Origin of the sequence: Spirosoma luteum DSM 19990 (assembly GCF_000374065.1) — a bacterium.
Lineage (GTDB): Bacteria > Bacteroidota > Bacteroidia > Cytophagales > Spirosomataceae > Spirosoma > Spirosoma luteum.
The window spans coordinates 1-57,671 of record NZ_KB893263.1 but is presented as its reverse complement, the minus strand read 5'-3'; the positions used below and the strand labels follow the sequence as shown (position 1 = coordinate 57,671).

54 protein-coding genes and 2 tRNA genes (1 of these 56 running past the window's edge) are annotated in these 57,671 nt (G+C 49.9%); 23 read left to right on the top strand and 33 right to left on the bottom strand.

Annotated elements, in window-relative coordinates; genetic code table 11:
• The 4 genes from B156_RS0116590 to katG all read left to right on the top strand — a co-directional run.
• A protein-coding gene (locus B156_RS0116590; RefSeq protein WP_018620883.1) for a glycosyltransferase crosses the window boundary here: on the top strand, positions 1–453 show its end. Its footprint begins 582 nt before the window's first position; the window shows 453 of its 1,035 coding nt (coding positions 583–1,035); the start codon falls outside the window, past its left edge; it ends in the stop codon at positions 451–453.
• A 66-nt stretch (positions 454–519) separates the two neighbouring features.
• Positions 520–1,140, top strand: a complete 621-nt coding sequence (locus B156_RS0116585; RefSeq protein WP_018620882.1) for an L-threonylcarbamoyladenylate synthase — start codon at positions 520–522, stop codon at positions 1,138–1,140.
• Between the two features lie 101 nt (positions 1,141–1,241).
• Positions 1,242–2,261 (top strand): hypothetical protein, encoded by a 1,020-nt coding sequence (locus B156_RS0116580; protein ID WP_026260871.1) that lies wholly within the window; start codon positions 1,242–1,244, stop codon positions 2,259–2,261.
• 229 nt (positions 2,262–2,490) lie between these two features.
• Positions 2,491–4,761 (top strand): catalase/peroxidase HPI, encoded by a 2,271-nt coding sequence (katG, locus tag B156_RS0116575; RefSeq protein WP_018620879.1) that lies wholly within the window; start codon positions 2,491–2,493, stop codon positions 4,759–4,761.
• A gap of 301 nt (positions 4,762–5,062) precedes the next feature.
• Here katG and tig read toward each other — a convergent pair whose 3' ends face one another.
• Positions 5,063–6,424, bottom strand: a complete 1,362-nt coding sequence (gene tig, locus B156_RS0116570) for a trigger factor (protein ID WP_018620878.1) — start codon at positions 6,422–6,424, stop codon at positions 5,063–5,065.
• 114 nt (positions 6,425–6,538) lie between these two features.
• Positions 6,539–6,620 (bottom strand) — tRNA-Leu (locus B156_RS0116565).
• Between the two features lie 190 nt (positions 6,621–6,810).
• On the opposite strand from B156_RS0116565, the gene B156_RS0116560 reads away from it, so the two are divergent.
• The 6 genes from B156_RS0116560 to B156_RS0116535 all read left to right on the top strand — a co-directional run bounded on the left by B156_RS0116560 (position 6,811) and on the right by B156_RS0116535 (position 14,760).
• Entirely contained in the window at positions 6,811–9,078 is a 2,268-nt protein-coding gene (locus tag B156_RS0116560; RefSeq protein WP_018620877.1) for a RelA/SpoT family protein, read from the top strand.
• 150 nt (positions 9,079–9,228) lie between these two features.
• A complete protein-coding gene (locus tag B156_RS0116555) occupies positions 9,229–9,699 on the top strand; it encodes a Fur family transcriptional regulator (RefSeq protein ID WP_018620876.1) in 471 nt (156 codons plus the stop codon).
• Positions 9,700–9,907: 208 nt separating this feature from the next.
• A complete protein-coding gene (locus B156_RS0116550; protein WP_018620875.1) occupies positions 9,908–11,209 on the top strand; it encodes an adenylosuccinate synthase in 1,302 nt (433 codons plus the stop codon).
• Positions 11,210–11,292: 83 nt separating this feature from the next.
• Entirely contained in the window at positions 11,293–12,015 is a 723-nt protein-coding gene (locus B156_RS0116545) for a hypothetical protein (protein WP_018620874.1), read from the top strand.
• Between the two features lie 181 nt (positions 12,016–12,196).
• Positions 12,197–13,345 carry a hypothetical protein gene (locus B156_RS0116540; protein ID WP_245563760.1) on the top strand — a complete coding sequence of 383 codons (1,149 nt, stop codon included), beginning with the start codon at positions 12,197–12,199 and terminating at the stop codon, positions 13,343–13,345.
• Positions 13,346–13,386: 41 nt separating this feature from the next.
• Positions 13,387–14,760, top strand: coding sequence for a hypothetical protein (locus B156_RS0116535; protein ID WP_018620872.1), 1,374 nt, complete (start codon positions 13,387–13,389; stop codon positions 14,758–14,760).
• A gap of 84 nt (positions 14,761–14,844) precedes the next feature.
• Here B156_RS0116535 and B156_RS0116530 read toward each other — a convergent pair whose 3' ends face one another.
• The 5 genes from B156_RS0116530 to B156_RS0116510 form a co-directional block, all read right to left on the bottom strand.
• Positions 14,845–15,708: a sigma-70 family RNA polymerase sigma factor gene (locus B156_RS0116530; RefSeq protein ID WP_009282104.1), complete on the bottom strand. Its 864-nt coding sequence runs from the start codon at positions 15,706–15,708 to the stop codon at positions 14,845–14,847.
• Positions 15,709–15,783: 75 nt separating this feature from the next.
• Positions 15,784–17,910, bottom strand: coding sequence for a polyribonucleotide nucleotidyltransferase (locus B156_RS0116525; RefSeq protein WP_018620871.1), 2,127 nt, complete (start codon positions 17,908–17,910; stop codon positions 15,784–15,786).
• Positions 17,911–18,155: 245 nt separating this feature from the next.
• Complete coding sequence (gene rpsO, locus B156_RS0116520; protein WP_026260869.1) at positions 18,156–18,431, bottom strand: 30S ribosomal protein S15; 276 nt, start codon at positions 18,429–18,431, stop codon at positions 18,156–18,158.
• Between the two features lie 92 nt (positions 18,432–18,523).
• The gene (locus B156_RS29325; RefSeq protein ID WP_018620869.1) at positions 18,524–20,035 is read right to left on the bottom strand and encodes an LptF/LptG family permease; all 1,512 of its coding nucleotides are present in this window, start codon (positions 20,033–20,035) and stop codon (positions 18,524–18,526) included.
• Positions 20,036–20,163: 128 nt separating this feature from the next.
• On the bottom strand, positions 20,164–20,556 hold the full coding sequence (locus B156_RS0116510) for an START-like domain-containing protein (protein WP_018620868.1): 393 nt from the start codon (positions 20,554–20,556) through the stop codon (positions 20,164–20,166).
• A 116-nt stretch (positions 20,557–20,672) separates the two neighbouring features.
• Here B156_RS0116510 and B156_RS0116505 point away from each other — a divergent pair.
• From B156_RS0116505 to B156_RS0116495, 3 genes are all read left to right on the top strand, one after another.
• Positions 20,673–20,746 (top strand) — tRNA-Met (locus B156_RS0116505).
• A gap of 112 nt (positions 20,747–20,858) precedes the next feature.
• On the top strand, positions 20,859–21,650 hold the full coding sequence (locus B156_RS29320) for a hypothetical protein (protein WP_018620867.1): 792 nt from the start codon (positions 20,859–20,861) through the stop codon (positions 21,648–21,650).
• 211 nt (positions 21,651–21,861) lie between these two features.
• Positions 21,862–22,386, top strand: coding sequence for a hypothetical protein (locus B156_RS0116495; protein ID WP_018620866.1), 525 nt, complete (start codon positions 21,862–21,864; stop codon positions 22,384–22,386).
• A 456-nt stretch (positions 22,387–22,842) separates the two neighbouring features.
• Here B156_RS0116495 and B156_RS0116485 read toward each other — a convergent pair whose 3' ends face one another.
• Positions 22,843–23,208, bottom strand: coding sequence for a hypothetical protein (locus B156_RS0116485; protein WP_018620864.1), 366 nt, complete (start codon positions 23,206–23,208; stop codon positions 22,843–22,845).
• 7 nt (positions 23,209–23,215) lie between these two features.
• Positions 23,216–23,548, bottom strand: a complete 333-nt coding sequence (locus B156_RS0116480) for a hypothetical protein (RefSeq protein ID WP_018620863.1) — start codon at positions 23,546–23,548, stop codon at positions 23,216–23,218.
• Positions 23,549–24,241: 693 nt separating this feature from the next.
• On the opposite strand from B156_RS0116480, the gene B156_RS32615 reads away from it, so the two are divergent.
• Positions 24,242–24,430, top strand: a complete 189-nt coding sequence (locus B156_RS32615) for a KilA-N domain-containing protein (protein WP_084757774.1) — start codon at positions 24,242–24,244, stop codon at positions 24,428–24,430.
• Positions 24,431–24,798: 368 nt separating this feature from the next.
• Positions 24,799–25,002: a hypothetical protein gene (locus tag B156_RS31435; protein WP_157627076.1), complete on the top strand. Its 204-nt coding sequence runs from the start codon at positions 24,799–24,801 to the stop codon at positions 25,000–25,002.
• Here the strand turns inward: B156_RS31435 and B156_RS0116470 are convergent.
• The 9 genes from B156_RS0116470 to B156_RS0116430 form a co-directional block, all read right to left on the bottom strand.
• Positions 24,999–26,240 carry a PriCT-2 domain-containing protein gene (locus B156_RS0116470; protein WP_018620861.1) on the bottom strand — a complete coding sequence of 414 codons (1,242 nt, stop codon included), beginning with the start codon at positions 26,238–26,240 and terminating at the stop codon, positions 24,999–25,001. The two genes, B156_RS31435 and B156_RS0116470, sit on opposite strands and share 4 nt — an antisense overlap.
• A 144-nt stretch (positions 26,241–26,384) precedes the next feature.
• Positions 26,385–27,737, bottom strand: a complete 1,353-nt coding sequence (locus B156_RS0116465) for an AAA family ATPase (RefSeq protein WP_018620860.1) — start codon at positions 27,735–27,737, stop codon at positions 26,385–26,387.
• Between the two features lie 63 nt (positions 27,738–27,800).
• Entirely contained in the window at positions 27,801–28,271 is a 471-nt protein-coding gene (locus tag B156_RS0116460; RefSeq protein ID WP_157627075.1) for a VRR-NUC domain-containing protein, read from the bottom strand.
• The gene (locus B156_RS0116455; RefSeq protein WP_018620858.1) at positions 28,264–28,557 is read right to left on the bottom strand and encodes a helix-turn-helix domain-containing protein; all 294 of its coding nucleotides are present in this window, start codon (positions 28,555–28,557) and stop codon (positions 28,264–28,266) included. Before B156_RS0116455 ends, B156_RS0116460 begins: the two co-directional genes overlap by 8 nt.
• Before the next feature lie 70 nt (positions 28,558–28,627).
• Positions 28,628–29,323, bottom strand: a complete 696-nt coding sequence (locus B156_RS0116450; protein WP_018620857.1) for a hypothetical protein — start codon at positions 29,321–29,323, stop codon at positions 28,628–28,630.
• Positions 29,324–29,382: 59 nt separating this feature from the next.
• Complete coding sequence (locus B156_RS0116445; RefSeq protein WP_018620856.1) at positions 29,383–30,696, bottom strand: site-specific integrase; 1,314 nt, start codon at positions 30,694–30,696, stop codon at positions 29,383–29,385.
• A gap of 330 nt (positions 30,697–31,026) precedes the next feature.
• Complete coding sequence (gene dinB / locus B156_RS0116440) at positions 31,027–32,106, bottom strand: DNA polymerase IV (RefSeq protein WP_018620855.1); 1,080 nt, start codon at positions 32,104–32,106, stop codon at positions 31,027–31,029.
• 231 nt (positions 32,107–32,337) lie between these two features.
• Complete coding sequence (locus B156_RS0116435; protein WP_018620854.1) at positions 32,338–34,491, bottom strand: glycoside hydrolase family 31 protein; 2,154 nt, start codon at positions 34,489–34,491, stop codon at positions 32,338–32,340.
• Positions 34,492–34,808: 317 nt separating this feature from the next.
• Positions 34,809–36,155 (bottom strand): Gfo/Idh/MocA family protein, encoded by a 1,347-nt coding sequence (locus B156_RS0116430; RefSeq protein WP_018620853.1) that lies wholly within the window; start codon positions 36,153–36,155, stop codon positions 34,809–34,811.
• A 96-nt stretch (positions 36,156–36,251) separates the two neighbouring features.
• On the opposite strand from B156_RS0116430, the gene B156_RS0116425 reads away from it, so the two are divergent.
• On the top strand, positions 36,252–37,295 hold the full coding sequence (locus tag B156_RS0116425; RefSeq protein ID WP_018620852.1) for a dienelactone hydrolase family protein: 1,044 nt from the start codon (positions 36,252–36,254) through the stop codon (positions 37,293–37,295).
• Between the two features lie 86 nt (positions 37,296–37,381).
• Here B156_RS0116425 and B156_RS0116420 read toward each other — a convergent pair whose 3' ends face one another.
• From B156_RS0116420 to holA, 3 genes are all read right to left on the bottom strand, one after another.
• Positions 37,382–37,939, bottom strand: a complete 558-nt coding sequence (locus B156_RS0116420) for a hypothetical protein (RefSeq protein WP_018620851.1) — start codon at positions 37,937–37,939, stop codon at positions 37,382–37,384.
• 45 nt (positions 37,940–37,984) lie between these two features.
• Positions 37,985–40,297 carry a TonB-dependent receptor gene (locus B156_RS0116415; RefSeq protein ID WP_245563759.1) on the bottom strand — a complete coding sequence of 771 codons (2,313 nt, stop codon included), beginning with the start codon at positions 40,295–40,297 and terminating at the stop codon, positions 37,985–37,987.
• 313 nt (positions 40,298–40,610) lie between these two features.
• Positions 40,611–41,645, bottom strand: a complete 1,035-nt coding sequence (gene holA, locus B156_RS0116405) for a DNA polymerase III subunit delta (RefSeq protein WP_018620848.1) — start codon at positions 41,643–41,645, stop codon at positions 40,611–40,613.
• A gap of 167 nt (positions 41,646–41,812) precedes the next feature.
• Here holA and B156_RS0116400 point away from each other — a divergent pair, with 167 nt between their 5' ends.
• Positions 41,813–42,913 carry an aldo/keto reductase gene (locus B156_RS0116400; RefSeq protein ID WP_018620847.1) on the top strand — a complete coding sequence of 367 codons (1,101 nt, stop codon included), beginning with the start codon at positions 41,813–41,815 and terminating at the stop codon, positions 42,911–42,913.
• Positions 42,914–42,977: 64 nt separating this feature from the next.
• Positions 42,978–43,916 carry a helix-turn-helix domain-containing protein gene (locus tag B156_RS0116395; protein ID WP_018620846.1) on the top strand — a complete coding sequence of 313 codons (939 nt, stop codon included), beginning with the start codon at positions 42,978–42,980 and terminating at the stop codon, positions 43,914–43,916.
• Between the two features lie 10 nt (positions 43,917–43,926).
• Here B156_RS0116395 and B156_RS0116390 read toward each other — a convergent pair whose 3' ends face one another.
• From B156_RS0116390 to B156_RS0116360, 7 genes are all read right to left on the bottom strand, one after another.
• The gene (locus B156_RS0116390) at positions 43,927–44,532 is read right to left on the bottom strand and encodes an acyl carrier protein phosphodiesterase (RefSeq protein WP_018620845.1); all 606 of its coding nucleotides are present in this window, start codon (positions 44,530–44,532) and stop codon (positions 43,927–43,929) included.
• A complete protein-coding gene (locus tag B156_RS0116385) occupies positions 44,529–45,017 on the bottom strand; it encodes a deaminase (RefSeq protein ID WP_018620844.1) in 489 nt (162 codons plus the stop codon). Before B156_RS0116385 ends, B156_RS0116390 begins: the two co-directional genes overlap by 4 nt.
• A gap of 89 nt (positions 45,018–45,106) precedes the next feature.
• Positions 45,107–45,928 carry a TatD family hydrolase gene (locus B156_RS0116380; RefSeq protein WP_018620843.1) on the bottom strand — a complete coding sequence of 274 codons (822 nt, stop codon included), beginning with the start codon at positions 45,926–45,928 and terminating at the stop codon, positions 45,107–45,109.
• Positions 45,925–46,941, bottom strand: a complete 1,017-nt coding sequence (locus B156_RS0116375; RefSeq protein ID WP_018620842.1) for a glycosyltransferase family 2 protein — start codon at positions 46,939–46,941, stop codon at positions 45,925–45,927. Before B156_RS0116375 ends, B156_RS0116380 begins: the two co-directional genes overlap by 4 nt.
• The gene (locus tag B156_RS0116370) at positions 46,928–47,572 is read right to left on the bottom strand and encodes a polysaccharide deacetylase family protein (protein ID WP_018620841.1); all 645 of its coding nucleotides are present in this window, start codon (positions 47,570–47,572) and stop codon (positions 46,928–46,930) included. The genes B156_RS0116375 and B156_RS0116370 overlap by 14 nt, the downstream gene beginning before the upstream one ends.
• Positions 47,573–48,155: 583 nt before the next feature.
• Entirely contained in the window at positions 48,156–49,277 is a 1,122-nt protein-coding gene (locus tag B156_RS0116365; RefSeq protein ID WP_018620840.1) for a glycosyltransferase family 2 protein, read from the bottom strand.
• Positions 49,274–50,239: a lysylphosphatidylglycerol synthase domain-containing protein gene (locus B156_RS0116360; RefSeq protein ID WP_040585754.1), complete on the bottom strand. Its 966-nt coding sequence runs from the start codon at positions 50,237–50,239 to the stop codon at positions 49,274–49,276. Before B156_RS0116360 ends, B156_RS0116365 begins: the two co-directional genes overlap by 4 nt.
• Before the next feature lie 46 nt (positions 50,240–50,285).
• On the opposite strand from B156_RS0116360, the gene ruvC reads away from it, so the two are divergent.
• Positions 50,286–50,876 (top strand): crossover junction endodeoxyribonuclease RuvC, encoded by a 591-nt coding sequence (gene ruvC / locus B156_RS0116355; RefSeq protein WP_018620838.1) that lies wholly within the window; start codon positions 50,286–50,288, stop codon positions 50,874–50,876.
• 94 nt (positions 50,877–50,970) lie between these two features.
• Here ruvC and B156_RS0116350 read toward each other — a convergent pair whose 3' ends face one another.
• The 4 genes from B156_RS0116350 to B156_RS0116335 all read right to left on the bottom strand — a co-directional run bounded on the left by B156_RS0116350 (position 50,971) and on the right by B156_RS0116335 (position 54,187).
• Positions 50,971–51,318: a hypothetical protein gene (locus B156_RS0116350; protein WP_018620837.1), complete on the bottom strand. Its 348-nt coding sequence runs from the start codon at positions 51,316–51,318 to the stop codon at positions 50,971–50,973.
• A gap of 94 nt (positions 51,319–51,412) precedes the next feature.
• Complete coding sequence (locus B156_RS0116345) at positions 51,413–53,008, bottom strand: peptide chain release factor 3 (protein ID WP_018620836.1); 1,596 nt, start codon at positions 53,006–53,008, stop codon at positions 51,413–51,415.
• Between the two features lie 135 nt (positions 53,009–53,143).
• Positions 53,144–53,521, bottom strand: coding sequence for a DUF423 domain-containing protein (locus tag B156_RS0116340; RefSeq protein ID WP_018620835.1), 378 nt, complete (start codon positions 53,519–53,521; stop codon positions 53,144–53,146).
• A 6-nt stretch (positions 53,522–53,527) separates the two neighbouring features.
• Entirely contained in the window at positions 53,528–54,187 is a 660-nt protein-coding gene (locus B156_RS0116335; RefSeq protein ID WP_018620834.1) for a YggS family pyridoxal phosphate-dependent enzyme, read from the bottom strand.
• 181 nt (positions 54,188–54,368) lie between these two features.
• Here B156_RS0116335 and B156_RS0116330 point away from each other — a divergent pair, with 181 nt between their 5' ends.
• From B156_RS0116330 to rplI, 4 genes are all read left to right on the top strand, one after another.
• Positions 54,369–55,310 carry a hypothetical protein gene (locus tag B156_RS0116330; protein ID WP_026260861.1) on the top strand — a complete coding sequence of 314 codons (942 nt, stop codon included), beginning with the start codon at positions 54,369–54,371 and terminating at the stop codon, positions 55,308–55,310.
• Positions 55,311–55,426: 116 nt separating this feature from the next.
• Positions 55,427–55,801, top strand: coding sequence for a 30S ribosomal protein S6 (gene rpsF / locus B156_RS0116325; RefSeq protein WP_018620832.1), 375 nt, complete (start codon positions 55,427–55,429; stop codon positions 55,799–55,801).
• Positions 55,802–55,803: 2 nt separating this feature from the next.
• Positions 55,804–56,055 carry a 30S ribosomal protein S18 gene (gene rpsR / locus B156_RS0116320; protein WP_018620831.1) on the top strand — a complete coding sequence of 84 codons (252 nt, stop codon included), beginning with the start codon at positions 55,804–55,806 and terminating at the stop codon, positions 56,053–56,055.
• Positions 56,056–56,156: 101 nt separating this feature from the next.
• Positions 56,157–56,600, top strand: coding sequence for a 50S ribosomal protein L9 (gene rplI / locus B156_RS0116315; protein ID WP_018620830.1), 444 nt, complete (start codon positions 56,157–56,159; stop codon positions 56,598–56,600).
• An 80-nt stretch (positions 56,601–56,680) separates the two neighbouring features.
• Here the strand turns inward: rplI and B156_RS0116310 are convergent, their stop codons facing one another.
• Positions 56,681–57,571 carry an IS982 family transposase gene (locus B156_RS0116310; RefSeq protein WP_018620829.1) on the bottom strand — a complete coding sequence of 297 codons (891 nt, stop codon included), beginning with the start codon at positions 57,569–57,571 and terminating at the stop codon, positions 56,681–56,683.
• Positions 57,572–57,671: the final 100 nt, after the last annotated feature.

Below are 57,671 nucleotides of genomic sequence, written 5' to 3'. Positions count from 1 at the left end.
CTGCACCAGTTGAAGGGGTATGATGAAGCCCTCAGCTATGAGGATTTTGATTTCTGGGTACGGTCGTCCCGGATTTATCGGTATGCCTATCAGGACATGGTATTGACTCAGAAACGACGCCATCCCAACGCACTGTCGGCACAAATAACGCAGCCCCGCAATGATCTTTTGCCTTCTACCCTCCTTGTGTGCCGGAAAGCCCTGGCGTTGTGCGAAACGCCTGAAGAACGGCGGGCGTTGGCCCTTCGGCTACAGAAATTTATCCGTAAAGCATTCTATGCCGAGCAATTTGAACTGGCTCTCCAATTTGGCAACCTTATGCGGCAATTTACTCATCCTGACCTGCTTACCAGTATAGTACTGGCCATGAGTCACCTGCGTATTCCGGTTAACCGGCTTTACCGATATTATTGCCGGGGGCGATTCGCTGGCAAACGGGCGAAACTGGTTTAAATCGTTTTTGGTTTATGCTTTACTACACTTCATTCACCCTTTACTTGTTAGCTGTATACCATTATCATGTCTGCTGAGTTCATTAAGCTATACCCAGATAATCCCGATCCCCGCCGACTCGACCATATTGTAAAGAGTTTGCGGGAAGGTGCTGTTATCATCTACCCGACCGATACTGTTTATGGCATGGGCTGCGATATCCATAACGCCCGGGCGGTGGAACGGATAGCGCGTATCAAAGGCATTAAACCGACCAAGAATGACTTCTCGTTCATCTGTTACGACCTGAGTCATATCGCCGACTATGCGCGGGTGAGCAACCAGGCTTTCAAGCTGATGAAAAGTGCCTTGCCGGGGCCGTTCACGTTTATTTTACAGGCCACGAACAATGTACCCAAACTACTGAACACCAACAAGAAAACAGTAGGTATCCGGGTTCCGGACAACGACATTCCCCGGCAAATTGTACGGCAGTTGGGGAATCCCATTATTACGACGTCCATTCGTGATGAGGACGAGATAATTGAGTATTCCACGGATCCCGAGCTAATTTTCGAGAAGTTTCAGAATCAGGTTGATATTGTTATTGACGGCGGCTACGGCGGCAACGTTGCCTCTACCATCGTTGATGCAACAGATGATGATTTTTCCATTATCCGTCAGGGGCTGGGTGAATTAGTACTTTGAAAAGTTCTAATTAGAGGTTATACTTGCATCGTAGGGTTGACATTCCTTCATGGGAGTTCAACCTTTTTTTATGAATCATCTTTTAAACTCGTTTTTGTAGTATGCGTTTTTCACTGGCCGCGCTCTGCTTTCTGGCAGTTTGTCAATTCACCGGCTGTTCTTCTCAATCAAAACCAGACGATTCGACGAAAACCGGCACATCGGGTACCGACTCTCTGGCATCGATGTCATCGTCCGAATCATCAGAAACTCCCGCTACCGGGGCCATGACTTCCACTCGTTCGGTGAGTACGGGAGACTCCACCCTCGATTCGCTAACCTATGCGCCTACGGGTGCTATACTGCCTAAATACCGCATTTTTGCTTATTATGGTAACCCCCACTCCAAAAAAATGGGAGCCCTCGGACAATATCCGAAAGAAGAAATGCTCCAGCGTCTGGATAACGAAATCAAAAACTGGAAGAAAGCGGACTCTACCAATACGCCCATCCAGCCCGCGCTCCATCTGGTAGCCACCACGGCTCAGGGCTTACCCGGTAAAGACGGCGGCTACCGGCTGCGGATGTCCGACAAAACCATCAAGAAAGTGCTGAAATGGGGAAATGAGCACAAGGCTATCGTATTTCTCGACATTCAGCGGGGCCACGCTCCACTGGGTCCGGAGATGCAGTACATGGAAAAATACCTCAAGCTTCCTTTCGTTCACCTGGGCATAGACCCGGAGTTTTCGATGGTTACGGGTGCCCGGCCCGGGTCGAAAATAGGCTCCTACGATGCGGCTGACATCAATCAGGCAGTGCAGTTCCTGAGCCGTGTCGTGAGAGAAAACAAACTGCCGCCCAAGGTGCTGGTGGTTCACCGGTTCACGCAGGGTATGGTCAAGAACTACAAGAACATCAAACTCGATCCTAACGTGCAGATTGTGATGGACATGGATGGCTGGGGACCACCCGTACTCAAAAAAGATTCGTATCATGACTACATTCAGAAAGAGCCGGTGCAGTTCACGGGTTTCAAACTGTTTTATGATAACGATTTACGGAAACCGGGTTCTCGTATTATGACGCCCAAAGAGGTGCTGTCCCTAACGCCCGTTCCGATGTATATTCAGTACCAATAGACGGTAGGCCAATATCGCAGAAACGGCGAGGGAAATCCTGTAACAGGATTTCCCTCGCCGTTTCGGTTAGTCGCTCATCTGGTAGTTGAACAAGTTACCAGTAACTCTCCCAATATCAGGCCCGTAGTGTGTTTATAGATTTTAGCTATAGGCTCATAAAAACTATAGATAAAAACTATAGAGAAGATTTTTCTAAATTTGATTGTCAAAAAATAAACCGCTAACAGCTATGGAGAATAACGAAAGTCAGCCATTTGCACCCGTATGGGATGTCAACGACGACAGCAAAGTCAATACGGTAGGCAAGTGCCCGTTTATAAGTGGGGCTGTAAACAAAAGCGCGGGCGGTGGTACCAGAAACCATGACTGGTGGCCAAGTCAGTTAAAGCTTAATATCCTTCGCCAGCATTCGTCGCTATCCGACCCAATGGGTGAGAACTTCAACTACGCCGAAGAATTCAAAACCCTTGATCTGGCTGCCGTAAAACAGGATATAGTCGATCTGATGACTGAATCGCAGGACTGGTGGCCCGCCGACTTCGGTCACTATGGTCCATTCTTCATTCGGATGGCCTGGCACAGTGCCGGTACTTACCGCATTGGCGATGGCCGGGGTGGTGCCAGCTCTGGTGATCAGCGGTTTGCGCCCCTTAATAGCTGGCCCGACAACACGAATCTCGACAAAGCGCGCCTGTTGCTGTGGCCGGTAAAACAAAAATATGGCCGGAAACTCTCGTGGGCCGACCTGCTGGTTCTCACCGGCAACTGCGCCCTTGAGTCGATGGGCTTCAAGACGTTCGGCTTCGGTGGCGGACGGGAAGATGTCTGGGAACCCGAAGAAGCTGTTTATTGGGGCTCCGAAACCGAATGGATGGGCGACAAGCCCCGCTATGCCGGTAGCAATGGTACCCGTAACCTTGAGCAACCCCTGGGAGCCTCCCACATGGGCCTTATTTACGTGAACCCGGAAGGACCGGAAGGCAAGCCGGATCCGGTTGGTGCCGCGTACGACATTCGGGAAACCTTCGGGCGGATGGCCATGAACGATGAAGAAACTGTTGCCCTTATTGCTGGTGGACACACGTTCGGTAAAACCCACGGGGCTGCCGATCCGGGCAAGTTCGTTAGTTCTGAACCCGCCGGGGCACCCATTGCCGAGCAGAGCCTGGGCTGGAAAAACTCGTTTGGCACCGGTCACGGAGCTGATACCATTACCAGTGGCATCGAGATAACCTGGACCACCAAGCCTACACAGTGGAGCAACGAATACTTCGATCATCTGTTCGGCTACGAATGGGAATTGACGAAGAGTCCGGCCGGTGCGCATCAGTGGCAACCCAAGGATGGTGCCGGTGCCGGTACCGTGCCTGATGCCCATGACCCATCAAAGCGCCATGCCCCTATGATGCTGACGACGGACATCGCTTTACGGGCCGATCCGGCTTACGAGAAGATTTCAAGACGCTTCCACGAAAACCCGGATGAGTTTGCCGACGCCTTTGCCCGTGCCTGGTTCAAACTGACGCACCGCGACATGGGGCCAATCGAGCGTTATCTCGGTCCGGAAGTGCCAACCGAAGAGTTGATCTGGCAGGACCCCGTTCCCGCTGTTACGCACGAACTGGTCAACGAGCAGGATATTGCCGATTTGAAAGGGAAACTGCTGGCTTCGGGCCTGTCGGTATCCCAGCTGGTCTCTACGGCCTGGGCTTCGGCGTCAACGTATCGTGGCTCCGACAAACGCGGTGGTGCCAACGGTGCCCGCCTTCGTCTGGCCCCTCAGAAAGATTGGGCAGTCAACAATCCAACCCAACTGGCCAATGTTATCAAGACGCTCGAAAGCGTTCAAACGGAGTTTAACGGTGCTCAGTCTGGCGGCAAAGCAATTTCGCTCGCCGACCTGATCGTGCTGGGTGGCTGCGCCGGTGTTGAGCAGGCGGCCAGAAATGCCGGTCACGAGGTGACGGTACCCTTCACACCGGGACGTACCGACGCGTCGCAGGAGCAAACCGATGTAGCCTCGTTCAACGCGATGGAGCACCGTGCCGACGGGTTCCGCAATTACCTGAACCCGATTCATATGTCACCATCGGAGGATATGCTGATCGATAAAGCCCAGTTGCTGACGCTGACAGCACCCCAGATGACCGTCCTCGTAGGCGGTATGCGGGTACTGAACGCAAACTTCGACCACTCGAAACATGGTGTCTTCACAAAGCGTCCGGAATCCCTCACCAACGATTATTTCGTCAACCTGCTGGATATGGGTACCACCTGGAAAGCCAATTCGGAAGCCCAGGACGTATTTACGGGCCTTGACCGGAAAACGGGCGAACGCAAATGGACCGGCACCCGTGTCGATCTCATCTTCGGTTCCAACTCCGAACTCCGTGCTATTGCGGAAGTATACGGCTGTGGGGACTCGCAGGAAAAATTCGTGAAGGATTTCGTAGCTGCCTGGAGCAAAGTGATGAATCTTGGCCGCTTCGATCTGGCCTGATTGCTGCGTTGCGCAAACTAAAAAAGGGTGGCTCGTTTCCGGGCTACCCTTTTTTAGTTTGCTGTCATTTTTTCTTTACGCTGGTTTGCTGCCGCTGGTAGTCTGACGTTTAATATCGGATCATAGCTACCTGCCAGGTTTAGGGCGAAGGCGAAAAAAGTGTTGATGGTACTCAGTTGATTATGCTACTAAGTCAACTTGCCGTTTGATGTAATCCCCTACACTACTGACAGGTATAATCCACAAAAAAGCGACCCGATCAATGACCGGGCCGCCTGTATCAGCTTACAGAATCCGTTGGTTACCGGTTTTCTACCAGGGCCTTAAATTCATCCACCGTCACTTCCTGCGACACGACGGTCAGCTGGGTTTTGGCGTATCCAATCACTTTATCATCAAACACCCGGTTAAAGGTATTCGTGTAATTCTGACCGTTGTTCTTTTCATCCATCAGGTAGTTCTGAGCGATACGGTCGATGGTTTTGTTCATCTCCTCGTCTTCACCACCCATGAAACCAAACTGCTCCCGAACCATCTGACGGGTAACGTTCAGCAATTCGTCCTGCTCAACCTTGATATCAGCTTTATCCGCAATTTTGTTTTTGATGAGTTGTAGCTTAACCGACTTCGTAAAGTCATCATACTGCTCCTCAACCTGCTCAGGGGTAAACTTACCTTCGTTTACCTCGAGTAGCCAGTTTTTCAGAAACTCGTCGGGCAGCAGGATCGGCGTGTTGTCGATGAGGGTTTTCTCAACGTCCAACCGCAACAACTGATCTGATTCACGGCTGTAGTTGCCCCGGATAATCTCAACGACTTTGGACCGGAACTGCTCTTCCTCCGTTACGGCGCCAATGCCCAGTACCTTATCAAAAAACTCCTGATTCAGTTCAGCAGGTTCGTGGCGGGTGATGTCGTCAATCTCAAAGGTGAATTCTCCTGTCAAATCGGCCGCTTCTTCTTTCTTTACACCGGTAGCGTTGGCACGGGCTTTCTCGTCCGGGAAAACATCTTCCAGTATAAACGTAATGAGTTCACCTTTTTTCTTACCGACAAACTGACCCTTGGCATCCTCCGCCATCTGATTCATCGGGAAAGCCGTTTTAGCCGAGAAACCCGCCGTATCTTCTTCCGTACCAGCCTGCTTCAGTTCGCCGTATATGGTGTCGCCGTCGCCCACTTCTTCGCCATGACCATGCGTGTGGAACCGCTGCTGCAAATCGGCAATCGTACTTTCTACTTCAGCCTCACCGGCCTGAATCTCGTAGCGCGTTACACTGGGAAGGTCGCTGAAATCAATATCAAATTCCGAGGCCAGACCAAGGGTGTAGCTAAATGCAAAATCAGATTGGTTATCCCAGTCGATTTGGTCGGCCTGCGTCCGGTCCGGAACAGGGTCGCCAACGACCTGTAATTTATTTTCACGGATATACTGGCTGACCGTTTTGCTCAGCATCGCATTTATCTCATCGACCAAAATGCTCTTGCCGTACATTTTCTGCACCAGAGAAGCTGGTACGTGGCCGGGCCGGAACCCTTTCAGCTGAACCTTACGGCTATAGTCCTTTAGTTTTTTATCTACTTCCGGCTTATAGTCTGCAGGGGTCAGGGTAATTTTCAGCGAAGCATTGGTTTCGTCAGCTTTTTCTAAAGTGATATCCACGTGTGTAACTAGTTAAAAGTGAAAGAGCGAAAGAGTGAAAGAGCGAAAAGCGGATTGCCATTTTTTCGCTCTTTCACTCTTTCGCTCCGCTCCGGCGGCCCGGTTTAAACATTGTACGGGCGGAGGGACTCGAACCCCCATGCCTTGCGGCACCAGATCCTAAGTCTGGCACGTCTACCAATTTCGCCACGCCCGCAAATTAGTGGCTCAAAACAGTCAGGCTTTTCGCCTTTTGAGGGTGCAAAACTACTAAAAAAATTTAACTCATCAAGCAAAATGCCAATAGGTTTTATTTTTAGTGCCTCACTGCTCCATTTTGGATTATTATTTTGTTATCTTGGTAGTACGAGCACAACCTAAAGGAAATAGCTGTCAGGCAGCCACCAATGATGAATGTTACCGAATCCAGCCCCCAGGCCGAACCTGTCATTGATTTAGAACTGGAACGACAGGAAATCCTCAAACGTTACCGACGACTGCTGAGGGCGGCCAAACCCATGCTGAAAGGGGATGATGCCAAACTGATAAAACGGGCATTCAACACATCGGCCGAAGCGCACAAAAACATGCGTCGGCGCTCAGGAGAGCCCTATATATACCATCCGCTGGCCGTAGCGCAGATTGCCGTTGAAGAAATCGGATTGGGTCCAACCAGTATTGTGGCTGCGTTGCTCCATGATGTTGTGGAAGATACCGAAACCACTATTGCCGATATAGACCGGGCATTTGGCCCGAAAGTAGCCCGGATCATTGATGGCCTGACCAAGATTTCGGGCTTTTTCGAATACGGTTCGTCACAGCAGGCGGAGAATTTCCGGAAGATGCTGCTGACCCTGTCGGATGATGTACGGGTTATCCTGATTAAGCTGGCCGACCGCCTTCATAACATGCGGACGCTGGACTCGATGCCCCGCGACAAGCAGTTGAAAATTGCCTCCGAAACGATTTATATCTACGCTCCCCTCGCCCACCGGCTGGGTTTGTACGCCATAAAATCGGAGCTGGAAGACCTGTACCTGAAACATGTTGAGCCGGAAGCGTATAAAGATATTGCCAAGAAGCTCCGCGATACCCGGCTGGCCCGTGACCGCTTCATTGGGCGATTTATTGAACCAATTGAAAAAGGACTGGCCGAAACGGGCCTTAAATACGTCGTTAAAGGCCGCCCCAAGTCGATTTACTCGATCTGGACGAAGCTGAACAAATCGAAAAAACCATTTGAGGAAATTTATGATTTGTTTGCGGTGCGGATCATTCTGGATGTACCACAGGAGGAGGAGAAAGCAGCCTGCTGGCGGGCCTATTCCATCGTAACGGATCATTACAAACCTAACCCCGACCGGCTGAAGGACTGGATTAGTACCCCCCGCACCAATGGCTACGAATCGCTGCACACGACGGTGATGAGCCGCCTGGGCCAGTGGGTAGAGGTGCAGATCCGGACGGAGCGGATGAATGAAATTGCCGAAAAAGGGTACGCAGCCCACTGGAAATACAAGGGCAACGATACCAAAACCGGCGAGGGTATCGAAGCATGGATTAGTCAGGTTCGCGATATGATCGAATCGGCAGGGAGTGGCGACAAAAAGGCCGCTATCGAGTTTGTTGATGATTTCAGAAGCAATCTGTACAGCGAGGAAGTCTTCGTGTTTACGCCCAAGGGTGATCTTCAGGTGTTGCAACGGGGTGCTACCGCCCTTGACTTTGCATTCGACATTCACACCCAGATTGGGGCGCGGTGTATGGCAGCAAAAGTTAATAATACCCTTGTGCCACTCAGTTACGTGCTCCAGAATGGAGACCAGGTAGAGGTCATTACGTCGAACCGGCAGAAACCCAGTGAAGACTGGCTGCGGTTTGTGGTTACGTCGAAGGCCAAGACCAAGATCAAAGACCTGATAAAAGAAGATAACAAACGCTTTGTAACGGATGGCCGGGAATTGGTCAATAAGAAACTGCGGCTCCTGCGCCTGGAAATGACCAACGAGGTCATCAACCAGTTACGGGCTTACTTTGGGTCAAAAACGACCGATGATTTCTTTTACCGGGTGGGTAAAGGGCACGTGGACGTTAGCGAACTGAAGAAGTTCAAGGCGGATAAGGAAGCGAAGGAAAACCGCGTTAACAAACTCAATACCGACACCCTGCCCGATGCAAAAGCGTTTGTAAAGGAACTGAAAAAGATTCATGGGGAGCGGGCGGATGCCGATATGTTGCTCATTGGCGAGGACATGGATCGCATCGACTACACGCTTTCCAAATGCTGTAATCCCATTTCAGGTGACGATGTATTTGGCTTCGTAACGATAAATGATGGCATCAAAATCCACCGCGTTACCTGCCCGAACGCCGTTGAACTGATGTCCAACCACGGCAACCGAATTATAAAAGCCAAGTGGACATCCCAGAAAGAACTGGCTTTCCTGGCTGGTTTACGGATTACCGGTACCGACCGGGTTGGTTTAATAAACGATGTAACGCGGATCATCAGCAACGAACTGCACATCAATATGCGCTCGGTAGCGATTGATTCCAAAGACGGTATCTTTGAAGGAAATATCCGGCTCTACGTTCATGACACCGCCCACCTCGATACGCTGATACAAAAGCTTGAACACGTTCAGGGTGTGTTTGAAGTGGTACGATTCGACTGATAGAATGATGAATTATAAGCTATGAATGATGACTAAAGGGTAATGTAGGCTTTCGCGAGAAGCCAATTCACCCTTTATAATTCATCATTCATCATTAAATTTGCCCCTATGCAACAGGCTCCTGCTCAAACTAACCTAGAATCTGCTCAGATGATCTTTCGCGCGTACCTCGAGCGAAAGGGGCTTCGGAAAACGCCCGAGCGCTTTGCCATTCTGGAAGAGATCTACAACCGACAGGACCACTTCGATGTGGACGAGTTGTATATCTCCATGAAAAACAAAAAATACCGGGTGAGCCGGGCAACCGTTTATAACACGCTGGATGTGCTGGTTGACTGCGACCTGGTTACCAAACATCAGTTTGGGCGTAACCTGGCTCAGTACGAAAAGTCGTACGGCTTCCGGCAGCACGACCATTTAATTTGTACCGACTGCCATAAAGTGATGGAATTTTGTGACCCGCGTGTTCAGAACATTCAAAATATGGTGGGCGACATGCTAAAATTTAACGTGATGCACCACTCGTTGATTTTTTACGGCTCCTGCGCCCGCGATTTTTGTGAGAATAAAGAGGAATCTGCAAAAAATATCCAAACAGCCGGGGTGACGATGGACGAGTAGGCAGTGAAGATGAATGGCCATTTGCTCTACGATGGATACGATTTACGCTAGTGTGCCGTAACGTTGTCCAGAACCACGCTTCTGTTGTCCTTCAATCAAGTGGTTTTGCTTCTGTCAGAGCATTAACATCCACTTCTTTCCATTGAAATCGTTCACTCAATTTTATATACGCTAAGCCGTATCAATAGTCAATCAATCAAAAAAGTAAATGATCGATGTTTTATTAGGCCTCCAGTGGGGCGACGAAGGAAAAGGTAAAATTGTGGACGTACTGGCTCCTCAGTACCAGGTGGTAGCCCGTTTTCAGGGTGGTCCCAATGCCGGACACACGCTCGAATTCAACGGGTTAAAGCACGTGTTGCACCAGATTCCGTCCGGCATTTTCCGCAACGATATCCTCAACATCATTGGCAATGGGGTGGTACTCGATCCCATTGTGTTCAAAAAAGAAATTGACGGGCTGGCAAAATTCAACCTTGCCCTGACCGATAATCTCCAGATTTCACGCAAGGCATCTATTATTATCCCAACGCACCGACTGCTGGATGCCGCTTACGAACAGGCAAAAGGCGACTCAAAAATTGGGTCGACCCTGCGGGGCATTGGCCCAACGTATCAGGACAAAGTAGCCCGGCAGGGATTACGGGTTGGCGATATTCTGTCGCCGAATTTTCAGGAGAAATACAACAAACTGGTAGCCATTCATAAAGTCATTCTTGAGCAGAACAATTTCGACTATGCCTCAGTGCTTCCTCAGGCCGAAACAGAGTTTTTTGGTGCAGTGGAATTCATGAAGCAGTTCCAGTTGACTGACAGTGAATATGCGGTAAACGAGGCCATTCAGTCGGGCAAAAAAGTACTAGCCGAAGGGGCGCAGGGTTCACTGCTCGATATTGATTTTGGTTCCTATCCATTTGTAACCTCCTCCAGTACCATGACCGCCGGTGCCTGTACGGGATTAGGTATTGCCCCCAGTCAGATTGGCGAAGTATTTGGGATTTTCAAAGCCTATTGCACCCGCGTTGGTAGTGGCCCCTTCCCTACCGAGCTCATGGATGAAACCGGTGAACTGATGCGCCAGGAAGGGCGCGAGTTTGGCTCGACTACAGGTCGCCCGCGCCGGTGCGGCTGGCTCGATTTGCCCGCCCTCAAATACGCTATTATGATTAATGGCGTTACGCAGCTGGTGATGATGAAGGTGGATGTACTGAACATCTTCGATGAAATAAAAATATGCACTCATTATGAACTCCCCGACCGCGACGGCGGACCGGGCACCATAACCGAAAAGATGCCGTATGATTTGTGCGACACGCCTGTAAAGCCTGTTTATAAATCCTTTAAAGGCTGGCAAACCGACTTGACTGACATTCGGTCATTCAGTGATGTGCCATCGGAACTGGCAACCTACGTTTACTTTCTGGAAGACACCCTGGGCTTACCCATCAACTTCATTTCGACCAGTCCCGACCGTGAAGCCATTATTCACCGGCAGGCTGTCATTGCGTAGCACCAATCAATACAGGCAGTAGACCGCAACCTGGTTATTTTCATAGGAGCCCTGTTGCGGTTTACTGCTTTTGCCCCATTTTTATGTCGGCCAGAAATTTTTATCAAACCCTGTATCAAAACGAATCCCTCTTTCAACTGACGGGTGAAACGTGGGACGTAGTTACTTTGGCGGCTACTCCTGCCGATGTAAATGCACCTGCGCTGCTACTGGATACGGCTGATTTGCTGACTGAATTAGATACTTTATCGGCCGGTTCGTTGGCGGATATAGAGCAACCATTGGCGGTTGACGTGGTCATGGATGAGCAGGTCATTGCCGCTACGATTCCCCAACCCGAGCCGGTGGTACTGGTAGCCAAACCAGAACCCCTGCCTCAGCCACCATCCCGGCCGGTAGTGCCCTCTGTGCTGCCCCCCATTCAGCAGCAATCACGGTTGCCCCAATTGAACCACAAAGTATTGTTGCTGGCCGATGAGGCATTAGACCCCAGCAATCTGTTATTCCTGGAAAAAATTCTGAAAGCGGTGAACCTCAACATCAACGGGGTTGATTTACTGAATCTTCACGGGGTTAGTGATGTTGACTTTCCCGAACTTCTGCGGGGCAAATACATCAATCATTTTGTAACCTTTGGCGTACCGTTTGAGCGTATCCATCTTGATATTATGATGGATCGGTATGCGCCGGTTCGGTTTGAAGGCATCACGTTCCTAATGGCCGATTCACTACCTACCATCGAAGCAGATCAGGCATTGAAGAAACGGCTATGGGGTGCGCTTCAGCGTATCTTCTTACAACGGTAGCCATTTCCTAGGATGCTCTGCTCCTTTTCAGGAAAAAACTGATAACTCCGAACAGTTGAGCTTAGTTAAGAGATGCAGCAAGGAAAGGTTTACTTACGTCGGATACTTTTCTACTTTCAGCCGGGTTTGTCAACGAAAGCCCGGATAAAATCTTCCGCCGTTCGTCCGTAATCCGTTACATTTGCCCCTCCCTATTGGCTTATTTGCCTCCGTTTTTTGTGAGATCAATGGGTTAAATCCGGGAAATCGGGTCTCGATGATGACGTTTATCAACCGGCTACTGGCCTTATTCAATTCATATCCTCCGGCATCCATTCCAGAGGCAACCACTATTGGCGAACGGGTGGCTGTTCCCGCCCCTTTTCTACGGGTGGACACCGTAGCATCAGCACTGGCCCCCTCCTTACCCCTCCCTGCCATTGCTCCCCTACCCGCCTGGCTCGCCGATGAAGAATCACTGCGGGACGAAGGTGTTTTATTCGGACTTTCCTACGCTCAGCCTGACACCAAGATCGCTCAAATCAGTGCCTTTTTTGCCAGCGAGGCCGCTCCACTCACCGAGTTGGCAGCGCAGTATACCGGGCAAATACGCGCCCTTACGCCCCGCATCGACCGGCGGGAAAAGGAGTTGACCAGTCTGCGGGACCAACTGACTCAGTTGCGCGATAGCCAACCCGTTCGTACTACGCTGGTCAGGCATGTTATTAGCCTGGGGATATCCATTATTTTGTGCATGGGCACGTTTTACCTGGTCGACGGCACATTGTACCGTGTCTTTCCAAATCACTGGATCTCGACCGGGGTTTTTCTGGCGGGTCTGTTCAACATGTCGGGACACACCTCTTTCTTTTATGAAACGAATACCCGATTAACGGGCCGACGATTTATGGAGGAGATTGGGTTACCCTTTGCTGCCGCTGTTTTTGTGCTGGTCCACGCCCTAAGCTATCAGCCGGTAAGCCAGGCGATTGGTCTGTTCATTTTCATCCTGTTTGTTTTTCTACTATCCGGAAAACTATTGCTAAGCACCCTAACTAGTTTACAACATGAAATGGTCAGCGCTCAGAAAAACCGGCAGATGATAGCTGCTAAACAGGTTGATTTACCGCTTCTGGAAAGCCAAATCAGTCAGCATGAACAGGACGTAGACAGGCTCAATGGGCAAAGAATGGCTGTCGTTACCGCTTTCAATCAGGTCGAATCTACATTGACCCAATTGAACACCCAGCGCGATAAACTTGTTAATTTATTTCTGGGTGAGTTTGAACTCGCCCGTAGTCTTCGTGACCGGTTAACTAAACAACAGCGACAACTCATTATGAATGATTAATACGTATTGACAGGTTTATCGTTTATCATTCATAACTGATTATGGAACCAACTACTAATCCCGACTTTCAGCACGGCTATACCAGTGGCGTGGAAGGCGTAAATCGGGAAACATACGAAGGCTACTTATCGAGTCAGGTCAATACGGACTGGCTTTCGGAGCGAATCCAGGAAAAGCGGACGGAATTATCTACGGTAGAACGCCAGTTGGCGGAATCCACGGAAGCCAACCGAACCGCTTTCGCTTCACTGCAAACCCACGCGTTGCAGGTAGACCGGCTGTCCAAACAACTCGGCCAGCGGGAATCGGACCGGCAGGGGCTTGAATCTGACCGGACTACCCTGCGCGAACGCCGGACTAAAGCCGCCCCTGATTATTCCTTGTTAGCGGGCCTGCTGTTTCTGGTGGCGGGTGTTTCATTCCTGGCGGGTGATTTGATTATCTCGCATGAAATTGTGGCGTATGCGCTCAACATTCGTGATACAAACGAGGCCTGGGCATTTGCCGTTGGTTTGGCCATGGTATCCATCCTGCTAAAACCCGCTTACGACCGGCTCATCGAGCAACCTTATCAGGAAAACCCCGCGCAGTACGGCCGTCGCTATGGCCGGTTTAAAATGGGGCTGGCCATCTTTTCGGTGCTCACGCTGGCCGTATTAGGCTGGTTCCGCTACGAGGCCTATCGCACCGACCAGCTGAAAGCGGCTATCAACAAGTCCGTTCGACAATTGCAACTCAATACCGACCCCACTGCCGCAACGCAGGACCTTAGTGCGGCAACGTTGTACAAGATAGAGAAGCAGTTGAGTGAATCGAGCGAATTGAATCTGGCCCTCGTCAATAGTCCCTGGGCACTGCTTTCGTTCGTACTAAGCGGTATTTTGTTTGCGCTGGCGGGGGCCGTTTGTCTGGGTATTGCCTTGCCCGTTTTATCGGCATTCTGGTTTCGGTGGTTGCAGGCCGACATAAAGCTGTGGAAGTTGCGCCGTAGGCTAAAGCGGCTGGACAGGGAAATCGCCCCAATTGAAGCTGCCTTATCAGAACAGCGTGTCCAGCAGAATATTCTACAACACGACCTCGATTTACTACCCGACCTAAACGCATTAAAAGCCCGGCGGGAAACCATTTATGCGGATTTGACTAACCTGTATGCGGAGCTAAAACTGGCTCAGACGGATAGCCGCATCAGTAATTTTAACGATGGATATGGTCAGGGAGAAGCAACATTGACAAACCTGAGCGACGATGAGCAGCGACAGTTACGGAAACAGATGCTTTCGCTTCATAATTCGAGTCGGAACAGCAGCAGCGAAATCCGAACCGCCAACACCCCACCTGCTAATGGTACCAACGGAAAAGCGAATGGATTGCGTCCTTATCAGACCATTCGGAAGTTTCTGGAAGATGAGTTGTAAACGGTAACCGCTCTAACGCTTATACCCTAAACAAAAACGGCTCCCACTTGCGCAGGAGCCGTTTTGCATTAACAAACAGGATCGTTAGCCCAGATACGTCTTCAATGCCTTCGACCGTGAGGTGTGGCGCAGCCGACGAATGGCTTTTTCCTTTATCTGCCGAACCCGCTCGCGGGTCAGGTTGAATTTCTCACCAATTTCTTCCAGCGTCATGGCGTGTTCGCCGTTCAGCCCGAAGTAGAGTGTGATCACATCGGCCTCGCGCTGCGTCAGCGTTGAGAGGGCACGCTGTACTTCTTTCCGCAGCGAATCATTGATCAGGCCCGAATCGGGTTTGTCTTCACCATCGTTTTCGAGTACGTCCAGCAGGCTGTTTTCTTCACCCTGTACAAAGGGCGCGTCCATCGACACATGCCGACCCGAAATCTTAAGCGTATCAACAACTTCAGCCGCCGAAATTTCCAGTACAGCCGCTAGCTCTTCGGGTGATGGCTCACGCTCGAACTTCTGCTCCAAGTCGGAGAATGTCTTGGAAATCTTGTTCAGCGAACCAACCCGGTTCAAGGGTAATCGTACGATACGGGACTGCTCGGCTAGGGCCTGTAAAATAGACTGACGAATCCACCAAACAGCATAGGAAATAAACTTAAAACCACGTGTTTCGTCAAACCGTTGCGCTGCTTTAATCAGACCCAGGTTTCCTTCATTGATCAAATCACCTAAGGACAAACCCTGATTTTGGTATTGCTTGGCAACCGATACCACAAAGCGCAGGTTTGCTTTGGTTAACCGTTCCAGCGACAATTGATCACCTTCCCGGATTTTTTGGGCCAGCGTTACTTCCTCATCGGGCGTAAGCAGGTCTACTTTACCAATCTCCTGCAAGTACTTGTCTAACGACTGACTTTCCCGATTGGTAATCTGTTTTGATATTTTTAGCTGTCTCATAATTTGGTGCCCCCGGTGGTGTGACTATATAACGCTAGGTTCTGACGTTGCATTACACGAAAAAGTAACAATCTCTCAGGCGTTTTTGTTCTCCGGCTTCGGTAATAGCACTTTACGGGATAACCGGTACTTTCCGGTCTTTTTATCCACGTCAACCAGTTTTACCGTTACTTCCTCTCCTACCTGAAACACTCCATCCATGGTTTCCAGACGCTCCCACTTAATCTCGGAAATGTGCAATAATCCATCTTTACCGGGCATGAACTCAACGAAGGCACCGAAGGGTTGTATCGTTTTCACTTTCCCCACGTAGGTATCCCCTACTTCCGGTACGGCTACGATTCCTTTGATACGCGACACGGCTTTGTCCATGCTCTCTTTGCTGGTGGCAAAAATGCTCACCCAACCCGCATTGTCGTGTTCGTCGATGTTAACGACGGCACCCGAATCTTTCTGAATATCCTGAACCACCTTACCACCGGGTCCGATAACGGCACCAATCTGGTTCGTGTCAATCTTGATAACAACGGCACGGGGTGCGTGAGGCTTCAGGTCCGGACGCACCTCGGCAATGCCTTTCCGCATCTCACCCAGGATATGCAACCGTCCCTGACGGGCCTGCTCCAGGGCCTGTGCCAGCACTTCGTACGATAGTCCGTCTACTTTCAGGTCCATCTGGCAGGCCACGATACCTTTCTCCGTACCCGTAACTTTAAAGTCCATGTCGCCCAGGTGATCTTCATCGCCCAGAATATCGGACAACACCGCGTACTTATCGCCGTCGGAAATAAGCCCCATGGCAATACCGGCTACGGGAGCCTTGATCTTGATTCCGGCGTCCATCAGTGCCATCGTACCGGCACAAACGGTAGCCATAGACGACGACCCGTTCGATTCCAGAATATCCGACACAATCCGAATAGTGTACGGATTATCTTCCGCTGGTGGCAGCACTTTCTTGATCGAGCGGTGAGCCAGATTACCGTGACCCACTTCCCGGCGGCCAACACCCCGGTTAGGTTTTACTTCACCCGTAGAAAAACCGGGGAAGTTATAATGCAGCAGGAATTTACTGTAGCCCTGATGCATGGTCTGATCAACGATCTGCTCATCCGTTTTGGTACCAAGCGTAGCCGTCGTCAACGATTGGGTTTCACCCCGCGTAAACAGAGCCGAACCGTGGGGACCGGGCAGCAGACCCGCTTCAGCCACGATGGGGCGTATCTGATCTAATTTCCGGCCATCCAGACGAACGCGCTCATCGAGTACCAACCGACGCGACGCTTCCCATTCCAGGTCGTGGAAATAGGTTTTAATCAAACCGACATTTACGTCAGATCCTTCGGGGAAGGAAGCTATGTACTCGTCACGAATCGCCTTGGCGGCTTCCGAACGGCCTTTTTTGCTTGGATTCTGCTGGCTGACAGCCGCGTAGATCTTATCGTACGTAGCGGTCCGAACGGCAGCCCGCAGGTCTTCGTCGTGCGTTTCGTGGTTGAACTCCCGCTTCTTGGTCTTGCCTACTTTTGCTTCCAGCTCTTTCTGGGCATGGCACTGTACTTTTATGGCTTCGTGGGCTATTTTGATCGCTTCCACTACCTCGGCTTCCGAACATTCGTCCATCTCGCCTTCTACCATACAGATATCCTTCTCGGTAGCGGCCACAATCAGGTCGATAGTGGCCCGTTCCAGCGCGGACGTTTTAGGGTTGATGTGGTATTGACCGTCAATTTTAGCCACCCGTACTTCCGAAATCGGGCCATTGAAGGGTATGTTCGATACCGCCAGGGCCGACGAAGCCGCCAAAGCCGCTAAGGCATCGGGCTGCACTTCGGGGTCAGCCGAAATAAGCGTAATCATCACCTGGGTATCGGCGTGGTACGTATCGGGGAAGATTGGCCGCAGGGCGCGGTCTACCAGGCGGCTAATCAGAATTTCGTGATCGCCCAGACGCCCTTCGCGCCGTTGGAAGCTACCGGGAATCCGGCCGGCCGAAGCAAATTTTTCTTGATAATCAACGGATAAAGGCAAAAAATCAACGCCTTCTTTAGCATCTTTGCTGGATACGACGGTTGCCAGTAGCATCGCGTCGCCCAGTCGTACAACCACCGCGCCGTCGGCCTGACGGGCCATTTTTCCGGTTTCGATGGTAATTTCCCGCCCGTCGGGCAGCGCAACGGATTGCGTGGTGATTTCAAACATAAAACAGATTTTGAATACGTTCTCTTACAGCTTTAAACAGCACCGTTTCCCGACCTTCGGAATCCGGCATAAATCAACTTGTCGTCATTAAAGTGGATAAGCCCGGTCAGGATAAGGTAGATAAACCAGTCATTAACCCTACCAACCCGATTAACCCTAGCTGACGTTTTACGTTACGTCTATAGAAACCACAAAAATGAGGGAATCTACTACCGAGTAGATTCCCTTTTTGATGGATGGCCCGATTACTTTCGTAACCCCAGCGAGGCCAGAATAGCCCGATACCGCATGATGTCCTTTTTCATGAGGTAATTCAGCAACCGCCGACGCTTACCTACTAATTTCAAAAGGCCCAGTTGGGTGCCATAATCGTGCTTGTGTACTTTCAGGTGGGCAGTCAGGTGACTGATCCGGTAGGTGAACAGCGCGATCTGGGATTCGGCCGACCCGGTGTCTTCTGCGCTTTTGGCAAAACCCGAGGTGGAGAATATCTCCTGCTTTTTTTCGGTCGTTAGATACATCTTCAGACAGCTAATTTTATTGAAAATATGAATTTGGGTGCAAAGATAAGGAAAATAATCGGTCATTCAGAGCGCCGGCTACGGAAAAATAGTTAGCTGACTGACTGTGAAACGGACCGGCTATCTGACCAGTTTTTCCACCTGACTCTTAGGCGCTCCCACGCAATGATATAAACGTCTTTATCGAACAGGCGCGAGTCGTGACGGGCACGCTGCATGATTAACAGCCCAAGGGGGAACAGGATAATATTGGCCAGCCACGCACCGATGGGTACCCAGATCAAGCCGTCTTTGGCGTATTTATCCCCTGCAATGGTTAGCACATACAGAAAGATGAAGAATACAATGGCAATCAGAACCGGCACGCCAAAACCCCCTTTTTTGATAATGGCCCCCATGGATGCGCCAATCAAAAACATCACAAAAATTGAAAACGCCTGTGTGAATTTATGGTGACTTTCCAGCTGATACCGCCAGACGTTCTTTTCTTTCTCAGTCAGGTACGTTACGTTCGATGTTGCATAGGTCAGAATATTCTGAGCCTGACTCAACGCCGACTGTGCCAGATCAGGCACGGCAACTTCTCTCTTTTTCATAAGCGAGTCCACCCATTTCCCATCCTTTATCGCCTTTTGTTTCGTAACGGCATCTGCCTTGAACTGGTAATTGTAGTACTGGCGGGACGTATTGGCTACGCTCATGCTGGTATTGGTATACTCTTTCCGGAGCGAATCGGTTAAGACTGACAGTTCGCTCAGGTTTTTCATATACTCGTGGTATTCGAACTGATTTTCGTCGGTGCGCTTGATACCAAACGATTCCAGGCTAATAACTAACCGATAATCCTTAAAGCCATTCCGCATAAACTGCCCCCCTGTGGCTGGTGTACCAGCACTATTATAGCTGATGGGACTGTTGTCTGAATACTCCTGATAATCATTCCCGTTGAACAGCTGAAAGACAAGGTATGACCGGTCTTTATCGGTGTACATCCGACCGGAATCGGCCAGTATAATTTCGCGATTTCCCGACTCGGCGCCGTTCGTTGGATGCTTATAGATGACCAGCCCTTTCAGCAAATCGCCCGTTTTGCTGTTTTCAGCCGCTTTTACTTTTTGATCTACCTTGATACTATAGCCCGGTAAATCGTTGTAAAATATACCTTCTTTCAGGTTAAGCGTAGCCTTGGCCGTTTTAATATCATACAGCAGGCTATATCCTTTAAGATTGGCCCAGGGCGCCACCGAGTTATTGAACCAGAAGGAAAATCCGCTGATACCAACGGCTACGATTAGCAACGGACGCATAGCCCTGGTGAGCGAAATACCGGCACTTTTCAGGGCGGTCAGTTCAAAAAACTCACCCAGGTTCCCGAATGTCATCAGGGAAGACAGCAGGACGGCCAGCGGTAGCGCCGTTGGTATAGTAAGCAGGGAAAAGTAAAATAACAGGCGGCCGAAGGTGGCTAAGTCGAGGTCTTTAGAAACGAAATCGTCAATGTAGAACATCAGCAGTCGCATCAGAAAAATGAAGATGACGACACCGAGGGTCAAAAAAAACGGCCCCCAAAACGAGCCGAGCACTAATTTATCTATCTTTTTCATTCGTTTGTATAATGTACCACGGGGATGGCCTGAACGCAGCGTGGAGGAGTATCATCTATACAACATAAACTACATTACTCCTTGTTCATTATACCAACAGGGCCTTCCGTACGGTTCATTAACAAAATTTAACTACCAACAATTTCTTTCAGCTTATCCATCATCCCATCCCACAGGTCCTGTAATTCTTCTTCGTCGGTGGTATTGGAGTAATCAGTAATGCGCAAAAACGTCGATTGGGTTAATTCGCTTTGGTCGACCCGAAAGTCTACGTAGTTATTATCTGACCCATCTTCATCCGTTTCCAGAAACTCAAAACGAACGCCCTTATTTTGCCGCATAGACACCTGTTTGGCAATGTGACTTTCGTTATCCCACTGAAAATCGAGCCGCTGTTCGGGCATGGTGTTCACTTTACTGGCAAACCACTGCGACAGTCCCGATGCGGTGCTGATATAGGGGAAGAGCATTTTGGGAGATGCCCGGAGTTCGTACTCGGTGATGAATTTAAATTTCTCCATAAGTCGGTAAACTTTAGAAAAGGGGTCCTTGGCAAAGGTAAACGAATTTTTTTGCGAAAGTCAATGGCTTTTTTTGCCCCTGACTTAATTTTTCTTACTTTTGTGGCACCAAGCCCGGCGGGGTAGCTCAGATGGTTAGAGCGTAGGATTCATAACCCTAAGGTCGGCAGTTCGATCCTGCTCCCCGCTACAACTGTATAACCCAACTATCTATTTAATAGGTAGTTGGGTTTTTTACTTTCATAATGGGGACGGTTTGGGGGACGGAATAGGTCTAAGAGGTTGTTTAAAGTTTCACAGAAATGGGACGGAAAAAGAATAAACAGAATCAACAAGATACTCCCAAGTGTATTTTTTGCGGTAAGACATCTTTGACCAAAGAACACGTATGGTCAGATTGGATTAAAAACGTTATCCCAAGAGATGACTCCAAGCGCCACGAGCATATACTCATGCGCCAAGATGGTTTTGAACATCGACGACCTACGGGTCATGTTGGTAGTAAAACGTTAAAAATAGTGTGCAGCGATTGTAACAATGGATGGATGAGTAAGATTGAAAGTGACGCCAAACCTATTCTTACAGACTTAATGCTTGAAAAAGCAATAATAATGGACAGAGATCAGCAACTGTTGGTTGCTAAATGGGCCTTTTTAAAGACAATAATTGCGGAGTATTTGGATATAACTTGGCAAGCAATTAACTCATCTGAGCGTAAATATTTTTACGAAAAAAAGCTCCTTCCTGAAAATATTGGCATATGGATTGTAAAAAATGAAACCGATAAATGGCGATATAGACACTTGCATACTGGTGGTAAAGTACATTATTCATCCCTCCCAAACAGATGCAATACACAAAGTACAATATTCGTAATCGGCGGATTGATCATTTACATTTATAAAAGGCACGACAGTTCTTTCACGTATCCTTTTCTAGGGGAGTGGGGTCGGTCTTTGACTTTAATTTACCCTCATGAGCATAAAGCAATCAGATGGGCTTCTGTTCCATCCATGAACGGAGATGAGACAGAATTATTAAGGTTAAATCTTGAGCGAGTATTATCTCTACTGTCTCTCCCTCATGGCATCTAACCTCTATTTCTCTAGCATCCCATAAAGTACACACTGTACTAGCATTACTTACCCGATTTTTTTACGGATTGTGCAATGCTTTGTGCAATCCGTTTAGGCAAATCCAGGTAAACGGGCATGGAGAAAGGGGCAATTACAGACCTACTATCTTAATCTTTATATTGCTTTAGTATTACAAGCCAATGGTTCATTTATAAGCCAAACACACCTAATGAAGTACATTCTATTTATAGTCACCATAGCAATGCCTTTTTCTACAATGGCGCAAATGGCCAAAATTGCAGATATTAATGTTGCCTTTACAAAGGCCGTAGTGAGAGAGAAAGACGGCATGCATTATGAATTAACCGACGCGAAAGGACAAGACGGAATTGTTCTTTCGGAATTTTCTATCGCGACTCTAGGAAATGGGAGTCAAAAGATAGTTAAGTTCAGTTTTTATAACTGGATTGTAGTTAATGTTATCAGGGAGAAAAGGGAAGTATCAAGTACGGTAAGTTTGGGAGATACCAAAATAACTTTAGACGGGTACGCTCTTATTCCTGACCCTAAAGTGAGGAAACTGCTGAAAATGGGATCTAATCAAAACTGCAAAGTTAGAGCCTTCTTGTACTGGGACAGAAAGACAAGCTGTACGGCAGCCATATTTGGATTTGATAATCAGAAGAACCAGAAACATAATATTTTGTGCTTCTTTAGGAATAATAATATGTATTCAAGTTACCTTTCAAGGTGATGTTAATTTCAACCTTGACCCACTTTTGAAACACTTATTTAAGAAATATTTCAACACTCGTTAAACAGCAACGACCCCACCATCTGGCAGGGTCGTTTTTTATGGAGCCATGTTGCAGGGTAACTATCGGGTGCTTTTTACCTGACTACTCTGAGCTACGGTCTTCGTCAAGGCCTCCACTTGCTTATTCAATAATTCCATTTGATATGCAAGTTCTTCCAGACATTGGGCAGTATTATCGGCCATTCTCGCATTAAAGTAGGCGATATAATACTCCTTATTACTGTCTGCATTCTTGTCCGTTTCGTCCTTAAAATCTCTCTTTAATAGACTAAAGTTGTTTCTAGGGTGGAATGCCATTTCCGTAATGTGTTTAGTGAGTGTAAATAAAGAACAGTAAAAAGTGTCTGCTAGTTACCGGATCAATGGGTTCGTGGGCATAGTATCGGAGTCGAATCACTTCTTCAATCTAGCCAATAATTCAGCCTTTCTTTCCCTGAATATCTCTTTTTTACTTTGCTCCCTCGCTATTGCTATAGACGGATCCTTTGTTAGGTACAAACGGTCAGCCTGGATACTGACATTCATAAACAAATCAGCTATATAGTCGCCCAAATGCCCTATCTGGTCCTCTTTCAATACGTAAGCATCTATATCGCCGTGAGACAGTGTTATTGCGGCTTCCCGTATTAAGTTCTCCCGATTCTGCCACAGGCTCCAGAATACCAGTTCTGCACCCTGTCCTGTCGCTACGTCCAGCGTTGTGTAAGGGGACTCATTGAGGGTTGCTCCTACCTGATTACTAATTGGTTGATTGTTCATGGTCTGTTCAGGATAAGTCGGTTTCCATTGATTGAATTTTGCTCCATGTTTCTCCTATACGGGTAATGAAGGCCATAAACTCGACGGTACTGTACGCATCCTCAATGAGTTTTTTATTCACCTGAATAATGGGCGTTGTCTCTGGACTGTCATCCCCAAAGTGATAGAGTGACCACCCCAGGTACAGCTTTTCCAGTAACTGAGTACAGTGTGAGGCACCATTAGACGATATATAGTCGTCTAACGATGTGTGCAACTCCTGATAGAGTTGCTCGATACGCTTACGCTCTGCTTTGTTTGCGTGAGTAGGCTTAACCATGTGGTTCTGTGCTGTGCTCATTTGAAGAAAAAAATAAGGTGTATTGATTGGCTCAAATGTATAGGCAATTTCCAAGTACTCCAAAGATTAATTTTTCTTAACTATTTGACAGTAAGGTATTTAACATATTAAAACCCTAATCTTATAGTATTTACCCTACTCAAATCATGCTCTTATTTTCGTTGGTTTTCATGGTTTTTCTACGCTAAATATGCCTGGTTGGTATAAAGTGTTGTTGAGTCCAGCGGTAGTACACAGCGTCAGTAGCAATAGAGTTTTTACCCTATCCTTACCCTGAAAAGTAGTTGAGGTCTGCCAGTAAGCGGATTTATTAAACGGTAGTGGTGCGGCTACTTACCTACCATTGTGCTGGCGGCTCCGGTCGTAGCATAGCGACGCTTCTTTATCATCCTTTGACCTGCTCCCCGAAAGTGCCTGCCAAAGCCACACTTACATCGCATCCCTTTTCTATGCCATACTTACCGGCTGAAAACAACGGGGACCGAGGGAAAAAACACGGCGCACGGTGGAGGGGCGAAGGGTAGTAGTCCCAGCGAACCCGAAAGTTTATTTTTCAAACCTGACTCCCCAACATTGGGGGGGGACTTTGAGAATGGGGGAGGTATTCTTTCCAGAACAGGTATAGGCTTTATATGATATACCCCATTTTTTGACCCATATTTTTTTAAGTACCTCCCTTTTCTATACAGCAAAATAGTCTATCTGCTAAAGGCATCGGCCCGGTTTCTTAAATGTACGCCAGACGTACTTTTAAAATCCAAGCGGGGTAAGGGTGGCGGTACGTGGGCAGTCGAACAAATTGCTCTTGAATATGCTCAATATCTCAGCCCTGAATTGGCGGTTTTGGACAGCGCAGAATTGCGCTGTCATGTTAATCAGTAGCTTACACACTTGCAGGTACAATATAGGGGGTATAAACAGCCTGATAACAAGGTGTTTTTGTTACTGGTGGTATAACGTATGGGGTCATAACTTATGGGTTACAAGGAGTTGGTAGGGCTGTCCCTCCTCCACTACAACACATCGCCTGTTGTCTCACATCGTTTCAGTAACTAACTTGTACCTAACAATCAGATGAATACATGGAACAGCTAGTACAATCAAGAACAGCACCTCACCGGACACGGCATAAGATTAACCCCTATAAGAGCGCAATACAGACCCGTACAGCCGTGATTTTCGCTCCGGACGACCACACACTTGTCGCAATCTGTAAACTCTCAGCCAGGGCGCTACGGGTGCTGGTGATTATGGCTGCTCGGGTTGACCCCACTACCGGTGTGAGCCATTGCAGTAAGCAGGAAATGAATCGCTTCTTCTCTGCGCTCCGGGTGAATCTCTCCCTTGCAACGGCGGAACTGATTGATGCTGGATTAGTGGCGAAGGGGAAGAAACTTGATACGTACTACCTCAACCCAAAGGCGTTTCAGGTCGTCACGCTGCCGACGCTTTAATCAACGGCTTTATTCGTGGGCTGGTATGATGGTAGAGAAGCTAACCCCATCTGACTAAAGTAGGGGTCTTGGCACTGCCATTCGTGGAATGAATGTACTCTGATTGTTGGTACGGCTCCGGGTAGCTCAGGTTCGTCACATTCAGCCGGGTCGGTATCACAAGGCTCAACCGTCAACCGTTCCAACTGCGATTCATCCGGTTTCGGGATTGAGCCTGGTCGGGCTTGCTGTTCGGCAATAGTGGTAACGGTGGTCGCGGCTGGTGGTCGGGGTGTAGTTGATACAGGTCGGGTCATTGTTGGCCGTGGCTGTGCGACTGGTAGCGGTATCAACTCTTTCCACTCAATGCCGATTTGCCTACATAAGTGAAAGAACGTCCCCAATGTCGCTTTTGATCGAGCCCTTAAGCAGGCCGTGAACTGCTTATCCGTTTTGCCAGTATCATAGCCAGTATGATTCTGGCTGACATGGTGAAAGTAATCCCTACCACTTTCCCCAAATCCATTTGCCAGGCTGCATCCAACTTCGTACCACTCATTGTAACTGTCACCTACATACGTTCCCTGTCGTAGTACTTCCTGAATGCACACTTCTACCCGCTTACGCTCCTGGTCGGCTTCCGCCGTTACATCGAACGGGCGGGGCTTTGGTTTGGGCGGAGTGTCGTACAAATCAAAAACCATGACTTGTTCCGGCATATGCGGTGCCGGTTCGTAGGAGTAAGTGCGTGCACTGGCCACGTTACGGGGGGCGGGGTCAATCTTAATACCATAGTGGGCGAACACCCGTTTGAGCGCGTCAAAGTGCTGGCTGTGCCGGTCAGGGCTGGTAATGGGTACAAGTCCCCAATACCCTTTACCCGACGCTGATAAGGCGCAATAGGCAACAAAAGGCAACTTACTAATTTGTGTTTTCAGGTCGGCATAGTTGCGGATATGGGGGTTATCCTTTGGGTCAATGTCAAAATGAATTAATCGGGTATGACTACCAGCAACCATTGACGATTCTTTACGGTAGGTAAACACAGCACTCGGAGTAATGGCGGGTAAGGTTCTCTTTAAAGAGTCACGTTTCTCTTTCTCCTCAACCTGTCGCAAGGCTTCAATCTTGTCGCGGTACTTACCTGATTTGAGCCACGTGAACAGGTTGATGGTTACCGGGTTTTCCGGGGAACTACAGTTTGCAAAACAGGAAACTGACACATTCAGCACGTCTTTGGTTTGTAGGTAAGTTGGCATAACGACGTAATTACACGTTGTAAATTCTGCTGGTTGTGGGGGATTTTCGAGTTAGTTAGTTTACAATTCCCTAGGGAAAACTTAACTAACTAACTTTTCACTGCTACCTTTTTACGGGATAGTTAAGTAGTTTGTTAACTCTGCCTAACTATCAGTTGATGTGTCGTACTTTTCTCTCCAACGCTTCTCAATTGTGGATATGTACGGTTTCGTCCAGCTTAAATAATCGCTCAGTCCTTGCCCTTGAAGTCCCTTTTTCCGGGCTTCTTGTATCCTATCGTATCTCTCTTGTAGTACATCCCCCTTCGACCCCCCCTCGGAGACTTTAATAAAATCGTGTTCATTACCGTATCCTATCGGCTCGAAGTGAAGAAACCCGCCATCAGTGGTTATTTGATACGTCCTTACGTTCTCAGTATCATAAATTAGTTCGGCACTCCTCACCTTGAGTTGCTTTATGTATCGCAAGTCTTTATCCGTCTGGCTCCGGCCAATTGAAAACACCGCATCAGCGAAATTCGATTTCATTTTCGACCCTTGGAGATCGTTTAAGCTGATGGGGCGCGTTGAATCGACTTTCTTGTTATGCTCAAAGATGACGAATGTGATACTCCGGTTTAACTTTAGCCGGGTCAGATTGTCCATAATGGGAATCGTGGCCTTTGCCGTATCGGTATCGCCTGCGGCTATCCGCGTCATGTTGTCAATTAACACTACCTCAGCTTGCGTTATCTCAATGGCTTGTTCTAAACTTTCGTTAAAATATTGTTCATACGACACGCCTTTTGGTGATCTGAATTGAGGGGTAAAATCAGCCCGAAAAAAGCGGTCTGGGAACCGAAAGTGTTGCCCATTTTTATCCTTGAACCTTTTTTCAAATTGTTTGTCGCTGAGTTCAAGGTCTACGTAAAGAACATTCCGGGTGGCTGCCATTTCTATGGCCATCTGTACTCCGAAGGTGGTTTTTCCAATTCCAGTGTCAGCGAAAAGCATTGTCAACTCACCTTCAACAACCAGAGGTGAAAACAACTCTATCGGGTCGGGTTGGGATGCTGCCTGTAACAAGACGTCATTAGCGGTACGAATCCGAAACATGCCCGTCTCTCTTTGGGGCTGCTCGGGTTCCGACTGGTCGTCTGCTTGCTCCTCATTGGGCAGTTCCTGCCGGAAATCGTCTGGGTTAAATCCATCAATACTGACCTCGTGTAAGTCGTCATCGGCCTTACTACCTTCAGATTGAGACGAATCTGCTTTTTGCGAAGCAGTTTCTTCGGAGATAGTTGGTCTTGTTTTTTGGTACGAAAGTAATGCTTGTGAACTGGTAGCTACTTTGTATTCTGTATCAGAAAAGATGTCGGCATCAGCCCTGTAGTTTCGCCAAACCGTTAGGTCAAAATCGTCGCGTATCCATATATGTCCATCACTGGCAATAAACATTTTTGGCAATTCGCCATTCGCTACGCCTTGCGCAGAAGGCTGATTTTGAGTATCTTGCATTGTCGTTAAAGAGTATTAGTGATGGGGCGGTAGCCCTCACAGCTACCGTTTTTTTGGTGTAAATCATGGTTGAAATGGGAGCGATTCGGCTCGGTGAAGCTGAGGTTGCAAGGCCGTAAACCAGTCGTAGAAAGACTGAAAATCTTTTGCTATAAAGACGTATGCACCCGATAAGAGAAGGCTTTCTATTGTCGCTTTTTGGACTTCTGAGACCCTGTCGTTCCCAATTTTTACCTCGCAGAACAGTACATAAGAATCCACGATGGCGACCGTGTCTGGCAAACCAGCTTTCTGCTGACTTGGAACCCATTTCTTAATGTCGTCCCGATACGTTCCAGTTGATTGCAAGCGGGTGGCGAAGTGGCCGCATAAAGTCAGGTAATCCACGATGCAGGTAGTCAGGTCGTTGGCCGCTTTGTCGGAATACTTCGATTTGACCCGGTACGGAACATTTGGGTGTTTTTCGGCCTTCCTCTGGTCGGCCATAGCGTTAAGAATCGCTAAAGCGGATGGGGTTTGAGTTGGCTTACTCATGGCTGACAACACCTCCTCTTTTCGTAAGCGCCGCCATCAACTCATTTTTCAAAAAATATTTCTTGTTGCCGAGGTGGTAGCCCTTGATGATCCCTTTTTTTTCCCACGACCACAGTGAGACTTTAGATGTCCGAAATAGTGTTGCAGCTTCGTCCGGTGTAAGGGGGTCGTCGGCTCCTGGGGATGCAGCCAGATTTTTGCCACTGCGTAGTAATTGCAGGGTTTCCAGAGTCAACGCTTCTAAGTTCGTAAGCCGGGCGTTGATCGGCTCAAATGGATTACTCATAGCTACCGTCGTTTTTTGTGATTGACGGTAGCAAAGGTTAACCGGGTGGAAAGTGAGCAACCGGTTGCAACTAGCTACTAAATTTAGCCTCTATTGTTCTAATCTCACTTTCAGCCTGTTTCTTTTCTAAATCTGTTAGGCTAGGTAATATTCGTTCAATGGATTTTATAAGAAGGTCCGCTTTCCTTTTGGAGTCGTTACAGTAGGCGATTCGTTTTTTAGGGGTGGCAAAATCTATGTAGTCATTATACATTGGCTCTCCTTTCTTTACAGAAGGCAAGTCTTTATAGCAATGTATTAGAGCTCGTTCCCTTGCAGATAGAACGTTTACTGGAGGAGGGGATACGGCTTTATCCGTAAGTTGTTGTTTCAGGCTCAATACTTGCAGAAGATAGTCGTTCAATTCGCGCTCATGCTCGTTGATGTATGCTCTAATTATTGGGTGTATGGGTGTACTAGGAATCAGTGTATAAGTTATGCTACCTTTAATTACCTCCAGTTTTCTGAGTTTTGCGGACTCTGGGCCCCTTTGTGCCTCCTCTATAAAAGTAGGTAGGGATTCTAAATACTTTTCTATCTCAGCGATATAAAACAACGGGTCGTTGAGCAGCATCCATTGATTTGTCTCCTGTAATTTTACATAGCGTTGGGGATACATCTGTGCGAACAGCTTTGCATCTGGGGTCAACCTTCTACTGATTTCATCAGCATCATTCATCCATTCAAGACCTGGCTCGAACTGTTCAGGATCATTATTAGTTTCCATATTGATATATTAGGGTTAGCCCGTTATGGTGTTCCAGACCGTAGCGGGCTTTTGTGTTTTTAACTGGCAATCGTGAACGGTGTACCCTGTAACTGCTTCTGCCAGTGTAGGGCAATTATCTTGGCGTGTTGCTCCTCATCTAGCTTGATATACCTCATAAACGCTTTCTCTGTCTTGTGGCCAGTAATACGCATAATGGTAATGGATGGTACACCTAACAAATACATATTGGTAGCAAAGGACCTGCGCCCAGTATGGGTACTAACCATCTGCCACTTTTCCAGTGAGCGGATAACCCGAACACCGCCTTTTGTAATTGCTTTTCCTTCATTGCTGTTCAGTTCTGCCTGTTTACAAATCTCTTTCAGGTAGTCATTCGACTTCTGATTACTGATGCTTTTGGGAAGTTGGCCGTTGTACTTATCCAGCAAGGCCGTTACTATCGGGTGGCAGGGTATAACCACTTTTCCCTGAGTTTTAAACTGCTCCATCCGTATCATACCGTCTTTGATGTATTCGGGCCGTATAGTGGTGAAATCGGAGAAACGAAGCCCGGTATAGCATCCGACTAGAAAAAGGTCTCTGACGCGCTCTAACCGGGGCTGTTTGGACAAATCCAGTGCGTACAGCCGTTGTAGTTCTGGCTCTGTCAGATAGATGCTATCGGCATCTTCCTTCAGCACCTTAAACCGGCTACTCTTATAATCCAGCTTTGTATTTATGCCTTTAGCCGTTGCTTCGTTGAGGAACACTTTCAGCGTTTGTACGTACTTGCCTACTGCGTTGACGGATAGTAAATGATCTTTCCTTCCCTTCGTCAGCCACGCCGTGAAATCGCCGTAGAAATCCAGGTCTATTGTATCGAAATCAATCGGGCGTTTGTAGGTACTGGCAAACTCCCTCAGCACTCTGACGGTGGTGCTGTACTTCTGAATGGTCCGGGGGTTGATCGGCTTTCCTGTTTCGATGTTGACCCGCTGAGGGGCGGTTTTAATAAAGTTATCAATGAATGCAAACAAGGTATCATTGGCCGGTACTGCCTCAGCCGGCGGTGGGTTGCGGAACAATTCTATCTTTTCCTGTATAGTCTCCTTTGTGATGGCAATACGTGCTGATCGCCATTCAGCCAGGAAATTACCTGTGTACTTTTCCAGATCATTCAGAAACGTATTTATAAGGTCTTTGTGTGTGGCATCGACTACATTCTTCACCCTACCTTTTTCTTCGTTCCAGTGAGCCGGTTTGACCTTATGTCCAGTGCTAATTTTCACTCTGGTATTATTGAAACGAATAAGCCCCACTATGGGCGTTTCTGCCTTGGCAGTGGGTTCACGGAGTACAAAGGAAATGGGGGTTTCTGCTGTTCGTGCCATCGGATGAAACTGATTAGTTGATGCACGAATATACAAACGGGGGACGGAATGGGGACGGAATAGCTTAATTTATTTTAATCAACCCTAACTACATTTAATTAGTTGCAAGTAAAAAACGGCTTCTGGTTATTAAATTGGCCATTTTTATAGCATATGGAGACTGTATAGCAAAAGGAGAAATTAAGAGGTTGCGTCCTGCTCCCCGCTACAATTACGATACCTGATAGCCTTTTAAATGGTCTGTCAGGTATTTTTTTTAGCCTAAGCGCTAATTTGCTAACGGTATTCAGCCTTTTGCCTTGCCGGTTGAATTATCCACTCTCCGGTCAATCAAAAATCAAGCCGTAACTGACCGCCATCCACCGCATCTCCCGTTTGTAAACTTGACAGGGATACCCCCAGTAGCCGAATCCCTTTCTCTGTGGGTAGCAGCGCGCACAGCAGTTCAGTAGCCATGTGCGCCAGAACAATTTTCGTCGGAACAACCTGTAACGTGGTTTTACTCCGCGTAATCTGCTGAAAATCGTCGTATTTCACTTTAAGATTGACCGTGCGCCCCCGGACACCGGTGCGCTCACAATAGCCCCACACATCATTGATTAAGGGGTTCAACCCTTCGGTTAACTCAGACAACTCCGTCAAGTCCCGTTCAAACGTGTTTTCCGAGCCAACTGACTTTCGGATTCGGTTGGGCGTGACAGGCCGGTTATCGATGGCTCTGGCAATCGAGTAATAATGATGCCCTACTTTGCCAAAATGCCGGGTCAGGAAGGGTTCACTCTGCTGCCGCAGATCCAGTCCGGTGAAAATGCCCAGTTGATTCATGCGGGCCGCCGTTACCCGGCCAACCCCGTGAAACTGCCCCACCTTCAGGCCCTCCACAAAGGCTGGCCCCTGGGTCGGTTTGATCACGTACAACCCGTCGGGCTTTTTGTAATCAGAGGCTAGCTTGGCCAGAAACTTGTTGTAGGATACACCCGCCGAGGCCGTAAGGCCGGTTGCTTCTTTTATTTGCTCTTTTATCGTCTGTGCGATCCGGGTTGCCGACAAACCATTGTGACTGCCAGCCGTCACGTCCAGGTAGGCTTCGTCCAGCGAGAGCGGCTCAATCAAATCGGTGTGGCGGGCAAAAACGGCCCGAATTTGCGCAGAAACAGCCTTATAAACCTCGAAACGTGGTTTAACAAAAATCAGATCGGGGCACTTACGGATAGCGATGGACGAGGCCATAGCCGAATGAACACCAAACTGCCGGGCTTCGTAGCTGGCAGCTGCCACTACCCCCCGCTGTCGGGAGCCCCCTACTGCCAGTGGTTTTCCCCGCAGGGCGGGATCGTCCCGTTGCTCAACGGAGGCATAGAAAGCATCCATGTCGACATGAATTATTTTCCGTTGAACTTCCGTTTCCATCCCTCGTATATAATTTATTTGTACGCTACTACAGCAAAACTATACGATAATAAGGAATCATACTAATCCGCACGTACATCCTACGTCTTTCTTTCTATATGGGGCGTGGGGTTCCGTATTTCGAATCCGGCTGATGCGGGAATGAGTCTGTTTAAACAGGTTTAAAAGCAAGCAGGTACAGTAAACAGCGAACAGCAATCATATTGGGGAGGTAGCAGTTAATTCGGCCAGTCAGGGCGTCATAAAAACCCAGGAAATACCGCTGTAGTGGAACGCAGGATCAGTGGGTGGTGCCCAGCTACCTGTCAACTTACCCTGGCTGTTCCTGTTTACCGAAAGCTGTGTCCAGGTATACTTTCCCCGCTCATAGTCGAAAGTGATCCCATCATCGTCGTAGAGGTTCCAGGCACCCGCCATTTTTCCGTAATGACGAACGGTTAGGGGGACTTTTTCATTGCCCTCGGGGGAGTGAAGCGTAGGCGGAACCAGCGGAATAAGGCCACCATCTTTCACAAATACCGGAATGTTGGCCAGGCCGGGTGTTATGTCGATCACTTCGCCTTCGCCCGCTAATTTGCCCGTGTAAAAATCGTACCATTTGCCAGCGGGCAGGATTACTTTCCGGCTTGTTTCTCCGGCAAACAGGGGCGCTACCAACAGGAAGTCCCCCACCATGAATTGATCCTTTATATCTTTCCGTACGGCCAGAGCATACGGGTTATCCGTCGAGTTGAGCGTTCCGGCGGTTGTTTGCTCATTGGATGAAAAACCATCGACCAGGTTCATGGCCCTAATGGGTGGCTTCCCCTCAAATTGATATTGGGCAAAGGTGGTGTACAGGTAGGGCAGCAGCTGCATCCGCAGGTTCATGACAGCTTTTACTTCGTCAGCCACATCGGGGAAGGTCCAGGGTTTGGTACCGTCGGCCCAGGCGTTGAGCATGGCCATGGGCGAAAAACAAACCGTCTGCATCCGGCGCAGCCACTCTTCCGACGTTTTGGATGATCGGGCTTCGGGTGTCCACAGTACCCCGGCGAAACTGCTGCTGCACAGGGCCGTAATGAAATCGCGGTGGTCGTAATAATCATTGTACAATACGTAGGGAAGGGCCGATGCCCCGGCATTGGACCCCCGAACCAGCCCGTACGTCCGCTGGTTGCGCTCCCGAAACCAGTCGGCGGTCATCTTCTGAAACTGCAGGCCGTACAGCTGCCGCATCTGTTCAGCACTTATGCCGGAGGGAAACGTAGCTACATCGGGCCACAGCCACTGGTCGTAGCCATCCACCTCATCTACCTTGTAACCCGACACGCCGATAGCCAGGTGCTGACGGGTAAACAGGTCTTTGTAGAGTTTGCGGGCGGGGGGCATGTTAAAGTCAGGCACGCGGCCCACCCAAACCGTGTGCGAGCCGGTGTAAGGCAGAACGTCCTTAAAAATGGGGGAATGGGACGACACGTAGGGGTTGATCCACAAATTGGCCCGGATGTTTTCACGGGCTAGCTGCGCCAGAAACCGGGCCGGTTGTGGATACCGGGTACTGTCCCACACGAAGCTGTTGGGGTAGGAATGCGACTGCCAGCCGGGCTCCAGCCCCACAAAACTCAGGGGATAGCCTTTGGTCTTGAAGTCCGCTACTTCGTTCAGGATTTGTCTGTCCGTAAAAAGTGTTGGCATCCGATGGGTGAAACCCAGCCCCCACTTGGGCGGCAAGGTGCCCCCTCCGCAATACAGGTTGTACCGCTGCATCACTTCCATAGGCGTGCGTCCGGCAAAGACATATACCTCCGTACCGGCTGCGGGCACAACTACATCGACCGCATCGGAATAAGGTTGGGCGTTCCAGGTACGGTCGGCATTGCGGTTCATTTCGGGGGGTATATCCGGCCCATCGGCCCGCACCGCCGTTCCGGCATAAACGGTGATGTACCTTGCCGAATTGATTAGTACACCATAGCCCAGGCTGGACACGTAGAACGGAACGGGGGCGTGAGTCCGGCCATTGTCTTTGCCGCCATAATGGTCGACGTGCAAGGTTTTGATCGTGCCCCGCTGCTGTACCGCGTTGAAGTTGAGACCCAGGCCGAATAGCTGCTCCCCTCGTTGCAGAGGAAACCGTAGAAACGTTTTGTTGTCGGCCTGGCGATGAACGCTTCCTGTCAGTAATGCCGGAAAGGAAGCAGCCCCCAGTTTCGTAAGTCCGTCCAGTTTGGGCTGTACAGCCGCTACCGATAGCGGGGTGGGGCCGTCGGCTTTACCAACGACCGCTTTCCAGACACCCGGTGCCACGGATTGCCAGTTAAACGCCGTTTGCTGCGCCTGGGCCGAAAAATTGATAAGCAACAATGCAGCAAAGGCGAAAAATTGATCCGGGAAGAAACGCATGTAGTAGTATGGGCAGGGTATCAGGGCAATGAAAGAGTTCAGGACAAGTATAAACCATTAGCACTGGAAGGGCGAAATCTTTGTAGTAGCTGGACATGGGCCTACCAGTTTAGCTCCGCAGGTGCGGAATCTCAAAGCAAGATTCCGCACCTGCAGAGCTACCTAATGCTGGTGTCTCCCTGTTTTACGAAGATCACACCCTACTGGGGTAATGAACACGAACTTGCCCTGTCCCCTACTGTAAATAAGCTGGACGCTTGTCGCTGAAGCACGTAAGGAGCTTATCGAAGCAGAGTAGACCGCCCAAAAACACCCCCTTACACCACCGGTAATTTCCAGCCATTATGGTAGTGCGCATTCAGCATGGCGTTTGCCTGTGCGTCATTTTTGAAGCCCTTCGTGGCTGGGTCCCAATACACTTTTCGTCCCAACTTATACGCAATGTTGCCCATGTGCGCGTTGATAGCAGCAATGCTTCCCGTTTCGATGCCACACTTCAGGATGCCGGGGTCATTCGCCCGGATGGCCTTGACAAAGTTCTTCGTGTGTTCGTTCAGGTAATCGCCGTTGCGGGCCTGGTTGGGGATGTTTTCTACCTTATAAACCTTGACGCCGTTCTTGGTTTCGGTTTCCGGTACCAGCGACCAGCCATCCCGGTTGAGCACCAGGGTGGCGTTGTTGCCAATAAAGGCAATCCCTTCCGTACGGCCGTAGTTGCCGCCATCAATACCCGTGGCGTGTTCCCAGAGCATATTGAAGCCGTCGTACTCATACACCGCCTGGAGGGTGTCGGGGGTTTCGGAAGCATCGTCCGGGTAGGCCAGTTTGCCCCCCGAAGCCATGACGGATTTGGGGGCTTTGGCATTCATGGCATAGAGGGCAATGTCTATTTCGTGAACACCCCAGTCGGTCATCAGGCCACCGGCATAATCCCAGAACCAGCGGAAATTGAAGTGAAACCGGTTGGGGTTGAAGGCCCGTTTTGGCGCGGGTCCCAGCCACATATTGTAGTCGACACCCGCCGGTGGTGCACTATCGGGACGCACGGGTACGGGGTTCATCCAGCCCTGATAGGCCCACACTTTCACCAGACGAATATTGCCCAGCTTACCCGACCGGATGTACTCAATCGCTTTTTCATAATGCGAACCACTGCGCTGCCACTGGCCCACCTGCACAATTTTATTGTATTTTTTGGCGGCTGCCAGCATCAGGTTACACTCTTCAATGCTGTTGGCTAATGGCTTTTCCACGTAGACGTGCTTGCCAGCTGATACGGCGTCGATCATGGCCATGCAGTGCCAGTGGTCTGGGGTTCCGATAATGACGGCATCGATGTCTTTATTTTCCAGCAGCTTCCGGTAGTCTTTATAGAGCTGAGGCTTGTTCTGCTGCATGGTCTGCACATCGGCCGCCCGTTTGTCCAGCACGTTCTGATCCACATCGGCCAAGGCTACGCACTCTACATCGCTCATCAGCAAATGAGAACGCAGGTCCGACCAACCCATGCCATTGGCCCCAATCAGACCAATCTGAAGTTTATCATTGGCCGATGTTTTTTTTCGCTGGCTGGCAATAGCTTCCAGCGTGGGTAAGGTAACGAGCCCGGCGCCGGTAGCAGCCAGGGCCGAGTTTTGCAAAAAATGTCGACGGGTAGTTTTCATAGAAGTAGCGGTTTATACCGAACTGGCCAGACCTGCATAGGAAAGTATCGCAGGCCGTATACCTAATCACTTTCGTCTATTAAAACGTAAATCAGTATGGTTCACAAGTGGTGGCTATCCAACGTAATTGTTCCCATTGTCATCCTCCTGCCTTTACCAGTTGAGGGTATCCTTCCCCTAGTTTTTTCCTCAACTGCCGATAGGGTTAAAACCGATCTTGTTCCAACGCCCCAAATGAAGAAAGAGAAACAGCGCAGCGAATTATATAACCTGCTGGGTAAGCTCCCCGACCGGCACCGGCCCATGAACGTGGTGGTGGTTTCTACCCAGGAAACCGACGAACTGATTACTGAAAAGCTCCTGATGGATATTAACGGTCTGGAAAAGGTACCCGCCTATTTTACCCGTCCCAAACACCATACCGGCAAACTACCGGTTGTACTGTTCAATCACTCTCATTTTGGTCAGTACGAAGTAGGTAAAGAAGAGTTTGTGCAGGGCCGAAAGGAAATGCAGAAACCCCCGTATGCCCTGGCGCTGGCTCGGGCGGGGTATGCGGGGTTGTGCCTGGATAGCTGGTGTTTTGGGGAGCGATCGTCCCGGAAAGAGGTGGATACCTTTAAAGAGATGCTGTGGAATGGGCAGGTTCTGTGGGGGATGATGGTATACGACAACCTGCGGGCGCTGGACTACCTGGAAACCCGGCCCGAGGTTGATAAAAAGCGAATTGCCACCATGGGTATGTCGATGGGAAGCACTATGGCGTGGTGGCTGGCGGCTTTGGATGAGCGCATCAAAGTATGCGTCGATTTATGCTGCCTCACGGACTATCAAGAGTTGATAAAGGCCAATGGGCTGGGTCTGCACGGTATATATTACTACGTGCCGGACTTGCTGACGCATTTTACCACCTCCGGCATAAACGCCCTTATCTCACCCCGCCCCCACTTCGGACTTGCCGGTCGGCTCGATCCGCTGACACCCCTGCCTGGACTGGAAAAAATTGATAAAAACCTGAAAGCCGTTTATAAGCAGGAGGGGGCGCCCAACGCCTGGCAGTTGAAAATTTATGATGTCGGCCACCAGGAAACGGAAGCCATGCGTGCCGATATCCTGGCCTTTTATGCCAAGTGGTTATGAGTTGCCAGACACCCATTGTCGTATCCAGGGACCGCAACGGGAGCCACGTTTGCCCGCCCCCGTTGCGGTCCGCAAGGGTCATTGTCCTAATTGACCACTACCGGAAAATCGGTATCCAGGTCGGAGGTGCCGGGCGTGGGGGTTCCATTTTTTGACCCTGGCTGATGACGCAGTACGACCTTCAGTTTCCCCGTGCCAGCCGCTCCGGTTTTTATTTCCGTGGCCAGTCCGGTTGGATACGGACCGGGGGCGGGGTTGGTATCCCTATCCATCGGGGTAATGGTTAGCAAACTGGCGGGGGTAGGTGTGTACACGAACAGGTGTTCATTGGCCTTTCCCCTAATTTCCTGCGTAGCGTCCAGCGTGGGCGTTTTTGTTTTGTCGAGCAGGGTTATTACTCCCGTATAGGTTGTATTGGCTTTGAGATTCAACGTGGCTTTACTGAAATCGGCGGTTGTATTCAGGTTTTCGATGGTAGCCGTAACACGTTCGGTAGGGGTAGCCTTGTTGGTTAGTGTCAGTGTTGCCGTTGTGATAGCCTCGTTGTCGTCCGTTGGGGTCACATTTTGCTCATCTTTACTACAACTGGCTGTTACTAACAGGACACAGGACAGCCACAGGAGTTGTTTTTTCACTGGATTCATAATACGTAAATTTCAAGGTGTAAAAACAGGTTGTGTTTGATTGATTTATGTTTGCTTACCCACCGAGAACGGTAGTCGAAGTTTCAGGATCAGGCTACGGCCCGGCTCATCGGCATAATAGCGAAACCGGTTCAGGTAATCGCGGTAGGCGGTGTTGGCCAGGTTGGTCCCACTCAGGATAACGCTTAGCGGATGCGCTCCTATCCGGGCCGTAAAGCCCACTTCGGCACCCAGCAGAAAGTAAGCCGGTGGCGGGGGGGCAAAATCACCGGTAAAAATAACCTGCCCATCCTGCTGCCGGGTGGTAACGGCGGGGGCGCGGTTCTGCCGGGCCACGTACAGTCCGCTCACCGACATATACACGTCCGACAACGTACCCCATTGGCTCAGGTCATAGCGCAGGCTGTTGTCGGAGCGGTTTGGCGGAATAAATACGAGGTAGTTTTGCTCCGTCTGGTTGTAGGCAAACAGCAGGGAGTTTTTGGTCGCGAGCGTTAGGTGCGGGGTAATCTTATAGTTTAGGGTAGCATCGATGCCCCGGAAGGTGGCGCGTACCTGCGTATAGGTGTAGGCCGGAAAGGCCCCCCGCTGCCGGATAATCGGCACAGAATCGGGTTTCAGGTAGATGTAATTGTTGATGAGGTTATTATAAAAGCCAACCTCGCCACTTAGTCGATGTCCCGAATAAGCCAGTACGGCGTTACTGTTGTAGGCCTGCTCCGGTTTAAGCCCTGGGTTACCAATTTCGTACGCCACTGCGCTCTGGTGCAGCCCATTGGAGTACAAGTCGGCCACGTTGGGTGCCCGCCAGGCCGTGCTGAGGTTGGCGGTCAGGCTTAGGTCGGGCCGTAGCTGATAGGCAGCTCCCAGTGAGCCATTGGCATTTTGCCAGTTGTGGGTCGTATTATAGGGCTGGTTCGTGCCGTCACGGAGGAAATAAGCCCGCAGCCAGCGGTAGTCGTAGCGCAACCCGGCCTCCAGTGTCACCCGCCCGCTGGCGTACCGCTCGATGGCAAAGAGCCCGGCCCCGTAACTGCGGAAGTTGGGAATCAAAAACAGGTACTGACGTACGTTCCCCTGCGTAATCCCGTTGAACCCCACGCTACCCGACCAATGACCACCGACCGGTGTTTTAATATCCCGATGTTCCCACACCAAATCGGTCGTATGGGTTACCAGTTTGAGCGACAACTCGGGGTTGGTTAATCCACTGAACGACAGGAAATCATACTCCTGCCGGGTGTTTTGCTGGCGGGCAACCGTGGCCGTTAGTATCCCGCCTTTCGCGGTGTGGTAATCGGTCCGTATTTTCAGCAAGTTGTGCCTTACAGCCTGGTACGGGCGATCCAGAGCGTACGAAAATCCGGGTTGGGATAGGGGCTCGGGCCGGCTGATGGCCGCGTAGAGGTCGTCCAGACTACCCACCTGCGCACCGGTAAACAAGCCAATTTTTGTGTCGAACTGACTATAGAACGCTTCGATGCCCCACTTGTTAAGCTGGTAGTGAATATCCCCGGAGTAATTGGTTTCGTGGTAGCTGGTATTGGCCAGAAAATACGTTGGCGTCCGAACGAAGCCCGACCGTTTGAGGGTGCCCTGCAACCGCCAGCTAAGCCCGGGAAGCGTTTTTCCGAACGCTCCCTGCAGCATTCCCGATGCTACCCCCATGCGCCCGTTGGTAGCGCCCACCAGATTTGCTTCGCCCCGTACACCCGACTGAGTGGGCATCTCTTTCGGTTCAACCAGAATAACACCCCCGATGGCATCGGAGCCGTACCGGATGCTGGCCGCCCCTTTGATAACCGTTAGCCGGGAAGCCAGAAACTGATCTACCTGCGGAGCGTGTTCGGTACCCCACTGCTGGTCTTCCTGCCGGATGCCGTTGTTCAGGATAATAATCCGGTTGCTGTACAGCCCGTGAATAACCGGCTTGGAAACAGTAGGCCCGGTCTGGATGGAATACAGCCCGGTTATCGTTTTTAAACTCTCCCCCAGCGATTGTCCACGGGTTTGATCGAGGGCCGCCCCGGACAGACTACTCTGGGTCTGGAGCAGTTGCTGGGCTTCGGAGCGGTGTTCGGTTACCACCACCTCCTGAAGCATCTGATTGTCGGGTGCCAGTTGAATAACCGGCACGGTAATTAGTGTGTCCCGGGTTATGACAACGGGCAGCGTAACGGTTTTGTAGCCAACAAACTGGTAATCGACGGTGTATTTTCCGGGACACAGGTTCGTCAACCGAAAGTAGCCGCTGGTATCCAATACTGCACCGGTCCCCAGTTCACGGATATAGGCCGTTGAGCCGGGCAACGGTTCGCGGGAGTCCTTCCCCACAATACGCCCTTTGAGTACGGCCATACAGGGTCCAGACTGCGCCCATGCCGCCGTCATGGTGCTGACCACCAACCAACTCAGTAAACCCACTACCCCGTATTTACGCATTACATTCTCAGCCCTGTCGCTATACCCACTTATCGGAAATTTCCATTATGCAACAACGTTGCAATATTAACTTAAAAATGCGCAGGTTGTCCATTAAAAAACGTCAATGGTCTTTTTTTCTGTCCTCTTTCTAACCGGATCTTACTTCAGAAATGGCACGAAAGTCACTAAAAATCAGACCCTTTTAGGCCATTTGAAGAATGCATTCGTTGACCCGATTGCTCTCTAATCAGTGCAGAATATCAAAGATCAGTTCCCGCAAAATGTCCGCTTCGGTCATGGTTGGAGTGTCGATTCCTTTACTCTGCGCATCCGCCCGGCGGATGGCGTGAATGATAGCGGCTACTTTGGGCAGCGGAAAGGTTCGGGCTGCGGAGAGGTAATCCTTTACAAAAAAGGGATTTACACCCAGCAACGGTGCCAGCCCCTTGTCTGTCTGGTCTTTCGAAGCCTGCACCAGCACCACCTTACTGAAATAGTTGAACAGCTGCGCCAGAATAACCACCAGTGGATTGTCTTTGGCATTACGTCCGAAGTAATCAACAATCTGGTTGGCCTTTACCACGTTGCGGTCGGTCAGGGCCTTCTGCAATTCAAACACGTTGTATTCTTTGCTGATACCCACCAGCCGCTCCACGGTACTGGCCGAAATCTCTTCGCCCACGTGCAGGTTAATCAGGATTTTGTCAATCTCACCCGCCAGCCGTTTCAGGTCGTTGCCAATATGGTCGGCCAGGAGCTGGCAGGCTTTGGGGCTTACTTTAACCCCCTGTTCGCGACAGTACTCCCCTACCCAGTCCGGTATTTTGTTGTCGTACAGCTTCTTGACCCCCAGCAGTTTACCTTTTGCCCCGAAAGCTTTCACCCACGACTTCCGTTCATCCAGCGCGGGTTTCCCATCTTCCCGGACGTAACAAAGCATCAAAATCGTGCTGGAAAGCGGATTCAGGGCGTAATCCTCAAAAAGCGTTTGCGTCGATTTATCCCCAATGCCGTTCATTTGCTGGGCTTCTTTCACCAGCACCAGTTGCCGCTCGGCCATAAACGGGTACCGTCGGGCGTAGTTCAGCACGGCCCCGGCATCGGTATCTTTACCGAACAATACGAACTGGTTAAATCCCCGTTCAGCAACGGGTACGGCCACTTTCTCCAGCTCCTCGGCAATTCGGTCGAGGTAAAAGGGTTCGTCGCCATGAATCAGATAAACGGGGGCTATCCGTTTGTTACGGATGTCTTTCAGGAGCGCGTCAACAGCAGCAATCAAGGTAAGTACGATTTACGACCAGGCAGGCGGCCCCAACCCACTAGTCGGGCAACCTCGTTTAGTCTGTGCCACAAAATTAACGGTTTAGCCACTACCGCATCCCTTTATCCCTAAGATTTTACCTTTCCAACGAGAAACGCACCCGGCCGATAGGTACCCGCCCCATTATGGATACAACATCAAGAGATTGGGCTACCTTTCTGTTTTCGGACTTATTGACCTTTGTAGCGTTAAAACACAAAAAAAGCACACAGATGACTAGTAGTATTCAACAAACAAAACTGGGCGGCCAGGGACTCCTCGTCCCGAACGTAGGGCTTGGCTGTATGGGAATGACCAAAATTGCCGGCATGGATATTTATGGCAAAGCAGACGAGACGGAAGCAATCGCGACCATTCATCGGTCGCTGGAGCTGGGCGGCAACTTTTTAGACACGGCCGATTTATACGGTCCCCTGGCCAACGAACGGCTGGTAGCCAAAGCTATTAAAGGGAACCGAAGCCGTTACATCATCGCGACTAAATTCGGGTATGAAATTGACGACAATGAACAACTAACCTGGCGGATAAATGGCCAGCCGGATTACGTCAGAAAAGCCGTTGAACGCTCCCTGAAGAACCTGGGCACCGATTATATCGACCTGTACTACCTGCACCGGCTGGACCCGAACACGCCTATTGAAGAGACAGTTGGGGCAATGGCCGGGTTGGTGAAGGAAGGGAAAGTCGGCTATATCGGCCTGTCGGAAGTGTCATCGGCCACTATACGGAAGGCACACCAGATTCATCCGCTGACGGCCGTACAAACCGAGTACTCCCTGTTTGAACGCAGCGTTGAGGAACAGGGCATTCTGGACACGCTGCGGGAACTGGGAATAGGGTTTGTAGCGTATTCACCCGTGGGCCGGGGATTTCTTTCCGGCGAAATAAAAACGCCGGGCGATTTTCCGGAGAACGATTTCCGGCTGAGCATTCCCCGTTTTCAGGGTGAACAGTTTTACAAAAACATTGACCTGGTGAAGGCAATCAAACAACTGGCTGAAACAAAAGGAATATCGGCCCCGCAACTGGCCATTGCCTGGATCATTACCAAAGGGTTTGTTCCTATTCCAGGCACTAAACGCCGTAACTACGTGGAAGAAAATATAGCGGCCTCCGGTATAACCCTGACCACCGAAGAACTGGCCCAACTGGAAGCTATTGTACCGCTTGGCGTATCGACTGGTGATCGCTACGATGCCGCCGGTATGTCCATGGTTGGTTTATAAGCCTCAATACCGGCACCAGGAAAAGGTGTTAGTACCTTTTTCTGGTGCCTGCTAATCGACTACGATGAAAAAAACGACGAATCCTCCTCACGTTATCAACTCTATTTCAGAGTTGCACCGGATACTGGGCTTACCTAAGCCAGAGCATCCTCTGGTCAGCGTCATCAATCTGGGGGATGTAACCTGCCACTTCGATGAAAGCCTGACCAGCGTAATTTATAACTTCTACTCAATCTGTATCAAGAAAGGGTTTGACGGGACAATGAAGTACGGGCAGAACTACTACGATTTCGACGAGGGGATAATGACCTTTTTTTCACCGGGGCAGGTGATTTCAACCATTACGCCGGAAGACATGTCCCTATCCGGGTGGTGGCTGGTCATTCACCCCGACTTCATCCAGCACTATACACTGGCCAAAAGCATTAAAGATCACGGCTATTTTTCGTACGCAGTCAATGAAGCGCTGCATCTGTCTGAAAAAGAAGAAGCACTGACAGCAACTATTTTTCAGAATATTCTTCAGGAATACCGATCCAGCATTGACGGCTACACGCAGGACGTAATCATATCGCACATCGAACTGTTGCTCAACTACGCCAACCGATTCTACAACCGCCAGTTTATTACCCGCAAACAGGCGAGCCATGATATACTGACCAAGCTGGAAGCGATTCTGACGGACTGTTTTGACCTGGAAAAAGTACAGGTAACAGGCAATCCGGCCCGGGCTGGATTACCCACGGTTCAGTACATATCCGACACTCTGCACGTTTCGCCCAATTACCTGAGCGATATGCTGCGGAAACTGACCGGGCAGAGTACCCAGCAGCACATCCACAATAAACTGATTGAGAAGGCCAAAGAGATACTATCGACAACGACACTGTCTGTCAGTGAAATAGCGTACCAGTTGGGGTTTGAATACCCACAGTCATTCAACAAGTTATTCAAGAGTAAAACCCACCTCTCTCCGCTCGAATTCAGGCAGTCGTTCAACTGAATTCACTTCTTTACAGGCGACTCAGCAGCAACGTGCGCGTTTGCTGGCAATGGGCAACCAGGGCAGGCCAGAAAAGCGAGAAATGCCCGGAAATCTGATCGTAATACCCCGTAAAATCAATAATGGCCGTGTCCAGCCCCGACGGGTAAGCCGTTCGGCGGGATACGCCTTTGAGGGAGCGGTCGATGCCTTCGGTAAACTGATAATTTGTCAGCCAGTCCTGCCGAATCATGTACCCGGCCATACGTTCGGCAGCGGGGGGCAGTCGGGGGGCATTTTCGGTCAGGACGTGGTAGAAATCCGGAACAAATTCGGACAGTGGCTCACCGGTTAATTCCTGAAAATTGACTGCCAGAAAATGATCGAAAAAAATGTCGACTGCCGCCCCGGCGTATTTGTGACAGCGTGGGTGGAGCAAGTCCCGCACGGCCGCTACAGCCGGATGGGCATCGGTAAATGTGTCGATAGCCCGGTGCAGGCGAACGCCTGCCACCTCTGCAGGGGTGAGATCATGGCGCGGACTTTCGGGATTACCCTTGATAAAATCACCCATGAAATTGCCGATGACCAGCCCCGGTTGCCGGTCCGACAGGTAGGCATGGGCCAGGATATTCATGGTGCCGATTGTTCTACAGGGGCATCCACGCCCGCCACATACCGTTCGACCGTGACCCCAAACCGGCGCAGGAAATCGACTCCTTCGTCAGACGGTATTCCTTTGTATTCCGCGTAGGAGTTCAGGTAAACCACCCGGGCTATTTTCATGCTGTAGATAATCCGGGCGCAGGCAATACAGGGCGACAGGGTAACGTAAATCGTAGCTCCTTCAATCTCGGAGCCATTTTTAGCTGCGTACAATATTGCGTTCTGTTCCGCATGCAGGGCCAGCGAACAGGACCCTTTCGAGTCGCGGGGGCAGCCCGTTTCGGGAAATTCTTCGTCGCAGTTGTGGGTTCCGGCGGGCGGGCCATTGTAGCCAATGGAGATGATGCGGGTTTCGCGGGCCAGCACCGCGCCTACCTGCGCCTTGATGCAGTGCGACCGCTTGGCCAGATTGACGGCCAGATCCATGAATATATCATCGAAACGCGGGCGTATCATCGGCGTTTTGGCCTTGGAAAGAGGTATACTGGCGGTGGGTATCATGCAGTAAAGGTAACGTCGCGACGAGATAATTCAGTGAACGTACGCTATCCCGGCAGCAAATTGGTGTACAGGGCGGGGAGCAAGTCCAGGGCATTGGCCGTCGTATGCCGGGCCACTTCGTCTACATTCACCTGTTTCAGGTCGGCCACGCGCTGGGCAATTAAACGTAGATAAGCGGGCTCGTTGCGTTTACCCCGATATGGTACGGGGGCCAGGTAGGGCGAATCGGTTTCGAGCACCAGGTGCTCCAGTCCAATATGTGGTAGTACTGTATCGAGCCCGCCATTTTTGAATGTGCTGACTCCCCCAATCCCCAGCTTAAAGCCCATGTCGATGGCCCGCCTGGCTTCGTCGAGGGTGCCGACAAAACAATGAAAAATACCCGTTAGATTGGGTAATGCCAGTTTTCCGATCAAATCAGCGGCTTCCTGAAACGCGTTTCGGTCGTGGCCGGAGCGGGTATGCATGGACACGGGTAGTTTTTGTTCGGAAGCCCAGCGCAACTGGGTTTCAAATGCCCGGAACTGCTGGTCGACGTAGGTCATGTCCCAGTAAAAGTCCAGCCCGATTTCGCCCACAGCCATAAAGGCATGACGGCTCAGATTTTCTTCTACAGCCGCCAGTTCTTCCTTCACGGTATCCGTCACGTAGGACGGGTGCAGGCCCATCATGGGCAGACAGCGATCGGGGTACTGCTCCGCCAAAGCCATCAGTCCCGGTATGGTTTCGCGGGCGCAGTTGGGCATCCATATCTGGCTGATCTGCTGGGCAGTGGCCCGAGCCAGCCAGTTATCTTCCTCATTATGAGTTACCTCTTCAGCAAACTGCGGGTCGTATATATGGGCGTGGGTGTCAATGAGTATCATGCGTATTTCCTTCCTTTCCAGTCAATTTTTGTGGGCAGCCAGTAATAAACGACGGCTACTGGCCCGATAATGAGTTGGTACCCATCAAATAACAACGCATACGGCCACAATCTGGTTTGCCGTAGTCGGCTCAATCCCAGCGAAAGAACCATTGTTTGAATTAGCAGCCGGCTCAGGTATAGCCCAATCGCCAGTACCGGAGAGAACCAGCCAATCAGCAAAAGCAGGGGACCGGCCAGGTAATTGCCGTACAAAAAGCCTACTATCCAGCCCGGTAACGCAGTAGCACCCCGCATCCAGCGTTTGCGCTGCTGCAAAAATGCGGTGAATGTACCAACCGGTTCGGTACGGGCCAGCACCGATTCACTAAGCAGGGTCTGAAAACCGTATCCTTTCGCCAGAATGGCCCGAAAAAGGGTGTAGTCTTCCGTCACCGAGAAAGGTAACGATTCGTACCCGCCAACCGCGTTGTACGCTTCTTTACTGACCGCCATATTGTTGCCCATTGCCGTAATGGGCATACCTACGCTACCGACCAGATGCGTGAGGGTCAGATTATACAGCCAATCCAGGGTTTGTAGTTTATGAAATACTGATGGGCCTTCTGGTAGCGTAACCCCCGTTACCACCCCGGTATTGCCGGTAAACGAGCGCAGCATTTCGGTAAGCCAGTCCGGTGACACCTGCGTGTCGGCATCCGTAAAAAACAGGTATTGCCCATTGGCCTGACGGGCCAGTTGCGCCAGCACGTTGGCTTTACCGGCCAGCCCAGCCACTGATTCCGTGCTGTCAATCAGCCGAAAAGCGGGGTTATCCCGCACAAACCCGGCAACCAGTGTGGCAGTCTGGTCGGTAGACTGGTCATTGCCAATAAGCACATCAATGGAATTGGCCGGGTAGTGGAGCTGGCCGACTGCCCGCAGGCAGGCACCTATTATGGCTTCTTCGTTGCGGGCGGCAATCAGGATACTGACCAGCGGGTATTGCTGGTCAGGGGGGCTAATAGCCAGCATAAATGGGTTGTGGAACGGCACGAAACGAATACCCTTGCCGGGCAAAATGGTCCAGCATACGGGGCAGCACGAACCGCATGGTTGGCCAGGCTTTCAAACTATCGTGAAAGACCACGATAGAGCCGGGTTTGGTGTATTGAATTGTTTTCTTCAGACACACGTCGGGGGATAGTTTCGTATCAAAATCACCCGTCAGCACATCCCACATAACAATGGAGTAGTGTTCCATCACCCGAGCCGCCTGCGTCTTTTTAATCCGGCCATAGGGGGGACGAAATAAGGACGTTTCTACACCCAGCAAGTCCTGACACTGCTGAATATTTTCCAGATAAACGGCATCCTCCGTTTTCCAGCCATTCAAGTGATTAAATGTGTGATTCCCGACCATATGCCCCGCTTCAAGCACCCGGTACAACACCTCCCGATGCTTGCGGACGTTATCGCCAATGCAAAAAAATGTAGCCTGTGCTGAAAACCTATCCAGCTGCTCCAGCACAAACTCCGTCACGTCCGGGATAGGTCCGTCATCAAACGTCAGATAAATCGTTGGTTCGGACTCATCCACAATCTTCCACCAGCATTCGGGATAGATCGTCCGGAATAGAAAGTTGGACTTGTGAAGAAAAATCATAGGTAAACGGCTACTGGCTGATACTGGACAGATTCTTTCGGACAGGGTTTTCTTCCCAATCCTTATTTCAAAGGTGAGAATAATCTACTTATAAATAAAGACCAGCTTACGCGGTACACGTTTGGGTGGCCTGCTCAAAACTGATTTCCGTTTCATCGGGTGTACTATAATCGTACTATGGTCTACCGATTACCGGGCTACCTATGAGCCGGGCTATCAAGTGTAAACTCACTTACAAATGCCGAAAAGGCAGTTGAATAGATTACAACATTCCAATCAACTTTATTAAAATGTGGTTAATTCATAGTTATTTATAACTATGAATTAACCACATTTTAATAAATATCACTGCATGATAACTTTAAGTATGTTTCCTATTTACATGTAGATACATTAAGTTTGCACTCGAGTTATTACAATTAAACTTTTACATGCAACGCTTTATTTTATCCATCGACGTAGTTAACACAATCACTTGGTCGGCAGTCCTTGCTGTTGCCATTCTTCTGGCTACGTTAATGGTCAAGATTCTCTTCTAAAGTCTGTCGTTGCGTTACAACGTACAACCCCACCGTTAGGCTTTTCAGGTAAGCCGACGGTCTTTCCAGGTATAGCCTTTCCCCTGAGCGGCCAGACCAAAAAAAAGCACGTAAAGCGGGTAAATCAACTGCGTAAACGGGATGCCCCAGACGGCGGATCTTTTTTGCAGGAAAACGAGTATCCGGTGCAGGAACAGGAATTCAGGAATTATTTTCAGCCCCAGTACCATCAGCACCGTTTTTCCGGTTAGATAGCCGCCTGCCCAGCCCAGTATGCTCACAATGGGGGCGGCATTACTCAGGAAGATAAATACAGCCAGCACCGATGGCCCGTAACTGGCATATGCTTTCCATTTGCTGGCCCATCGTTTTCGCTGGCTGTAGAACGCCCCCCACGACCGGTGCGACCCGGTGCGGACAATCGATCCCGCATGCTTCAAAAAACGAACACCATCCGGATACCGGGAGGCAATTTTGTGCATCAGAAATTCATCATCACCCGACGCCAGATGGTCAACCCCGGCAAAACCACCCACTTCCGTAAAGACCTTTTTTTCGTAACACAGGTTGGCTCCATTGCACATAGTTGGGTACCCCAGCCGCATCGTACAGGCACCAGAACCGATTAAACTGGCGAACTCCACCGTTTGCAGCGTATCGAACACGCCGTGTTCATCCGTAAAGGTTACCGGTCCCGAAATAAGTTTGGCACCCGTTCGGGTATAAAACGCAGCAATCGTCGCCAGCCATTCGGGACCAACCCGACAGTCGCCATCGGTTGTCACGATAAGGTCGCCCGTGGCTTGTGCGATACTTTGGGTAATGGCGCGTTTCTTGGGGGATGCGGTACGCTCCTCACGCAGCGAAAGCGGATGCAGGACGAAAGATGCCTGTTCGGCATACTGCCGGACAAGCTGCCCGGTGTTATCCGTTGAGGCATCATCCGCTACAATCACCTCGAACTGGCGGAAGGTCTGCTTACTCAAATCGTCCAGCAGATTACCAATGGTTGACGCTTCATTCCGGACCGGGATGATAACCGTAATACGCGGGCTCCCCGTGCCGGGAATATCAGGAACGAAGGCGGGCATACGGAGCCAGGTCATCCACAGCAAGAAGGTAAAAAAGGCATACAGCAGGCTAACGGCCAACAGAGATAAGGTCATTCGGCAGTTAGTTTAAGTTTCCAGACCCAGTACAGGCCAATTAGTACCGGCATCAGAATATTAGTGAACCAGAGCAGCAGGGTAGCCGTGATAAGCACCTGAACCGATGGACCGAAGGGCGCAAATACCCACAAGGCAGCTGCTTCGCGAACGCCCAGATCACTTAGCAGGTTAAACGCGGGCGTTACGGTTTTAACCAGAAAAACCAGCCCGATACCTGACGCGGCTACATCCGGTACCATGTGTATGCCCACAATCCGCATGGCGAGATAAAATTGGATGGCAAATACCCCATACCGAGCCGTGGCGACCAGCAGTGCCAGTGCTATTTCGCGGTCTGAGTACAACCCGGCTACGTTCCAGTAGGTGGCAAAGCGGTTTAACCCGGCCCGGCCCGACAACCAGTGTACCAGCCGCATTCGGATGAGTCCGAATACCACGCCCCCCAGCGATAGCATACCCAGTAGTACCAGCAGCCATCGGCCAGCCGGGCTGGCGCGGTCGGGTACCAGACTTAAGTGGTGCGCCCAGGCTACGGTTCCCATGACCAGTGCCACATAAAACTGCATCCCCCCCGACACCAGTGAGGCTCCAATAGCGGAACTTCGTTTGCCATCACGCAGGGACAGCACCCGTCCGGCAGTATCGCCCAGTTGGGCAGGTAGCGCAAATCCCAGCGAAACACCCGCCAGCACCCCACTGTAGGCTGCCCTAAACGACGTCTTTTCCACGCGCTGGAGCAGTATCCACCATTTCAGGGCTTCGAGCCCCCAGTTTAGGGGCGTAAGCAAGAGCAAACCACTGGCCCACCATTCGGGGTGTTCAACGGTGCGTAACTGCGTCTGCAGCCTGGCCCAGTCGAACGGCTGTTGACGCAGCACGTAACCGATGTAAACCAGCAGCAGCGAAAAAACGGCAATTTTAGCCCAGAAAATGATTTTTTTACCCGAATTCCGCGACAAAACAGATGAGAACACGTTACTTTGTAAAAGACCCAACACCGTATCCATGATTATAACGCCCAAGCCCGTTGATCCTACCAAAGAGAAAATTATTCTGGGCGTAGACCCCGGCACGATGGTTGCCGGTTACGGCATCATCTCCGTATCGGGGGGCGTTATGAGTATGATTCAGTACGGCGTGGTTCAGTTGAGCAAATATAGCACCTACCAACTCAAGCTCCAGAAACTCTATGAAACCATCCTGCGCCTGATTGACGAACACCACCCGGATGAGATGTCCATCGAAGATCCTTTTTTCGGTAAAAACGTGCAGGCTATGCTCAAGTTGGGCCGCGCACAGGGCGTTGTGATGGCGGCAGCCCTGTCGCGCAATATTCCCATTGTTGAGTATGCGCCCCGGCGCATCAAGCAGTCGGTTACGGGCAATGGTAATGCTTCTAAAGAGCAGGTATCACAGATGGTTGGACATCTGCTCAGGCAAGACCTGGACCCGAAGTTTTTCGACGCTACCGATGCGCTGGCCATCGCTATATGCCATCACTTCCACGAAAACGCTCTGCCGGTTGCTCCGGGCAAGAAGAATAAAAAGGGTGCCTGGGGTGCTTTTGTCAGCGAGAATTCAGGTCGGGTAATGTAGCACGATTGTCCTTTTTTCATTCCATTTATATACCGAAAAAGCCTCCACACGGGAGGCTTTTTTTAGTATCAGTAACGCTTGAACCGGTTGAAAATTAATTATCGCCGGACTTCGGTGCCTTCTTTTTGGCCTTCACTGACGAAGCGCCGGTCCGGGTACTGCTTCGCGCGTCTACTTTCGTTGTACCCGTTGTTGAGCCACTGCGAATACCCTGGTTCTGATCGTTTGTTAAGCCCGTACCAGCGGGAACCCCTCCCACCCCGGCCGACACCCCATCCGTACCATCGTGCGTATTTTGGGCGGATGGGTTTGAGCGCATCACTTCATTTTTGGTTGGAGCCCCGGCCATCGATTTCGTCTTGGTCTTGGCTGGTTTTTGTTGGGCACTGACCGTTCCGGCACACAGCAGAACGACAGCAGCCGCAGCGAGTAAGTTTGTCATGGGTATTATCCGTTTAACGTGAGTTATACCTGTAGTAACTGATTCGACCGCAATGAGTTTTGTCAATAGCCCAAAATAGCCAGGAATAGTGGTTCTAGGCAGCCACCTTAAATTCCGACGTTAAATGGAACGTTACGTCCGGGTTGTTTTGCTGGTTCATGCGGAGCATCCAGTCCGATTCGGCCAGAAAAACCGGATTCTGGTCTTTGTCATAGGCAATCTGGTTTCCTTTCAGCCGGATGAACTCCGCCAGTTTTGCCGGGTCTTCCGCCGTAATCCAGCAGGCTTTGGTGTAGTTAAGCGGCACCCACCGGCACTTGGCGCCGTATTCATTCTCCAGACGGTACTGAATAACTTCAAACTGAAGTTCCCCTACGGTACCAACGATTTTACGATTACCCAGTTCAAGCGTGAACAACTGCGCTACGCCCTCATCCGTCAATTGCTGAATACCCTTGTCCAGTTGCTTGGATTTCATGGGGTCCAGGTTGACGAGTTCCTTGAAAATTTCGGGGGAGAAACTGGGTATTCCCTGAAACTGTAACTCCTCCCCTTCGGTCAGCGTATCGCCAATTTTGAAGGTGCCCGTATCGTAAAGCCCAACCACATCGCCGGGGAAGCCTTCTTCCACTACGCTTTTGCTATCAGCCATAAAACTGAATGGACTGGCAAAGCGCACGTTTTTATCCAGCCGCGTATGGTGGTAAAATTTCCCCCGCTCAAACACCCCCGAACAGATGCGTAGAAACGCAATACGGTCGCGGTGGCGCGGGTCCAGATTCGCGTGGATTTTGAAGACAAAGCCGCTGAAATTTTTTTCATCCGGCTGCACCTCACGCTTATCGGTTGGGCGGGCAATGGGTTCGGGGGAAATGTTGCAAAACCCTTCGAGCAGTTCTTTCACCCCGAAGTTATTGACCGCCGACCCAAAAAATACGGGAGCCAGCTGGCCATCCAGATACGCCTGCCGCTCGAAGGAGTCATACACCCCATCAATCAGGTCAACATCTTCCCGAAGCTGGGCCGCATCACGGGCGCCTACTTTCTCGTCGAGCAAATCATCGGCCAAGTCAATGGGCAGTACGTCGGCTTCAACTTTCGTTTTGTTGGCTTTGAAGAAATATAACTTTTTCTCGATAAGGCTGTATACCCCTTTAAAGTCAGAACCCATATTGACGGGCCAGGTCATAGGCCGCACCCGAATGTTCAGCTTCTCTTCCAGTTCGTCCAGCAGGTCGAACGGATTACGCCCCTCACGGTCGAGTTTGTTGATAAAGATGATAACCGGCGTGTCCCGCATCCGGCAAACTTCCATCAGCCGTTCGGTTTGTTCCTCAACACCTTTTACGCAGTCGATAACCAGTATAACACTGTCGACAGCCGTCAGTGTACGGTAGGTATCTTCCGCAAAGTCTTTGTGACCAGGTGTATCGAGAATATTAATTTTCAAGTTGTCGTAGTCAAACGTCATAACCGACGTAGCCACGGAGATACCCCGCTGCTTCTCGATTTCCATGAAATCGGAGGTAGCCGTCTTCTTTATTTTGTTCGATTTTACCGCCCCGGCCGTCTGGATTGCTCCACCAAACAGCAGGAGCTTTTCGGTCAGGGTAGTTTTACCGGCATCCGGGTGACTGATAATGGCGAATGTCCGCCGACGGGCGGTTTCAGCCGCTACATTAGTTTGCATTATTCTCAGAATAAAAAGACAAAGATAGGTAATGAATGATGAATGATAAATTATGAATGATTAATGAGCTGAACCGGACTTACTCATAATCGCTCCGGAGACCCATTCATCATTCATCATTTATGACTCATCATTCTAAACAAACGCCCACAGCACCAGCGCCCAGCCAATAATCATGGCCAGACCGCCAATGGGCGTGATGGCACCGAGCCACGTAATACCCGTGAAACAGAGGATATACAGCGAGCCGGAAAAGATAATAACGCCCCCCAGAAATGAATAGCCTGCCCAGTTAAGCAATTTCACTATAGTAGGATTGTTACCGAATGTGTGCATGAGCAAGCCCACCAGTACCAGCGCAAAGGCATGATAAAACTGGTACTTTACCGCCGTTTCGAAGGTATCTCCCCGACCCGTTGCTTCGAGCATGTTTTTGAGCGCATGCGCACCAAACGCGCCCAGTGCTACCCCTAATAAGCCAAGTATAGCGCCAGCCTGAATAAAGAATTTCATAGGATTTCAGTTTCTACTCCCAAAAATAGCACTCCCAACCCGGACCATCGTGCTGCCTTCCTCAACGGCCAGCAGATAATCGCCACTCATACCCATCGACAGCTCGCTGAACTGAATCATGGATCGCTGAATTTGGGCCAGTTTATCGTACAGGGCTTTTAACCCCCTGAACTCCTGCCGAACCTGCTCCTGATCGTCGGTATTGGTGGCTAGCCCCATTAACCCGATAATCCGGATGTTTGATAACTCATCCAACGCATTATCAGCGAGCAGTGCTTCGGCCTCATCGGCCGAGAGACCAAATTTGGTCTCTTCGTCGGCAATGTAAATCTGAAGCAGGCAGTCGATCGTTCGATTATACCGGGCAGCCTGTTTATCGATCTCCTGCAACAACCGGAGACTATCTACCGACTGGATCAGGGCCACGAAAGGGGCGATATATTTAACCTTGTTGGTTTGCAGGTGACCAATTATATGCCACTGTACATCGGCCGGCAACTGAGGTTGCTTTTCGGCCATTTCCTGCACTTTATTTTCTCCAAACTGCCGACAACCGGCGTCGTACGCTTCTTGCAACAGCGCAACGGGCTTCGTTTTTGTGACGGCAATCAGGGCCGCTTTACCGGCTAACTGACGCTCGATCTGTTGAATGGTATCCGCAATCATACTGCCTTCCGTAGCACCTTTATGGCCCTGTTTTAGTATTATTGTGCAAAGTTAGGGGTAACAACCACACGTTTTGTTGTGTTTTTTGGCCGCTAACCAGCTAAAGGGATAATAAATTACCCAGCACTTTAGTTCTGGTAAAGATTTCAAGCGTAACCCGTCTGTTTAATTGATGACACCCATGGAACCCCGACCACAACCCCAAAATAATAGTCGTAGTTACTTGTTAGCGGCCCTATTCATTCTGGCGGCCCTTAATTTACTGCTGCTGTATTTCTACTACCAGGAGAAGCAGGAAAACAAAACAAAAGATGCCACGATTGTGGCCAAAACGGAGGAAGTGCTGATTGCAAAAACTAAACTCGACTCCATATCGGCCCAGTTGGACTCCAAGATCGCTGAAATTCAGCGATTGGGCGGTAACATCGATTCACTCATGAAAGTGAAAACGCAACTGGAAAAAGACAAGCGTGAACTAAGGAACGTTGGCACATTCGACCAGAAAAAGTACAATCAGAAAATCCGCAATTATCAGGCTATCCTGGCCCAGAAAGACCAGGAAATAGCCCGATTGAAGGAAGAAAATGGTGTGCTGACGCAGCAGAACGAAGCATTGGCGGAGGAAAACAGTGGCCTGAAAGCTGAAAGACAATCCCTGAGTGACTCGGTCATGTCGGTCACGACAAAAAATCAGGAACTTGCCGAAAAAGTGTCTATAGCAGCCGCATTAAGGGCCGAAGCCGTTACGGTTAATAGTGTTAACACACGGGGGAAGGAAAATGACGGGGGCACTTATAAAGCAAAAAAGACCGATAAAATTCATATATCTGTGTTGTTAGCCCCTAACGGTCTGGCTAAAAAAGATGAGAAAGTGGTGTATATACGCGTTCTGGACCCCAGCGGAGCCGTCATCTCCGATATGGCAACGGGGTCTGGCGAGTTCACTTATAACGGACAGGGTATGACTTACACGGCTATGCAGCGTTTCAATTTTGACAACAGCCGCCAGCGCATCGACTTCTTTTACGGTCGGGGTGGGCAGCGTTTCAACCCGGGCAAGTACAACATCGAAGTCTACAGCGAAGGATTCCGCATTGGTGAAGGCGAGTTCGCCATTAAGTAGGAGCCGTTACGGAGCATGGGGTTAATGGTATAAGGTAGCAGTTTTTTACCTTTGGCCCTTGACCCCATGCTTTTTTTTCGTACCTTTGCGCCCTCATTTCAAACCAATTACAAACAATGTTTCCTAATAACTACGAGACGGTGTTCATTTTAACTCCCGTTTTATCTGATGCTCAGATGAAGGACGCCGTTGATAAGTTCCGTGCAGTGCTGACCGACAACGGTGCGGAGCTTATTCATGAAGACCATATGGGCCTTCGCAAACTGGCCTATCCAATACAGCACAAGAACACGGGTTACTACCAACTCTTCGAGTTCAAGGCCCCCGGCACGATCATCGAGAAACTCAATACAGAGTACCTCCGTGATGAGCGCATCATTCGTCACCTGACGATTTCGCTCGATAAGCACGCTGTTGCCTACAACGACAAAAAGCGCAATGGCTTAGTGGGTAAGAAAAAACAAACCGAAAACGCCGGGGAGGCCAAGTAATCATGAGTCTGCAAAACGAATCCGTCTCGAAAACCGAGAACCGCAAAAAATACGACCGCTTCAAGAAAGCCGGCATCAAATACATCGACTATAAGGATGGTAACTTCCTGCTTAAACTGCTGAACGAGCAGGGCAAAATCCTGCCCCGTCGGCTAACCGGAACGACCCTGAAAAACCAGCGCAAAGTGGCCCAGGCTGTCAAACGCGCTCGTCATTTAGCCATCCTGCCTTACGTAGGCGATTCACTAAAATAGTTTACAGTTTTCGGTTTGTGGTTTATGGTGGGCTTTCGCATTGGTGAAACCGCATCGCGCAACTGAAAACCGAAACCAGTAAACCGAAAACCTTTCAAAAAATGAATATCATTTTAAAAACCGATATTGCCGGCCTGGGCTATAAGAACGACACCGTAGCGGTGAAGCCCGGTTACGGACGCAATTACCTGATTCCTCAGGGGTATGCGATGATGGCAACCGACTCCAATAAGAAGATCGTTGCCGAGAACATTCGTCAGGCGGCTCACAAAGCCGAAAAACTGAAGACCGACGCCCAGAATATTGCTGATGGTATCGGTGAGATGACGCTCACGATCCCGGCGAAAGCGGGCGACAGTGGCAAAATCTTTGGTCGGGTGACTAACACCCAGGTAGCCGACGCGCTGCGCGAGAAGGGTTTCGACATCGACAGGAAGAAAATTACGGTGGAAGATGTGAAAAACCTGGGTACCTACGAGGCTTCGCTGGACCTGCATAAGGAAGTGAAGCACAAAGTGAAATTTGATGTGGTTGCGGCTGAATAAGCAGTAACGACCTTCGATACAAACGACCGGCCGCTTTAAAGCGAAGCCGGTCGTTTTTTTAAGGTAACGTGTATACGGGATTAGGCATAGACAGGTTTAACAAATACTGACGGCTTGGTATCGTAAAAATGATAGGCCACTAAGCCCGCCATCGTGTGTACAATAGCATTCAGCGGTGAACGATGGCGGCTGTGATCCACATCCATCACGCTCATCAAAATGTCATTCACCGATTCAATTAAGGCCCGCTTTTTAAGCCGCAGTTTGTCATCTAAATCTATCACCGAATTCTTCATGTTTTTGCGGATTTTAGTAATGATATGAAGTCCCTGCTGATAAAACTGCTCGAAGAGTTTACTGATGTAGCCTTTGTCAGCATAGCATTTGCCGGTTAGGCTTCCCAAGAGCCGACCCAAGACTGTTTCGTTATTGTCGGAGACGCTGGCAGGCGTAAGGAGAAAATTCATAACCTGACCTAACTGATTGATAACCAAGTGTAATTTGAGACCGTAAAACCAGCCTGTTGATGATTTGCCCCGGCTAGCGATGTCTTTGAAGACCCGATGGAAATGAATACGGCGGTTGTCACAGACGGGCAGTTTCTTGCTATCGGCGAAATAGCAACCGGTCCGTTTGCTAAGCAGACATAGGTATTTGGTCAGCACATGGATGGTGGCTACCTGCCGGGGTAGCAAGTCGATAAATCGCTGATAAGTAACAAGCCGGGGGAAGTAGGTAGGCATTTGAGTTTGAACTAACCGCTGATAATAGTATTGAAAGTTTTTGTAGCCTGAGTGATGATAATAGACCAGGATAGTGATGATTTCGCTGTTGCTTAACTCAGGCTGTCGGGTTGGCTGGCGAGTGGGGGCTAAAGCCCGACTGGCCAGCCATTGATCAAATAGATTGACAAAATCATCGACTGCAATGAAGAGTTCAATGAGTTTTTCTTCGGAAATTTGCGACTGCATAGGGGCGAGGAGTTTGATTTGTTGGCTTAGACACCACAAATTTAGCTCTACTGCCCCTATTGCGCTTTCAGCGTCTTGAATCTAATCCAGTATTCACGTT

Bases quoted from the DNA above. Each gene is read 5' to 3' on its own strand.
- B156_RS0116445 (WP_018620856.1), bottom strand. From the start codon at position 30,696: ATGGCACGAACAGCAGAAACCCCCATTTCCTTTGTACTCCGTGAACCC.
- rpsO (WP_026260869.1), bottom strand. From the start codon at position 18,431: ATGTATCTAACGACCGAAAAAAAGCAGGAGATATTCTCCACCTCGGGT.
- B156_RS0116330 (WP_026260861.1), top strand. From the start codon at position 54,369: ATGGAACCCCGACCACAACCCCAAAATAATAGTCGTAGTTACTTGTTA.
- B156_RS0116400 (WP_018620847.1), top strand. From the start codon at position 41,813: ATGGATACAACATCAAGAGATTGGGCTACCTTTCTGTTTTCGGACTTA.
- dinB (WP_018620855.1), bottom strand. From the start codon at position 32,106: ATGGAAACGGAAGTTCAACGGAAAATAATTCATGTCGACATGGATGCT.
- B156_RS0116380 (WP_018620843.1), bottom strand. From the start codon at position 45,928: ATGATACTCATTGACACCCACGCCCATATATACGACCCGCAGTTTGCT.
- B156_RS0116340 (WP_018620835.1), bottom strand. From the start codon at position 53,521: ATGAAATTCTTTATTCAGGCTGGCGCTATACTTGGCTTATTAGGGGTA.
- B156_RS0116430 (WP_018620853.1), bottom strand. From the start codon at position 36,155: ATGAAAACTACCCGTCGACATTTTTTGCAAAACTCGGCCCTGGCTGCT.
- B156_RS0116365 (WP_018620840.1), bottom strand. From the start codon at position 49,277: ATGACCTTATCTCTGTTGGCCGTTAGCCTGCTGTATGCCTTTTTTACC.
- B156_RS0116465 (WP_018620860.1), bottom strand. From the start codon at position 27,737: ATGCAAGATACTCAAAATCAGCCTTCTGCGCAAGGCGTAGCGAATGGC.
- B156_RS0116335 (WP_018620834.1), bottom strand. From the start codon at position 54,187: ATGATTGCGGATACCATTCAACAGATCGAGCGTCAGTTAGCCGGTAAA.
- B156_RS29320 (WP_018620867.1), top strand. From the start codon at position 20,859: ATGGGACGGAAAAAGAATAAACAGAATCAACAAGATACTCCCAAGTGT.
- B156_RS0116385 (WP_018620844.1), bottom strand. From the start codon at position 45,017: ATGATACGCCCGCGTTTCGATGATATATTCATGGATCTGGCCGTCAAT.
- B156_RS0116535 (WP_018620872.1), top strand. From the start codon at position 13,387: ATGGAACCAACTACTAATCCCGACTTTCAGCACGGCTATACCAGTGGC.
- B156_RS0116560 (WP_018620877.1), top strand. From the start codon at position 6,811: ATGATGAATGTTACCGAATCCAGCCCCCAGGCCGAACCTGTCATTGAT.
- B156_RS0116460 (WP_157627075.1), bottom strand. From the start codon at position 28,271: ATGAGTAAGCCAACTCAAACCCCATCCGCTTTAGCGATTCTTAACGCT.
- B156_RS0116480 (WP_018620863.1), bottom strand. From the start codon at position 23,548: ATGAGCACAGCACAGAACCACATGGTTAAGCCTACTCACGCAAACAAA.
- B156_RS0116375 (WP_018620842.1), bottom strand. From the start codon at position 46,941: ATGCTGGCTATTAGCCCCCCTGACCAGCAATACCCGCTGGTCAGTATC.
- B156_RS0116530 (WP_009282104.1), bottom strand. From the start codon at position 15,708: ATGAGACAGCTAAAAATATCAAAACAGATTACCAATCGGGAAAGTCAG.
- B156_RS0116350 (WP_018620837.1), bottom strand. From the start codon at position 51,318: ATGACAAACTTACTCGCTGCGGCTGCTGTCGTTCTGCTGTGTGCCGGA.
- rpsR (WP_018620831.1), top strand. From the start codon at position 55,804: ATGAGTCTGCAAAACGAATCCGTCTCGAAAACCGAGAACCGCAAAAAA.
- B156_RS0116450 (WP_018620857.1), bottom strand. From the start codon at position 29,323: ATGGAAACTAATAATGATCCTGAACAGTTCGAGCCAGGTCTTGAATGG.
- B156_RS0116455 (WP_018620858.1), bottom strand. From the start codon at position 28,557: ATGAGTAATCCATTTGAGCCGATCAACGCCCGGCTTACGAACTTAGAA.
- B156_RS0116525 (WP_018620871.1), bottom strand. From the start codon at position 17,910: ATGTTTGAAATCACCACGCAATCCGTTGCGCTGCCCGACGGGCGGGAA.
- B156_RS0116470 (WP_018620861.1), bottom strand. From the start codon at position 26,240: ATGCCAACTTACCTACAAACCAAAGACGTGCTGAATGTGTCAGTTTCC.
- B156_RS0116555 (WP_018620876.1), top strand. From the start codon at position 9,229: ATGATCTTTCGCGCGTACCTCGAGCGAAAGGGGCTTCGGAAAACGCCC.
- B156_RS31435 (WP_157627076.1), top strand. From the start codon at position 24,799: ATGGCTGCTCGGGTTGACCCCACTACCGGTGTGAGCCATTGCAGTAAG.
- B156_RS0116420 (WP_018620851.1), bottom strand. From the start codon at position 37,939: ATGAATCCAGTGAAAAAACAACTCCTGTGGCTGTCCTGTGTCCTGTTA.
- B156_RS0116370 (WP_018620841.1), bottom strand. From the start codon at position 47,572: ATGATTTTTCTTCACAAGTCCAACTTTCTATTCCGGACGATCTATCCC.
- B156_RS0116545 (WP_018620874.1), top strand. From the start codon at position 11,293: ATGTCGGCCAGAAATTTTTATCAAACCCTGTATCAAAACGAATCCCTC.
- B156_RS0116395 (WP_018620846.1), top strand. From the start codon at position 42,978: ATGAAAAAAACGACGAATCCTCCTCACGTTATCAACTCTATTTCAGAG.
- B156_RS0116390 (WP_018620845.1), bottom strand. From the start codon at position 44,532: ATGAATATCCTGGCCCATGCCTACCTGTCGGACCGGCAACCGGGGCTG.
- B156_RS0116510 (WP_018620868.1), bottom strand. From the start codon at position 20,556: ATGGAGAAATTTAAATTCATCACCGAGTACGAACTCCGGGCATCTCCC.
- ruvC (WP_018620838.1), top strand. From the start codon at position 50,286: ATGATTATAACGCCCAAGCCCGTTGATCCTACCAAAGAGAAAATTATT.
- B156_RS29325 (WP_018620869.1), bottom strand. From the start codon at position 20,035: ATGAAAAAGATAGATAAATTAGTGCTCGGCTCGTTTTGGGGGCCGTTT.
- B156_RS0116550 (WP_018620875.1), top strand. From the start codon at position 9,908: ATGATCGATGTTTTATTAGGCCTCCAGTGGGGCGACGAAGGAAAAGGT.
- B156_RS0116425 (WP_018620852.1), top strand. From the start codon at position 36,252: ATGGTTCACAAGTGGTGGCTATCCAACGTAATTGTTCCCATTGTCATC.
- B156_RS0116580 (WP_026260871.1), top strand. From the start codon at position 1,242: ATGCGTTTTTCACTGGCCGCGCTCTGCTTTCTGGCAGTTTGTCAATTC.
- B156_RS0116585 (WP_018620882.1), top strand. From the start codon at position 520: ATGTCTGCTGAGTTCATTAAGCTATACCCAGATAATCCCGATCCCCGC.
- B156_RS0116485 (WP_018620864.1), bottom strand. From the start codon at position 23,208: ATGAACAATCAACCAATTAGTAATCAGGTAGGAGCAACCCTCAATGAG.
- B156_RS0116415 (WP_245563759.1), bottom strand. From the start codon at position 40,297: ATGGCCGTACTCAAAGGGCGTATTGTGGGGAAGGACTCCCGCGAACCG.
- B156_RS0116435 (WP_018620854.1), bottom strand. From the start codon at position 34,491: ATGCGTTTCTTCCCGGATCAATTTTTCGCCTTTGCTGCATTGTTGCTT.
- B156_RS0116310 (WP_018620829.1), bottom strand. From the start codon at position 57,571: ATGCAGTCGCAAATTTCCGAAGAAAAACTCATTGAACTCTTCATTGCA.
- B156_RS0116345 (WP_018620836.1), bottom strand. From the start codon at position 53,008: ATGCAAACTAATGTAGCGGCTGAAACCGCCCGTCGGCGGACATTCGCC.
- rplI (WP_018620830.1), top strand. From the start codon at position 56,157: ATGAATATCATTTTAAAAACCGATATTGCCGGCCTGGGCTATAAGAAC.
- B156_RS0116495 (WP_018620866.1), top strand. From the start codon at position 21,862: ATGAAGTACATTCTATTTATAGTCACCATAGCAATGCCTTTTTCTACA.
- katG (WP_018620879.1), top strand. From the start codon at position 2,491: ATGGAGAATAACGAAAGTCAGCCATTTGCACCCGTATGGGATGTCAAC.
- rpsF (WP_018620832.1), top strand. From the start codon at position 55,427: ATGTTTCCTAATAACTACGAGACGGTGTTCATTTTAACTCCCGTTTTA.